Origin of the sequence: Actinacidiphila cocklensis (assembly GCF_907177275.1) — a bacterium.
Taxonomy (GTDB): domain Bacteria; phylum Actinomycetota; class Actinomycetes; order Streptomycetales; family Streptomycetaceae; genus Actinacidiphila; species Actinacidiphila cocklensis.
In genome coordinates this window covers 1-56,175 of sequence record NZ_CAJSLV010000066.1, presented here as the reverse complement: position 1 = coordinate 56,175, position 56,175 = coordinate 1, and the positions used below count along the sequence as shown (strand labels likewise).

General features: G+C 72.1%; 51 protein-coding genes and 2 tRNA genes (1 of these 53 only partly in view). 21 read left to right on the top strand and 32 right to left on the bottom strand.

Annotated features, from left to right (window positions below; genetic code table 11):
- Window positions 1-651 carry the 3' portion of an RNA polymerase sigma factor SigF gene (locus NFU81_RS23885; RefSeq protein ID WP_251493257.1) on the top strand. It extends 273 nt beyond the left edge of the window, so the window shows 651 of its 924 coding nt (coding positions 274-924); its start codon lies off the left edge, out of view; its stop codon occupies window positions 649-651.
- 16 nt (window positions 652-667) lie between these two features.
- Here the strand turns inward: NFU81_RS23885 and NFU81_RS23880 are convergent, their stop codons facing one another.
- Window positions 668-1,111, bottom strand: a complete 444-nt coding sequence (locus NFU81_RS23880; RefSeq protein WP_251493254.1) for a hypothetical protein — start codon at window positions 1,109-1,111, stop codon at window positions 668-670.
- A gap of 48 nt (window positions 1,112-1,159) precedes the next feature.
- On the opposite strand from NFU81_RS23880, the gene NFU81_RS23875 reads away from it, so the two are divergent.
- Window positions 1,160-2,128, top strand: a complete 969-nt coding sequence (locus NFU81_RS23875) for a diacylglycerol/lipid kinase family protein (RefSeq protein WP_251493252.1) — start codon at window positions 1,160-1,162, stop codon at window positions 2,126-2,128.
- Window positions 2,129-2,448: 320 nt separating this feature from the next.
- Window positions 2,449-2,706 carry a WhiB family transcriptional regulator gene (locus tag NFU81_RS23870; RefSeq protein ID WP_031520293.1) on the top strand — a complete coding sequence of 86 codons (258 nt, stop codon included), beginning with the start codon at window positions 2,449-2,451 and terminating at the stop codon, window positions 2,704-2,706.
- Window positions 2,707-2,842: 136 nt separating this feature from the next.
- On the opposite strand, the gene NFU81_RS23865 is transcribed toward NFU81_RS23870, so the two are convergent.
- Entirely contained in the window at window positions 2,843-4,291 is a 1,449-nt protein-coding gene (locus tag NFU81_RS23865; protein ID WP_251493318.1) for a sensor histidine kinase, read from the bottom strand.
- Window positions 4,292-4,724: 433 nt separating this feature from the next.
- Window positions 4,725-5,804: an SIS domain-containing protein gene (locus NFU81_RS23860; RefSeq protein ID WP_251493250.1), complete on the bottom strand. Its 1,080-nt coding sequence runs from the start codon at window positions 5,802-5,804 to the stop codon at window positions 4,725-4,727.
- 186 nt (window positions 5,805-5,990) lie between these two features.
- Here NFU81_RS23860 and nagB point away from each other — a divergent pair, with 186 nt between their 5' ends.
- Window positions 5,991-6,776 carry a glucosamine-6-phosphate deaminase gene (gene nagB, locus NFU81_RS23855; RefSeq protein WP_251493248.1) on the top strand — a complete coding sequence of 262 codons (786 nt, stop codon included), beginning with the start codon at window positions 5,991-5,993 and terminating at the stop codon, window positions 6,774-6,776.
- Window positions 6,777-7,341: 565 nt separating this feature from the next.
- Here nagB and NFU81_RS23850 read toward each other — a convergent pair.
- From NFU81_RS23850 to NFU81_RS23835, 4 genes are read right to left on the bottom strand one after another with little or no spacing between them, the layout of a single operon-like run.
- Entirely contained in the window at window positions 7,342-8,883 is a 1,542-nt protein-coding gene (locus tag NFU81_RS23850) for a glycoside hydrolase family 3 protein (RefSeq protein WP_251493246.1), read from the bottom strand.
- Window positions 8,880-9,758, bottom strand: coding sequence for a carbohydrate ABC transporter permease (locus tag NFU81_RS23845; RefSeq protein WP_251493244.1), 879 nt, complete (start codon window positions 9,756-9,758; stop codon window positions 8,880-8,882). Before NFU81_RS23845 ends, NFU81_RS23850 begins: the two co-directional genes overlap by 4 nt.
- On the bottom strand, window positions 9,755-10,756 hold the full coding sequence (locus NFU81_RS23840) for a carbohydrate ABC transporter permease (protein ID WP_251493242.1): 1,002 nt from the start codon (window positions 10,754-10,756) through the stop codon (window positions 9,755-9,757). The genes NFU81_RS23845 and NFU81_RS23840 overlap by 4 nt, the downstream gene beginning before the upstream one ends.
- Before the next feature lie 47 nt (window positions 10,757-10,803).
- The gene (locus NFU81_RS23835) at window positions 10,804-12,114 is read right to left on the bottom strand and encodes an extracellular solute-binding protein (protein WP_251493240.1); all 1,311 of its coding nucleotides are present in this window, start codon (window positions 12,112-12,114) and stop codon (window positions 10,804-10,806) included.
- Window positions 12,115-12,432: 318 nt separating this feature from the next.
- On the opposite strand from NFU81_RS23835, the gene NFU81_RS23830 reads away from it, so the two are divergent.
- The 3 genes from NFU81_RS23830 to mctP all read left to right on the top strand — a co-directional run bounded on the left by NFU81_RS23830 (window position 12,433) and on the right by mctP (window position 15,205).
- Entirely contained in the window at window positions 12,433-13,203 is a 771-nt protein-coding gene (locus tag NFU81_RS23830) for a GntR family transcriptional regulator (protein WP_033171787.1), read from the top strand.
- A gap of 101 nt (window positions 13,204-13,304) precedes the next feature.
- Window positions 13,305-13,562: a DUF3311 domain-containing protein gene (locus NFU81_RS23825; protein ID WP_251493237.1), complete on the top strand. Its 258-nt coding sequence runs from the start codon at window positions 13,305-13,307 to the stop codon at window positions 13,560-13,562.
- Complete coding sequence (mctP, locus tag NFU81_RS23820; RefSeq protein WP_251493235.1) at window positions 13,559-15,205, top strand: monocarboxylate uptake permease MctP; 1,647 nt, start codon at window positions 13,559-13,561, stop codon at window positions 15,203-15,205. Before NFU81_RS23825 ends, mctP begins: the two co-directional genes overlap by 4 nt.
- A 49-nt stretch (window positions 15,206-15,254) precedes the next feature.
- Here mctP and NFU81_RS23815 read toward each other — a convergent pair whose 3' ends face one another.
- Window positions 15,255-16,214 carry a helix-turn-helix domain-containing protein gene (locus NFU81_RS23815; protein ID WP_251493233.1) on the bottom strand — a complete coding sequence of 320 codons (960 nt, stop codon included), beginning with the start codon at window positions 16,212-16,214 and terminating at the stop codon, window positions 15,255-15,257.
- A gap of 89 nt (window positions 16,215-16,303) precedes the next feature.
- On the opposite strand from NFU81_RS23815, the gene NFU81_RS23810 reads away from it, so the two are divergent.
- From NFU81_RS23810 to NFU81_RS23800, 3 genes are all read left to right on the top strand, one after another.
- On the top strand, window positions 16,304-16,492 hold the full coding sequence (locus tag NFU81_RS23810; RefSeq protein ID WP_251493231.1) for a hypothetical protein: 189 nt from the start codon (window positions 16,304-16,306) through the stop codon (window positions 16,490-16,492).
- Between the two features lie 325 nt (window positions 16,493-16,817).
- Entirely contained in the window at window positions 16,818-19,190 is a 2,373-nt protein-coding gene (locus NFU81_RS23805) for a ribonucleoside-diphosphate reductase subunit alpha (protein ID WP_251493229.1), read from the top strand.
- Window positions 19,190-20,221 (top strand): ribonucleotide-diphosphate reductase subunit beta, encoded by a 1,032-nt coding sequence (locus tag NFU81_RS23800; RefSeq protein ID WP_251493227.1) that lies wholly within the window; start codon window positions 19,190-19,192, stop codon window positions 20,219-20,221. The genes NFU81_RS23805 and NFU81_RS23800 overlap by 1 nt, the downstream gene beginning before the upstream one ends.
- Window positions 20,222-20,242: 21 nt before the next feature.
- On the opposite strand, the gene def is transcribed toward NFU81_RS23800, so the two are convergent.
- The 7 genes from def to NFU81_RS23765 all read right to left on the bottom strand — a co-directional run bounded on the left by def (window position 20,243) and on the right by NFU81_RS23765 (window position 26,130).
- Window positions 20,243-20,881, bottom strand: a complete 639-nt coding sequence (gene def, locus NFU81_RS23795; RefSeq protein WP_251493225.1) for a peptide deformylase — start codon at window positions 20,879-20,881, stop codon at window positions 20,243-20,245.
- Between the two features lie 254 nt (window positions 20,882-21,135).
- Window positions 21,136-22,137, bottom strand: coding sequence for a tetratricopeptide repeat protein (locus NFU81_RS23790; protein WP_251493223.1), 1,002 nt, complete (start codon window positions 22,135-22,137; stop codon window positions 21,136-21,138).
- Window positions 22,138-22,450: 313 nt separating this feature from the next.
- On the bottom strand, window positions 22,451-23,065 hold the full coding sequence (locus NFU81_RS23785) for an HD-GYP domain-containing protein (protein ID WP_308208316.1): 615 nt from the start codon (window positions 23,063-23,065) through the stop codon (window positions 22,451-22,453).
- Between the two features lie 297 nt (window positions 23,066-23,362).
- Window positions 23,363-23,647 carry a mycothiol system anti-sigma-R factor gene (rsrA, locus tag NFU81_RS23780; protein ID WP_251493221.1) on the bottom strand — a complete coding sequence of 95 codons (285 nt, stop codon included), beginning with the start codon at window positions 23,645-23,647 and terminating at the stop codon, window positions 23,363-23,365.
- Entirely contained in the window at window positions 23,644-24,309 is a 666-nt protein-coding gene (locus NFU81_RS23775) for a sigma-70 family RNA polymerase sigma factor (protein WP_033171779.1), read from the bottom strand. The genes rsrA and NFU81_RS23775 overlap by 4 nt, the downstream gene beginning before the upstream one ends.
- Window positions 24,310-24,586: 277 nt before the next feature.
- Window positions 24,587-25,291, bottom strand: coding sequence for an alpha/beta hydrolase family protein (locus NFU81_RS23770; RefSeq protein ID WP_251493219.1), 705 nt, complete (start codon window positions 25,289-25,291; stop codon window positions 24,587-24,589).
- Window positions 25,291-26,130 carry an SOS response-associated peptidase gene (locus NFU81_RS23765; protein WP_251493217.1) on the bottom strand — a complete coding sequence of 280 codons (840 nt, stop codon included), beginning with the start codon at window positions 26,128-26,130 and terminating at the stop codon, window positions 25,291-25,293. The genes NFU81_RS23770 and NFU81_RS23765 overlap by 1 nt, the downstream gene beginning before the upstream one ends.
- 111 nt (window positions 26,131-26,241) lie before the next feature.
- On the opposite strand from NFU81_RS23765, the gene NFU81_RS23760 reads away from it, so the two are divergent.
- From NFU81_RS23760 to NFU81_RS23745, 4 genes are all read left to right on the top strand, one after another.
- Entirely contained in the window at window positions 26,242-26,955 is a 714-nt protein-coding gene (locus NFU81_RS23760) for a M50 family metallopeptidase (RefSeq protein WP_251493215.1), read from the top strand.
- Between the two features lie 233 nt (window positions 26,956-27,188).
- The gene (gene aroA, locus NFU81_RS23755) at window positions 27,189-28,460 is read left to right on the top strand and encodes a 3-phosphoshikimate 1-carboxyvinyltransferase (RefSeq protein ID WP_251493213.1); all 1,272 of its coding nucleotides are present in this window, start codon (window positions 27,189-27,191) and stop codon (window positions 28,458-28,460) included.
- Window positions 28,461-28,463: 3 nt separating this feature from the next.
- On the top strand, window positions 28,464-29,480 hold the full coding sequence (gene rsgA / locus NFU81_RS23750; RefSeq protein WP_251493211.1) for a ribosome small subunit-dependent GTPase A: 1,017 nt from the start codon (window positions 28,464-28,466) through the stop codon (window positions 29,478-29,480).
- 131 nt (window positions 29,481-29,611) lie between these two features.
- Window positions 29,612-29,935, top strand: a complete 324-nt coding sequence (locus tag NFU81_RS23745; protein WP_251493209.1) for a DMT family transporter — start codon at window positions 29,612-29,614, stop codon at window positions 29,933-29,935.
- A gap of 42 nt (window positions 29,936-29,977) precedes the next feature.
- On the opposite strand, the gene NFU81_RS23740 is transcribed toward NFU81_RS23745, so the two are convergent.
- The 3 genes from NFU81_RS23740 to NFU81_RS23730 form a co-directional block, all read right to left on the bottom strand.
- Window positions 29,978-32,047, bottom strand: coding sequence for a dipeptide ABC transporter ATP-binding protein (locus NFU81_RS23740; RefSeq protein ID WP_251493207.1), 2,070 nt, complete (start codon window positions 32,045-32,047; stop codon window positions 29,978-29,980).
- A complete protein-coding gene (locus NFU81_RS23735) occupies window positions 32,044-32,946 on the bottom strand; it encodes an ABC transporter permease (RefSeq protein ID WP_251493316.1) in 903 nt (300 codons plus the stop codon). Before NFU81_RS23735 ends, NFU81_RS23740 begins: the two co-directional genes overlap by 4 nt.
- Before the next feature lie 74 nt (window positions 32,947-33,020).
- Window positions 33,021-34,004, bottom strand: a complete 984-nt coding sequence (locus NFU81_RS23730; RefSeq protein WP_251493313.1) for an ABC transporter permease — start codon at window positions 34,002-34,004, stop codon at window positions 33,021-33,023.
- A gap of 185 nt (window positions 34,005-34,189) precedes the next feature.
- Between NFU81_RS23730 and NFU81_RS23725 the strand changes: the two genes are divergently transcribed.
- Entirely contained in the window at window positions 34,190-35,896 is a 1,707-nt protein-coding gene (locus NFU81_RS23725) for an ABC transporter family substrate-binding protein (RefSeq protein ID WP_251493205.1), read from the top strand.
- Here NFU81_RS23725 and NFU81_RS23720 read toward each other — a convergent pair.
- Entirely contained in the window at window positions 35,893-36,516 is a 624-nt protein-coding gene (locus NFU81_RS23720) for a TetR/AcrR family transcriptional regulator (protein ID WP_251493203.1), read from the bottom strand. The two genes, NFU81_RS23725 and NFU81_RS23720, sit on opposite strands and share 4 nt — an antisense overlap.
- Before the next feature lie 147 nt (window positions 36,517-36,663).
- Here NFU81_RS23720 and hisN point away from each other — a divergent pair, with 147 nt between their 5' ends.
- The gene (hisN, locus tag NFU81_RS23715) at window positions 36,664-37,461 is read left to right on the top strand and encodes a histidinol-phosphatase (RefSeq protein ID WP_251493200.1); all 798 of its coding nucleotides are present in this window, start codon (window positions 36,664-36,666) and stop codon (window positions 37,459-37,461) included.
- 179 nt (window positions 37,462-37,640) lie between these two features.
- Window positions 37,641-38,033, top strand: coding sequence for a CBS domain-containing protein (locus NFU81_RS23710; RefSeq protein ID WP_251493198.1), 393 nt, complete (start codon window positions 37,641-37,643; stop codon window positions 38,031-38,033).
- Window positions 38,034-38,123: 90 nt separating this feature from the next.
- On the opposite strand, the gene NFU81_RS23705 is transcribed toward NFU81_RS23710, so the two are convergent.
- Complete coding sequence (locus NFU81_RS23705) at window positions 38,124-39,584, bottom strand: catalase (RefSeq protein WP_251493196.1); 1,461 nt, start codon at window positions 39,582-39,584, stop codon at window positions 38,124-38,126.
- Window positions 39,585-39,727: 143 nt separating this feature from the next.
- Between NFU81_RS23705 and NFU81_RS23700 the strand changes: the two genes are divergently transcribed.
- On the top strand, window positions 39,728-40,138 hold the full coding sequence (locus NFU81_RS23700) for a Fur family transcriptional regulator (RefSeq protein WP_251493194.1): 411 nt from the start codon (window positions 39,728-39,730) through the stop codon (window positions 40,136-40,138).
- Here the strand turns inward: NFU81_RS23700 and NFU81_RS23695 are convergent.
- The 5 genes from NFU81_RS23695 to NFU81_RS23675 all read right to left on the bottom strand — a co-directional run bounded on the left by NFU81_RS23695 (window position 40,108) and on the right by NFU81_RS23675 (window position 47,512).
- On the bottom strand, window positions 40,108-41,454 hold the full coding sequence (locus tag NFU81_RS23695) for a hypothetical protein (RefSeq protein WP_251493192.1): 1,347 nt from the start codon (window positions 41,452-41,454) through the stop codon (window positions 40,108-40,110). The genes NFU81_RS23700 and NFU81_RS23695 overlap by 31 nt on opposite strands.
- A 141-nt stretch (window positions 41,455-41,595) precedes the next feature.
- A tRNA-Met gene (locus NFU81_RS23690) sits at window positions 41,596-41,672 on the bottom strand.
- A gap of 677 nt (window positions 41,673-42,349) precedes the next feature.
- The gene (locus tag NFU81_RS23685) at window positions 42,350-44,137 is read right to left on the bottom strand and encodes a tetratricopeptide repeat protein (RefSeq protein ID WP_422665267.1); all 1,788 of its coding nucleotides are present in this window, start codon (window positions 44,135-44,137) and stop codon (window positions 42,350-42,352) included.
- A 289-nt stretch (window positions 44,138-44,426) separates the two neighbouring features.
- A tRNA-Met gene (locus tag NFU81_RS23680) sits at window positions 44,427-44,500 on the bottom strand.
- A 42-nt stretch (window positions 44,501-44,542) separates the two neighbouring features.
- Window positions 44,543-47,512, bottom strand: a complete 2,970-nt coding sequence (locus NFU81_RS23675) for a UPF0182 family membrane protein (protein WP_251493311.1) — start codon at window positions 47,510-47,512, stop codon at window positions 44,543-44,545.
- A gap of 135 nt (window positions 47,513-47,647) precedes the next feature.
- Between NFU81_RS23675 and NFU81_RS23670 the strand changes: the two genes are divergently transcribed.
- Window positions 47,648-48,205: a PPA1309 family protein gene (locus NFU81_RS23670; RefSeq protein ID WP_251493188.1), complete on the top strand. Its 558-nt coding sequence runs from the start codon at window positions 47,648-47,650 to the stop codon at window positions 48,203-48,205.
- Between the two features lie 87 nt (window positions 48,206-48,292).
- On the opposite strand, the gene NFU81_RS23665 is transcribed toward NFU81_RS23670, so the two are convergent.
- From NFU81_RS23665 to NFU81_RS23650, 4 genes are all read right to left on the bottom strand, one after another.
- The gene (locus NFU81_RS23665; protein WP_251493186.1) at window positions 48,293-49,378 is read right to left on the bottom strand and encodes a YlbL family protein; all 1,086 of its coding nucleotides are present in this window, start codon (window positions 49,376-49,378) and stop codon (window positions 48,293-48,295) included.
- A gap of 95 nt (window positions 49,379-49,473) precedes the next feature.
- On the bottom strand, window positions 49,474-49,692 hold the full coding sequence (locus NFU81_RS23660) for a hypothetical protein (protein WP_251493184.1): 219 nt from the start codon (window positions 49,690-49,692) through the stop codon (window positions 49,474-49,476).
- Between the two features lie 115 nt (window positions 49,693-49,807).
- Window positions 49,808-50,260 (bottom strand): molybdenum cofactor biosynthesis protein MoaE, encoded by a 453-nt coding sequence (locus NFU81_RS23655; protein WP_422665266.1) that lies wholly within the window; start codon window positions 50,258-50,260, stop codon window positions 49,808-49,810.
- An 88-nt stretch (window positions 50,261-50,348) separates the two neighbouring features.
- On the bottom strand, window positions 50,349-51,452 hold the full coding sequence (locus NFU81_RS23650) for an SDR family oxidoreductase (protein ID WP_251493180.1): 1,104 nt from the start codon (window positions 51,450-51,452) through the stop codon (window positions 50,349-50,351).
- Window positions 51,453-51,607: 155 nt separating this feature from the next.
- Here NFU81_RS23650 and NFU81_RS23645 point away from each other — a divergent pair, with 155 nt between their 5' ends.
- Both NFU81_RS23645 and NFU81_RS23640 read left to right on the top strand, forming a co-directional pair.
- Entirely contained in the window at window positions 51,608-53,113 is a 1,506-nt protein-coding gene (locus NFU81_RS23645) for a zinc-dependent metalloprotease (RefSeq protein ID WP_251493178.1), read from the top strand.
- A gap of 20 nt (window positions 53,114-53,133) precedes the next feature.
- A complete protein-coding gene (locus NFU81_RS23640) occupies window positions 53,134-53,640 on the top strand; it encodes an NUDIX hydrolase (protein WP_251493176.1) in 507 nt (168 codons plus the stop codon).
- 57 nt (window positions 53,641-53,697) lie between these two features.
- On the opposite strand, the gene NFU81_RS23635 is transcribed toward NFU81_RS23640, so the two are convergent.
- From NFU81_RS23635 to NFU81_RS23625, 3 genes are all read right to left on the bottom strand, one after another.
- Window positions 53,698-54,462 (bottom strand): AIM24 family protein, encoded by a 765-nt coding sequence (locus tag NFU81_RS23635; protein WP_251493174.1) that lies wholly within the window; start codon window positions 54,460-54,462, stop codon window positions 53,698-53,700.
- Between the two features lie 16 nt (window positions 54,463-54,478).
- Window positions 54,479-55,162, bottom strand: a complete 684-nt coding sequence (locus NFU81_RS23630) for an AIM24 family protein (protein ID WP_251493172.1) — start codon at window positions 55,160-55,162, stop codon at window positions 54,479-54,481.
- 6 nt (window positions 55,163-55,168) lie between these two features.
- Window positions 55,169-56,175: AIM24 family protein (locus NFU81_RS23625; RefSeq protein ID WP_251493170.1), on the bottom strand; the 1,007-nt coding region annotated here is incomplete at its 5' end.

Here is a 56,175-nt window from a genome sequence, read left to right as displayed (position 1 = left end):
CTGCCGCTGGTGGAGCACCTGGCCCGGCGGTTCCGCAACCGCGGCGAGCCGCTCGACGACCTCACCCAGGTCGCCACCATCGGGCTGATCAAGTCGGTGGACCGCTTCGACGTGGACCGGGGGGTGGAGTTCTCCACCTACGCCACGCCGACGGTCGTCGGCGAGATCAAACGCCACTTCCGTGACAAGGGCTGGGCGGTACGGGTGCCGCGCCGGCTCCAGGAGCTGCGGCTCGCGCTGACCACCGCGACGGGCGAGCTGTCCCAGCGGCACGGCCGCGCCCCGACCGTCCACGAGCTGGCGGAGCACCTCAAGATCTCGGAGGAGGAGGTCCTCGAAGGCCTGGAGTCGGCGAACGCGTACAGCACGCTGTCGCTGGACGTCCCCGACACCGACGACGAGTCGCCGGCCGTCGCGGACACCCTCGGCTCCGAGGACGAGGCGCTGGAGGGCGTCGAGTACCGCGAGTCCCTCAAGCCGCTGCTCGAACAGCTGCCGCCGCGGGAGAAGACGATCCTGCTGCTGCGCTTCTTCGGCAACATGACGCAGTCGCAGATCGCCCAGGAGGTCGGCATCTCGCAGATGCACGTCTCCCGGCTGCTGGCGCGCACGCTGGCGCAGCTGCGCGACAAGCTGCTGATCGAGGAGTAGCCCCTCGCCGAGGGGCCTATGTGGTGGTGCGGCGGGCGCCGAGGGCGTCCGTGGTGGTCGGGTGGACCAGCAGGGCGAGGCCGGCCAGGGCGAGGACGCCCAGGAAGGCCCCGCCGCCCACCACCGCTCCCGAGGAGTGCAGCATCGTCCAGGCGACGGGCAGCGCCAGCAGCTGCATGACCAGCGCGGGGCCGCGGCTCCAGCGCCGCAGCTTCGTCAGCCCGTACGCGGCCGCCAGCGGCACCGCCGCGAGCACCAGCACCGTCAGCCCGGCGAGAACCGCGTTGTCGCTGTCGGTGAAGAACATCGTCACGCCCCACGCGGCGACCGCGAGCCCTTCGAGGCCGGCGATGGCCGCCGCTGCGAGAATCCGCGGGGTCGGGGCCGCGGAGAGGGCCTCCGCCACCGGCTGGGCGGCCGCGGAAGGCTCGGGCGAAGGGTCGTGGGGGCTCTGGCTCACACCACTCAGCGTAGCCCGATGCGAAAAACCGTAGGTACGCTATCGGTCATGCGCGCTCTTCTCGTCGTCAATCCCGCCGCGACCACCACCAGCGCGCGGGTGCGTGATGTGATCAGCACCGCACTGGCCAGTGATCTGAAGCTGACGGTCGCGACCACCGAGTACCGCGGGCACGCGCGGGACCTGGCCCGCCGGGCGGCGGAGGGCGGCGAGGTCGAGCTGGTGGTGTCGCTCGGCGGCGACGGCACCGTCAACGAGATCGTCAACGGCCTGCTGCACCGGGGTCCCGACCCGGACACCCTGCCGCAGCTCGCGGTGGTCCCCGGCGGCTCGACGAACGTCTTCGCCCGCGCCCTCGGCCTGCCCAACGACGCCGTGGAGGCCACCGGCGCCCTGCTGGACGCGCTGCGCGCCGGGTCGTCGAGGACGGTGGGCCTGGGCCTGGTGAGCGGCACTCCCGGCACCGAGGACGAGGGGGTGCCCGACCGCTGGTTCACCTTCTGCGCCGGCCTGGGCTTCGACGCCGGCGTGGTCGGACGGGTGGAGCAGCAGCGGGAGTTGGGCAAGCGTTCGACGCATGCGCTGTATCTGCGCCAGGTGGCCCGGCAGTTCATCGCCGACCCGCACCGCAGGCACGGCACGATCACCTTGCAGCGCCCCGACGAGGAGCCGGTGGCGGGCCTGGCGACGGCGATAGTCTGCAACACCGCACCCTGGACATATCTGGGCAACCGTCCCGTCTACGCCTCTCCCGAGGCATCCTTCGACACCGCGCTTGACCTGCTGGGCGTCAGCAAGATGTCCACCTTGTCCGGTACGCGCTATGCGGCGCAACTGCTCCGCTCCACTCCGGAGCGGGGGCCGCGGGGCAAGCACACCCTGACGCTGCACGATCTGACGGACTTCACCTTGCAATCGCAGGCTGCACTGCCCTTCCAGGTGGACGGTGACCATCTGGGGCTGCGTACGAGCGCGACCTTCACAGGCGTACGCCGGGCACTGCGTGTGATTGTGTAAGTCGAAGAGCCTAAAGTCCTTTTACTCGAACGTTTAGGCTGCCCTGCACCCCATGGAAGTACGGCTGTGATCGAGGCGACACCGAGGAATCAAAAAAAAGTTTCCTGAAGGGGTTGTATCTCCCGCCGAGGTTTGCGAGTCTCTAGGTGGCGATCGGGACGGCCGACCAACCGGCCCCCTTGAGAGCCCGAATCTTCCACCTCACACCAGCGGGACTGCACCAGTGAAGACTGGGTGGCGTCCCGTTCGCTGTGAAGGGATTCGTGAAAGCGTTCACATTCACAAGCAACGTGCTTGTCACACAAGGAGTTGGAGCAGCCATGGACTGGCGTCACCGCGCCGTTTGCCGCGAGGAAGACCCCGAGCTCTTCTTCCCCATCGGCAACACCGGTCCTGCGCTGCTGCAGATCGAGGAAGCCAAGGCCGTCTGCCGCCGCTGCCCCGTCATGGAGCAGTGCCTGCAGTGGGCGCTGGAGAGCGGCCAGGACGCCGGTGTCTGGGGTGGCCTCAGCGAGGACGAGCGTCGCGCAATGAAGCGCCGCGCCGCCCGCAACCGGGCCCGCAACGCCAGCGCCTGACGCGCAGCCTTCCCACCGAGCCGCAGCGCGCAGCACCTGTCACACGCGCAGCACGCAGCATCCGAAAGCCCCCGTACCAGCAACGGTACGGGGGCTTTCGCGTGCCTGCTGTCAGCCGGTGCTTCCGGGTGAACGGTCAGCTGTCGAGCGGGAGTTCGAGGATCACCCGGGTGCCGCGGACCGGGGCGGGCAGCATGTCGAAGGTGCCGCCCAACTCCCCGACCACCAGGGTGCGGACGATCTGCAGGCCGAGGTTGCCGGCCTGCTGGGCGTCGAAGCCGGGCGGCAGGCCGCGGCCGTCGTCCTGGACGGTGATCGTGATCAGCTCCCGGCCGCGGGTCGCGGTGATGTCGACGCTGCCCGACTCCCCCGGCCCGAAGCCGTGTTCGAGCGCGTTCTGCAGCAGCTCGGTGAGCACCATGGACAGCGGGGTGGCGATCTCCGCGGTGAGGATGCCGAACCGGCCGGCCCGCCGGGCGGTGACCCGGCCGGGTGAGATCTCGGCGACCATCGCCAGCACCCGGTCGGCGATCTCGTCGAACTCGACCCGCTCGTCCAGCGTCTGGGACAGCGTCTCATGGACGATGGCGATCGAGCCGACCCGGCGTACCGCCTCCTCCAGCGCCTCACGGGCCTTGTCGGAGTCCATCCGGCGGGCCTGCAGCCGCAGCAGCGCGGCGACCGTCTGGAGGTTGTTCTTCACCCGGTGGTGGATCTCCCGGATGGTGGCGTCCTTGGTCATCAACTCGCGCTCGCGGCGCCGCAGTTCGGTCACGTCCCGGAGCAGCACCAGGGAGCCGGTGTGCACGCCCTTGGGTTTGAGCGGGATGGCCCGCAGCTGGATGACGCCGTCGCCGCCCTCGACCTCGAACTCCCGCGGCGCCCAGCCGCTGGCCAGCTTGACCAGCGCCTCGTCCACCGGGCCGCGGGCCGGGGCGAGTTCGGCGGTGGCCTTGCCGAGGTGGTGCCCGACCAGGTCGGCGGCCAGGCCGAGCCGGTGGTAGGCGGACAGCGCGTTGGGGCTGGCGTACTGCACGATGCCGTCGGCGTCCAGCCGGATCAGCCCGTCGCCGGCCCGCGGCGAGGCGTCCATGTCGACCTGCTCGGCAGGGAAGGGGAAGGCGCCGGCCGCGATCATCTGGGCCAGGTCGCTGGCGCTCTGCAGGTAGGTCAGTTCGAGCCGGCTGGGCGTGCGGACGGTCAGCAGGTTGGTGTTGCGGGCGATCACCCCGAGCACCCGGCCGTCCCGGCGCACCGGGATGGACTCCACCCGCACCGGCACCTCCTCGCGCCACTCCGGGTCGCCCTCGCGGACGATCCGCCCCTCGTCGAGCGCGGCGTCCAGCAGCGGCCGCCGGCCGCGCGGGACGAGGTGCCCGACCATGTCGTCCTGGTACGAGGTCGGCCCGGTGTTCGGCCGCATCTGGGCCACCGAGACGTAGCGGGAGCCGTCCCGGGTGGGCACCCACAGCACGAGGTCCGCGAAGGAGAGGTCGGAGAGCAGCTGCCACTCCGAGACCAGTAGGTGGAGCCATTCGAGGTCGGAGGCGTCGAGCGCGGTGTGCTCGCGTACGAGGTCGTTCATGGAGGGCACGCCTGCGAGCGTACCCGCAGGCTCCAGGGGGGTGCGCGACGCGCCGTTTGCGGGCACACTTTGTTCAGGCCCGGCACGAAATCCGTGGCTCAGCCATTTACACGGGCCAATGGTCTAGTCCACAATGGCGCCATCATGAACCTCCGGGCTCCCCGCACAGGAGCGCGGACCGAGGCGGTGCGTTCTCTGCCCTGACTACGCAGCCGCCTCGCAGTCGGCCCTAACGGGTCCGCGGGGACCGCACACCCCGCCGGCCACGGCGCCGACGCCAGCTCCGGGCTGCGGTGCTGGAGAGGCTGAGGGTCCTCTCCCGGCACCGCGGCCCGAAGTGTTTTCTGCCTCATCGCCGCCGGCCACCGGCGAACCCGGGACGGTTCCCGGACGTGGCCGGGCGGCACGACGGGGCACCCGGGGGGACTAGGCCCTAGTGGGTCTCCGTGATCTTGGCTATGCCTCGGGGGGAGTCGGGGTCCTGGCCGCGGGCCACGGCGATCTCCCAGGCCAGCTGCTGGAGGGGCAGGATCTCCAGCAGCGGCTGGAGGGACTCGGGCACATCCGCCGTGGGCAGCGCGAAGCCGCCCGCCGCGGCACGGACCTGCCGCTGGGGGCCGACCACGACCAGATCCGCCCCGCGTCCGCGCAACCGGTCGAGCACCGGCTGCAGCGCCTCCCCGCCGCGCCCCTCCGTCACGATCGCGATCACCGGCGAGATGTTGTCCACCATGGCCAGCGGGCCGTGCAGCAGGTCGGCACCGGAATAGGCGAGCGCCGGGATGTAGCTGGTCTCCATCAGCTTCAGCGCCGCCTCCTTGGCCGTGGGGTAGCCGTAGCCGCGCGAGGTGATCACCATCCGCTCGGCGAAGCGGTAGCGGCCGGCCAGCTCGCGTACCTCGTCGCCGCGGGCCAGCACCTCCTCCGCCAGCCGCGGCAGGCGGTGCGTGGCGGGGGCGGCCTTCGTGCCGCCCAGGCCCATCACGAAGAGGTAGAGGGCCAGCAGCTCGGCCGTGTACGTCTTGGTGGCCGGCAGCGCCTTCTCCGGGCCTGCCAGCAGGTCGATGTGGAACTCCGAGACCTCGGCGAGCGGCGACTCCGGGTTGTTGGTCACCGCCAGGGTGATCGCGCCGGCCGCCCTGGCCGCCTCGGTCGACCCGATCAGGTCGGGCGAGCCGCCGGACTGGCTGACCGTGATCACCAGGACGTCGTTCAGATGCGGGGTCGCCCCGTAGGCGGTGGTGGTGGACATCGAGGTCAGCCCGCAGGGCAGGCCCAGCTCGACCTCGATCAGATACTTCGCGTAGAGCGCCGCGTGGTCGGAGGTGCCGCGGGCGCTGAGCAGGACGAAGCGGGGTTCGCGGTCGGCGATGCCGCGGGCCGTCGCGATGATCGCGGGGGCCGCGACGTCCAGGATGCGCCGCATCACCTCGGGCTGCTCGGCCATCTCGCCGGCCATGATCGCGCCCGGCCGCTCGCCGCCGCGCACCGGGGACCGCGTGCTGCCCACCATGGCCACCGCCTCCATCCCGCCCACCCGGACAGGGCCGTCCGCCGCTGCCCGGAGCACTCCAACAGTCGACCACAGGACCCGGCCGCCCGCGCGCGGAAGAGGGCCGGGGTTGCCCTCTTCAGGCCGCCGCCCACCTGGTAGATTGGTCTATACCACACTCATCCTTTCCAGAACGGCAGGCCCAGCGTGGAAGTTGTCATCGTCCCGGACGCCGCGGCAGGCGGCGACATCATCGCGGAGGCCATGGCCAAGCTGCTCCACCGCAAGCCGGACGCGCTCCTCGGCGTGGCCACCGGATCGACGCCGCTGCCCGTCTACCAGTCGCTCGCCGCCAGGGTGCGGGCCGGTGCGGTGGACGTCTCGCGGGCCAGGGTGTGCCAGCTGGACGAGTACGTGGGGCTGCCCACGGGACACCCCGAGTCGTACCGCTCCGTCGTGCTGCGCGAGGTCGTGGAGCCGCTCGGGCTGTCGCCGGAGGCCTTCATGGGTCCCGACGGTGCCGCGGAGGACGTGCAGGCCGCCTGCGACGCGTACGACGCCGCGCTGGCGGCGGCCGGCGGGGTGGACCTCCAGCTGCTCGGCATCGGTACGGACGGGCACATCGGCTTCAACGAGCCCTGCTCGTCGCTCGCCTCCCGCACCAGGATCAAGACGCTCACCGAGCAGACCCGGGTGGACAACGCCCGCTTCTTCGGCGGCGACATCGAGGCCGTGCCGCACCACGTCATCACCCAGGGCATCGGAACGATTCTGGAGGCCCGGCACCTGGTGCTGCTCGCCACGGGTGAGGGCAAGGCGGAGGCCGTCGCGGCGACGGTCGAGGGACCGGTCGCCGCGGTCGTCCCGGCCTCCGCGCTCCAACTCCACCCGCACGCCACGGTGATCGTCGACGAGGCGGCTGCCTCGAAGCTCAAGCTCGCCCCGTACTTCAGGGCCACGTACGCGGCCAAGCCCGCCTGGCAGGGTCTGTAAGCCCCTCCCAGGCCCTGCCCGGCCCTTCCGGTGCCGTCCCACCCGCGGCCCGGTGGGGGCCGGCCGCACCCTGAGGTCCTGCCCCTGGCGGTGCATCGCCTACCTGCGGCCGTGTCGTGGCTGGGGGCGGACCTGCGCCCCTGAAAAACGCTCACCCTCGCGGCAGGGGGCTCCCCGGCATGCTGCCGGGCACGCCGGAGAACCGTCCCGGGTTCGCCGGTAGCCGGGGAGCCGAAGGGCGCGGCGGTGTCGAAAGGGATGGGGGTCTCCCCAGGCGAAGCTCCGGGGGGGCGCGGAGGTCCTGAGGACGAGCGACCGAGCACGATCGACCGTCGACACCGGATGGAAGCGCCCGGAGGCGAGCCGGCGGCAGTGAGGCAGCGGGCGGTACCGGCTGCGGAAGACGGCTCCCACGTATCCAGCACCCGCGAACGCCACCGCGAGTGGCCCGCCACCGGGCGGCAGCCGCGGGCGCCATCGCACGTGACACGCCCGTAGCGGCACGGCAAGGCCCCCCGCCGGGAGGGCGAGGGGCCGGGGTCCCGGGGGGCGCCCCGGGAGGGGGTCAGCGGGCGGAGACGATGGCCTCGGCTGCGGCTTCGCCGCAGACGCGGGCGGCACCGTGGGTCGCCACGTGAAGCGCACCGCTCGGCGGAGCCTGGGGCACGCCCATCTCGACGACCACCGTGTCGGGCCTCGCGGCCACGAGGCCGCCGAGCGCGTCGGCCATCCATGCGTGCCGGTGCACGTCCCGCACCACGGCGACGATCCGCCGCGTACCGGCGGCGGCGAGCACACCGGCGACGAAGTCCCCGCCCTCCGCGTCCGCGGAGCGGAAGGTCGCCGTCTCGGTGCCGGGCAGCAGCCGTTCCAGCTCCGCCGCCACGCCCCACGGCGTGTCCTCGCCGACCGCGATGTTGGCCACCGGCGTGAACGCGGCCACGTAGGGCGCCTCGTCCAGGGCCGCGAAGCCGGGCGCGCGGGTGATCCGCAGCGCCCGCCTGGCGGCTTCCAGGCCGATCTCGGAGGCGGAGCCGAAGCCGTCGGGTGCGGTCCCCACCGCTGCACCCGACTGCCCGGCCGCCCACGCGGCCAGCTCGCGGACCCGGGCCGCCGCGTCGGCGAGCCGCTCGCGCGGCAGGTCGCCGCTGTCGACCGCGGTCACGATGGCGTCGCGCAGCGCGTACACGGTCTGCTCGTCGGCGAGGCCGCCGCCGACGCAGATCGCGTCGGCGCCGGCGGCCAGCGCCATGACGGTGCCGCGCTCGATGCCGTAGGTGGCAGCGATCGCCTGCATCTCGATGCCGTCGGTGACGATGAGGCCGTCGTAGCCGAGGCCGCCGGCCTCGCGCGGGGCGCGCAGCAGGCCGGTGAGCGCGGCGGGGCTGAGCGTCGCGGGCAGGTCGGGGTCGAGCGCGGGCACCAGGATGTGCGCGCTCATCACGACCTTCGTGCCCGCGGCCAACGCGGCCCGGAACGGCACGAGTTCACGCGTGTGCAGGGTCGTGAGGTCGACGTCGATACGCGGCAGCGCATGGTGCGAGTCGGTGGCGGTGTCGCCGTGCCCGGGGAAGTGCTTGACGCAGGCGGCGACCCCGGCGGACTGCAGGCCCTCGACGTAGGCGGCGGTGTTGCGGGCCACCAGTTCGGGGTCGGCGCCGAAGGACCGTACGCCGATCACCGGGTTGCCCGGGTCGGAGTTGACGTCCGCGGACGGCGCCCAGTTGAGGTTCACCCCGCACTCGGCGAGCCGGCGGCCCAGTTCCGCGGCGACCGAGCGGGTCAGCTTCACGTCGTCGACCGCGCCCAGCGCGAGGTTGCCGGGGAAGGACGAACCGCCGCGCGCCTCAAGGCGGGTGACGTCGCCGCCCTCCTCGTCGGCGGCGACCAGGACGTCGGGGCGTACCGCCCGCAGCTCGGCGGTGAGCGCGGCCAGCTGCTCGGGCGACTCGATGTTGCGGGCGAACAGCGCCACCGCGCCGAGGCCCGCGGCGAGCTGCCGCAGCAGCCACTCGGGCGCTGTGGTGCCGACGAAGCCGGGCTGCAGGACGGTCAGCGCGTCGCGGACCAGGAGGTCCGCAGGCGTGTCGGTGGAAATGACGGTCATCCCTTCACCGCCCCGGCCGTGAGGCCGGCGGCCATCTTGCGCTGGACGAGCAGGAACAGGATCACCACGGGGATGCCCATCATGGTGGACCCGGCCATCATCGGCGCGTACTCGGTTCCGTGCTGGGTGGTGAACGTCCCCAGCCACACGGTCGCCGTCTGGTGGTCCTGGCTCATGACCAGCAGGGCGTAGAGGAACTCGTTCCAGGCCTGGATGAAGCCGTAGATGGAGGTGGCGACCAGGCCGGGGGCCAGCAGCGGGAAGACCACCCGGATGAAGGCGCCGGTGCGGCTGCAGCCGTCCACCATGGCGGCCTCTTCCAGCTCCTTGGGGATGTTGACGATGAAGCCGCGCAGCGTCCAGACGGTGAAGGGCAGCACGAACGTCAGGTACGTCAGGACCAGGCCGGACAGCTTGTCGATCTGGTGGATCTGGTTGAGCAGCAGGAAGACCGGGATGATCATCGCGACCAGCGGCACCATCTGGACGGTCAGGATGCCGACGATGACGATTTTGCGGCCGCGGAAGGCGAACCGGGAGATCGCGAGCGCCGCGAGCAGGCCGATGAACGCGCCGATCACCACGGTGCTGGCGCTGACGATCAGGCTGCGCTCGACCGGTCCCCAGAAGTCGCTGATGTTCAGGGCGCGGTGGAAGTTCTCCAGCGACACCGGCCACGGGAAGAAGTGCGGAGTGGGGTCGATGGAGTCCTTGGCCGGCTTGAAGGCCGTATTGATCATCCAGTAGACCGGGAAGGCGGCCAGCACGAAGACCAGCAGGCCCAGCAGGTTCCAGCCCCGTTTGGCGTTGCGCCGACGGCGGTTCACCGCGTTCAGGCGGTTGTCGGCGGTCGGCCGCGAGGTCAGCGCGCTCATTCCACCTCTCCGATCTTCAGCATCTGCCGCATGTACACCGCGACCACGCCGAGCAGCAGCAGCACGGTGAGCAGTGCGATGGCGGAACCGGTGGCGTAGTCGTTGACGCCGAAGGCCTTCTCGTACGAATAGGTGGTGAGCAGCTGGAACTCCGGTTCGGGGTGGCCGCCGCGCATCAGCCACACCTGGGCGAAGACGCCCATGTCCCAGATCACCGACAGGGTCGTCATCATGACGACCAGCGGCTTGATGATCGGGAGGGTGACGTAGCGGAAGACCCCGAAGGCGTCGGCGCCGTCCAGCCTGGCCGCCTCCTCCAGTTCCTTGGGGACCTGGGTGAGGCCGGCGCTGAGGGTGATCACCACGAACGGGATCGCCCCCCACACCACCTGGAGCATGATCACGCTCAGGCCCTGGGGTCCCGAGGCGAACCAGTTGTGGCCGGTGTAGTCGACGCCGGGCAGCTGGCTCAGCGTCCAGTTCACGACGCCGTAGTCGCTGTCGAACATCCACTTGAAGACGGTGACGGCGACGACCACGGGCATCGCCCAGCTGGCCACCAGCGCGATGTTCACCAGGGTGCGGACCCAGCCGGAGACCCGCTGCAGCAGCAGGGCGACCAGCATGCCGATGACCATGGTGAGGATCACCGCGCTGCCGGCGAACAGCACGGTCCTGACGACCACCGACCAGAACTCGTGGTCGCTGAGGATCGCCTGGTAGTTGTCGAAGCCGACCCAGGTGGCCGGTTTGAAGCCCCACAGCTGGGGCTTCTTGTAGTCCTGGAAGGACAGGGTGCCCAGCTTGATCAGCGGATAGCCCAGGACGAGCACCAGCACCAGGATGCACGGTGCGAGCAGCAGCCACGGGGTGGCCGCGCGCCCCAGGGCGAACCTGCGGCGCCGGGCGGCCCGGGCTCTCCCGGTCCCGTGGCCGGGAGGTGATGAGTGCCGCCGCGGCGGCGGCACCTGGGTGGTGGTGGTATCGGCGGCACTCATCACGTGCTCCTCTAGCGGTCCCGGTCTCCTGTTGTGCGAGGACTAGGTCAGTTCTTGACGTTCAGGACCTTGTCCATGGCCGCGTCCGCGGCCTTCGCGGCGTCCGCGACGGACTGCTTGCCGGTGGCGATGTTCTGCAGCATGGTCTGCAGGGTCTGCGCCTTCTCGACACTGCCCCAGCCGGGCGCGGTCGGCACGAACCAGCTGCTCTCGGCCGCGGTCGCGGTGACCGTGTTGGCCGGGTCGGCCTTCAGGGTGGCCAGCTGCGTGTTGTTGTTCGGCAGGTTGCCCTTGCTCATCAGGGTCGTCTGCGCCTGGGTGTTGGTGAAGTCGTTGATCCACTCGGACGCGAGGTCGGTGTTCTTCGACTTGCTCGGCACGGCCAGGTCGGAGCCGCCGAGGAAGACCGGGAGGGCCTTGCCGGACGGGCCGGGCATCACGAAGTTGACCAGGTTGTCCTTGAGCTTGCCGCCGGTCTTGTCGAACTTCGGGTCGGCCGCGGACGGGGCCTCCCAGCCGGGGGCGTAGATCATGGCGGACTTGCCCTGGCCGTAGACGATGTAGCGGTCGGACTCGTCCTTGGTGAGGTCGCCGTGCATGTACTTGCCGATGGCGTTCTTCCAGGCGGTCAGGCCCTGGATGGCCGCCGGGCTCTCCAGGGAGCCCTTCCACTGGCCGCCGTCGTTGGTGGCGATGGCGCCGCCGGCGTCGTAGACGAAGGACAGGCCGGCGTACCAGTCACGCGAGGGCTGGTACCAGGCGTTGAACTTCGCGCCCTCCTTGGCCTGGATCTTGTCCAGGTCGCCGGTCAGCTCGGCCCAGTTCTTCGGGGTGTCCTTGACACCGGCCGCGGCCGCGATGTCCTTGCGCCACGAGGCGATACGGGCGGCGGCGTAGTAGGGCACGCCGTAGGTCTTGCCGTCGTAGTTCACCGACTGCTTGAGACCGTCGAGCCACTGGGCGGAGTTCTCGAACTTCGAGGGGTCCAGCTCGGCGAAGGCGCCTTCCGCCATGTAGGGCACCATCTCGGTGTTGCCCATCTCGACGACGTCGGGCGTCTTGTCGGTGGCGAGCACCGCGTCCAGCTTCGCGTTCTTGTCCGGCCACGCGTAGTACTCGTGCTTGACCTTCAGCCCCGGGTGCTTGGCGATGATCGCGTCGTCGGCGGACTTCACCAGTTCCGGCCAGTTGTGCTGGGCGTCGACGGTCAGCCAGACTGTGATCGTCTTGTCGGTCGTAGCGGCCGACGACGAACCGGCGTCCGCCTTCTTGTCGTCGTCCTTCTTGTCAGATCCACACGCCGCGATACCGACGATCATGGTCGCGACGCCGATCGCCGCGATGAGCTTGCGCTTCACGCCACCCTCCTCAGGATGCCCGAAACTCCCCCCACCGCCCGAATTGCCGGCCGCCGTACGAGAACCGTCGGCCGAGTCCTGCTCGTGGGTCTGGGATTTGGTCGTTAATGGTTTAGACCAGTACCGGGAGCTTGGCCTAGACCTTTAGGGGTGTCAAGGGTGTATAAGAACACCCGTCGGCTCTGTTATCGGACCGACACCTGAGGGGAACCACACCCCCGCCGCCTCTCTCCCGCAGGGCCGCGCGTGCCACCATGTGAGCCGCGATCAACGGAGGAGCCGGTGACGGCAGCACGACAGCAGTCGGGAGTAAACGTCATGGAGAGCGACGCGGCCACCAGCGCGGAGACCACGGCGGGCGGCGCCGCGGGCCGCACCGCCCGGGTGCCCAAGTACTACCGGCTCAAGCGCCACCTGCTGGACATCACGCAGACGATGCCTCCCGGCACCCCGGTCCCGCCGGAGCGCACCCTGGCCACCGAGTTCGACACCTCCCGCACCACCGTCCGGCAGGCGCTGCAGGAGCTGGTGGTCGAGGGCCGGCTCGAACGCATCCAGGGCAAGGGCACCTTCGTGGCCAAGCCCAAGGTCTCGCAGGCACTCCAACTCACTTCGTACACCGAGGACATGCGCGCCCAGGGCCTGGAACCCACGTCCCAGCTGCTGGACATCGGCTACATCACCGCCGACGACCGGCTCGCCGGGCTGCTGGACATGAAGGCCGGCGGCCGGGTGCTGCGGATCGAACGGCTCCGGCTGGCCAACTCCGAGCCGATGGCGATCGAGACCACCCACCTGTCCGCCAAGCGCTTCCCCGCGCTGCGCCGCAGCCTGGCCAAGTACGTCTCGCTCTACACCGCGCTGGCCGAGGTCTACGACGTGCGGCTGGCCGAGGCCGAGGAGACCATCGAGACCTCGCTCGCCACCCCGCGCGAGGCCGGCCTGCTGGGCACCGACGTCGGCCTGCCCATGCTGATGCTCTCCCGGCACTCGATCGACACCACCGGCGAACCGGTGGAGTGGGTGCGCTCGGTCTACCGCGGCGACCGCTACAAGTTCGTGGCCAGGCTCAGCCGCCCGAACGGCTGACCCGGCCACTGATCCGTGCACGGGTAGTGACGACCGCCGCTAACCTCCCCTAGATTTCCTGCGCATTACACACGCCGCTCAAGGGGACGGGAGCACCACCCATGCCGGAAGCACCACCGGACCCACGGCCACCGGTCATCACCCCCACCCGGGTGCTGGCCGGGCTGTGCCTCCTTGCACCGTTCGTCGCCCTGCTGTGGGTGAACTCCTACTCGCGCCTGACGCCTGCCTTCATCGGCATCCCGTTCTTCTACTGGTACCAGATGGCCTGGGTGCCGGTGGCCGCCACGCTGACCTACACCGCGTACGCGCTCGTACGCCGTGAGGAGCGGGCTCGCAAGGGAGGTGGCGTCAAGTGAAGGACGGCGTCAACGGCGTCGCACTCGGCGTCTTCATCTTCTTCTTCCTGGCCGTCACGGTGCTCGGCTTCCTCGCCGCCCGCTGGCGCCGCGCCGCCGACCCGCTGCACCTGGACGAATGGGGCCTGGGCGGACGGAGCTTCGGGACCTGGGTGACCTGGTTCCTGCTCGGCGGCGACCTCTACACCGCCTACACCTTCGTGGCGGTGCCCGCGGCGATCTACAGCGCCGGCGCGGGCGGCTTCTTCGCCGTGCCCTACACGATCATCACCTACCCGCTGGTCTTCCTCTTCCTGCCGCGGCTGTGGTCGGTCTCGCACAAGCACGGCTACGTCACCTCGTCGGACTTCATCCGCGGGCGGTTCGGCTCCAAGAGCCTGTCGGTGGCCGTCGCGATCACCGGCATCATCGCGACGATGCCGTACATCGCCCTGCAACTGGTCGGCATCCAGGCCGTGCTGGACGTGATGGGTGTCGGCGGCGGCGACTCCACCAACTGGTTCCTCAAGGACCTGCCGCTGCTGATCGCCTTCGGCGTGCTCGCCGCGTACACCTACTCCTCGGGACTGCGGGCGCCCGCGCTGATCGCCTTCGTCAAGGACGCGCTGATCTACATCGTCATCGCGGTCGCCATCATCTACATCCCGTACAAGCTCGGCGGCTTCGACGACATCTTCAACAAGGCGGGCGCCGAGTACGCGAAGAAGACCAACGGGGTGCCGCGCGGTTCGCTGGTGACCGGGCCGAAGGCGCAGTGGGCGTACGCCACGCTGGCGATGGGCTCGGCGATGGCGCTCTTCCTCTACCCGCACTCGGTGACGGCCGTGCTGTCCAGCAAGAGCCGCGACACGATCCGCCGCAACACCACGATCCTGCCGCTGTACTCGCTGATGCTGGGCCTGCTGGCGATGCTCGGCTTCATGGCGCTCGCCGCCGGTGTCGGCGGCAAGGGCTACAACGCCCAGCTGGCCATCCCGCAGCTGTTCGAGAACATGTTCCCCTCGTGGTTCGCCGGCGTCGCCTTCGCGGCGATCGGCATCGGGGCGCTCGTCCCCGCCGCGATCATGTCCATCGCGGCGGCCAACCTCTTCACCCGCAACATCTACAAGGACCTGATCAAACCGGACGCCACCCCGGCCCAGCAGACCGCGGTCTCCAAGATCGTGTCCCTGGTGGTGAAGGTCGGCGCGCTGGTCTTCGTCCTCACCATGGACAAGACGGTGGCGATCAACTTCCAGCTGCTGGGCGGGATCTGGATCCTGCAGACCGTACCGGCGATAGTCGGCGGCCTGTTCACCCGCTGGTTCCACCGCTGGGCGCTGCTGGCCGGCTGGGCCGTCGGCATGGGCTACGGGACGTGGAAGGCGTACGAGCAGAGCAGTCCCAAGCAGTCGCACTTCGCCGGCAACTCGGACATGATCCCGTGGATCGGCGAGAAGGGCTACATCGGCCTGACCGCGTTCGTCCTCAACATCGGGATCGCGTTCGTCCTCACCCTCGTGCTGAACGCGCTCAAGGCTCCCGCCGGGGAGGACGAGACCGTCCTGTCCGACTACACCACCGAGGCCGAGCCCACCCCGGCCGGCCCGGCCGACCCCGCACCGGGCACCGCCCCCGGCCTGCCCGAGCCCGCAGGGGCTTAGCGCCCACCAGGGGCGCGGGGAACCGCGTGAGCGGCTTCCCGCGCCCCCTTCACGCACCGTCCGAGCGGAAGGCGCGGCGGTAGGCGTGCGGGGTGGTGCCGACCCAGCGGCCGAAGTGGTGCCGCAGGGTGGCGGCGTTGCCGAATCCGGCCCGGTCCGCGACCGCGTCGACCGTGAGGGCCGTGCCTTCGAGGAGTTCGCGGGCCAGCAGGATCCGCTGCCCCAGCAGCCAGCGGTACGGCGTCGTGCCCGTCTCCTGCTGGAAGCGCCGGGCGAAGGTGCGCGGCGACATCAGGGCGCGGGCGGCCAGGTCGTCCACCGTGACCTCCCGGTCGAGGTGGCGCTCCATCCAGGCGAGCACGCCGGCGACCGAGTCACTGGTGGCCCGGGGCAGCGGCCGGTCCACGTACTGCGCCTGGCCGCCCTCGCGGTGCGGGGGTACGACCATCCGGCGCGCGATGCCGTTGGCGACGGCGACCCCCTGCTCCTTGCGCACCAGGTGCAGGCACGCGTCGATGCCCGCGGACGTGCCGGCCGAGGTGACGACCCGGTCGTCGTCCACGTAGAGCACGTCCTGCTCCACCCGGGCCTTGGGGTGCCGGGCGGCGAGCAGCTCGGTGTGCCGCCAGTGGGCCGCGCACCGGCGGCCGTCGAGCAGCCCCGCGGCGCCCAGCACGAAGACCCCTGAGCAGACGCTCATGACGGTCGCGCCGCGGCCCACCGCCCGGTTCAGGGCGCCCAGGACCTCCCGGGGGAACTCCCGTACGGTCGAGGCGTCCGCGGCCGGTACGGCGACGAGGTCGGCCTCGTCGAGGCGGTCCAGCCCCTCCGTGGCGACCACGTCGAAGCCCGCGTGGGTGCGCAGCCGCGGGCCTTCGGCGGAGACGACCGCGAAGTCGTAGCCGGGCAGCCCCTCGTCCGTGCGGTCGAGCCCGAACACCTCGCACAGCACTCCGAGTTCGAAGGGGTGGACCCCGTCGAGCAGCATCACGGCGACGTTCTTCAGCATGGTCCCGAGCATCGCAGATGGCAGGATGTTGCGGTAGGTCGGCACCGCTGCCACTTATCGGCAGCCAGTACCGTCGCCACTATTGACTCATGACAGTTTTCCTGGACATCGCCGCACTGCTCGCCCTCACCCTCGCCCTGACCTTCGTGCCCCTCATGGGCGCCCGCGCCGACGCCCGCATCACCCGCGAGATCCGCGCCGCAGAGCGCGGCGAAACACCGGGGCAGCCGCCGGAACCGGCCTCCCTGACGCGGGAGAGCATGTCGCTACGGTACTGACGCGGCCCGCCGCGACACAACATGTGGGCGTCACCCTGAGACCCGGCACAAGATGTATGCTCAACTCCGCTGCCCGCAGGGGAAGCCGGTGCGAGTCCGGCGCTGCCCCGCAACGGTGAGCGGTGGCGCCCCCGTGCGCCCCGCACAGCCCGATCACCTGCCGGCAGCCGGCGCCCGTACGGTCGAAGGACCGGCGTGCGCCGACGAGTCCGGGCCTCGCGGATTGGGCCTGCGGACGCGGTCCGGCATGCCCGCACGCACGCCCGGCCCCCCTCCGCCCCTCCCCCGCGTGGCCGCCGCCGCGTACGAGGGAGACCGCACCACCGTGACCATCGCGCCAGAAGCCCCCGCCACGACAGACAGCGCCGACACCGCCGGCGCCGACCTGCTGCGTACCCTCGTCGCGCTCTGTGCCGACCTCCCCGACACCGATCCAGGGCGGGTGGCCGCCGCCGCGCTGCGGGGGCGCAGCGGCGCCGCCGACGCCGCCGAACTGCGGGGCCTGGCCACCGAGTCCGCCGCCGGGCTGATCTCCGAGGACCCGGCCTACTCGCGGCTCGCCGCCCGGCTGCTCACCCGCACGATCGCCGAGGAGGCCGCCTCCCAGGGGTCGGTGTCCTTCACCACCGCCGTCGCGGTGGGCCACCGCGAGGGCCTGATCGCCGACCGCACGGCGGACTTCGCCGCACGCCACGCGGCCCGGCTGGACGCGCTCGTCGACCGGGCGCTCGCCGACCGCGCCGACGACCGCTTCGGCTACTTCGGCCTGCGCACCCTCTACAGCCGCTACCTGCTGCGGCACCCGCTGACCCGCAAGGTGATCGAGACCCCGCAGCACTTCATGCTGCGGGTCGCCGCCGGACTCGCCGAGGGCGACTCGGCCACCGCTGTGGACGAAGTCGCCTCGCTCTACCGGCTGATGAGCGCCCTGGAGTACCTGCCCAGCTCACCGACCCTGTTCAACTCCGGTACCCGGCACCCGCAGATGTCGTCCTGCTATCTGCTGGACTCGCCGCTCGACGAGCTGGACTCGATCTACGACCGCTACCACCAGGTTGCGCGGCTGTCGAAGCACGCCGGCGGCATCGGGCTGCCCTTCTCCCGTATCCGCGCCAGGGGTTCGCTGATCCGCGGCACCAACGGGCACTCCAACGGGATCGTCCCGTTCCTGAAGACGCTCGACGCCTCGGTCGCCGCGGTCAACCAGGGCGGCCGGCGCAAGGGCGCGGCCGCGGTCTACCTGGAGACCTGGCACGCCGACGTCGAGGAGTTCCTCGAACTGCGGGACAACACCGGCGAGGACGCCCGCCGCACCCACAACCTGAACCTGGCGCACTGGGTGCCCGACGAGTTCATGCGCCGGGTCGACGCCGACGCCGACTGGTCGCTGTTCTCGCCCGCCGACGTGCCCGAGCTGGTCGACCTGTGGGGCGACGACTTCGACGCGGCCTACCGCGCGGCCGAGGCGGCAGGCCTGGCGCAGCGCACGATCCCGGCACGCGAGCTGTACGGCCGGATGATGCGCACCCTGGCGCAGACCGGCAACGGCTGGATGACCTTCAAGGACGCCGCGAACCGCACCGCCAACCAGACGGCGCTGCCCGGCCGCACGGTCCACTCGTCCAACCTGTGCACAGAGATCCTGGAGGTCACCGACGACTCGGAGACCGCGGTGTGCAACCTCGGCTCGGTCAACCTGAGCGCCTTCGTGACACCGGACGGCGACCTGGACTGGCAGCGCCTGGACGAGACCGTGCACACCGCGGTGACCTTCCTCGACCGGGTCGTGGACATCAACTTCTACCCGACCGAGCAGGCCGGTCGCTCCAACTCCCGCTGGCGGCCCGTGGGTCTGGGGGTGATGGGCCTGCAGGACGTCTTCTTCAAGCTGCGGCTGCCGTTCGGCTCCGCCGAGGCCCGCGCGCTGTCCACCAGGATCGCCGAGCGGGTGATGCTCGCCGCGTACGAGGCCTCCTGCGACCTGGCGGAGCGCTGCGGCCCGCTGCCCGCCTGGGACCAGACCCGTACCGCGGCGGGGGTGCTGCACCCCGACCACTACGGCGTCGAGTTCGCCTGGCCCGAGCGCTGGGCGGCGCTGCGCGAGCGGGTCGCGGCGCACGGGATGCGCAACGCGCTGCTGCTGGCCATCGCCCCGACCGCGACCATCGCCTCCATCGCCGGGTCCTACGAGTGCATCGAGCCGCAGGTCTCCAACCTCTTCAAGCGCGAGACGCTGTCGGGTGAGTTCCTCCAGGTCAACTCCTACCTGGTGGCCGACCTCAAGCGGCTCGGGGTGTGGGACGCGCAGAGCAGGGAGGCGCTGCGCGACGCCAGCGGCAGCGTGCAGGGCTTCAGCTGGATTCCGGCCGAGGTGCGGGAGCTGTACCGCACCGCGTGGGAGCTGCCGCAGCGCGCGCTGATCGACATGGCCGCGGCCCGCACCCCGTACCTGGACCAGAGCCAGTCGCTGAACCTGTTCCTGGAGACGCCCACCATCGGCAAGCTCTCGTCGATGTACGCCTACGCCTGGAAGCAGGGCCTGAAGACCACGTACTACCTGCGCTCCCGCCCGGCCACCCGGATCGCCCGCGCCGCCCAGGCGGCCGCGCCGGTCCCCGTGGCCGTCCCCGCGACCGCCGACGCCGACGCGATCGCCTGCTCCCTGGAAAACCCCGAGTCCTGCGAGGCCTGCCAGTAATGACCAGCACACCCGTGAAGAACCTGCTCGACCCGGGCTTCGAACTGACCCTGCGGCCGATGCGCTACCCGGACTTCTACGAGCGCTACCGCGACGCGATCAAGAACACCTGGACGGTGGAGGAGGTCGACCTGCACTCCGACGTCGCGGACCTGGCCAAGCTCACCCCGGGCGAGCAGCACATGATCGGCCGCCTGGTGGCCTTCTTCGCCACCGGCGACTCGATCGTCTCCAACAACCTCGTGCTCACCCTGTACAAGCACATCAACTCGCCCGAGGCGCGGCTGTACCTGTCCCGCCAGCTGTTCGAGGAGGCCGTGCACGTCCAGTTCTACCTGACGCTGCTCGACACCTACCTGCCCGATCCCGCGGACCGGGCCGCCGCCTTCGACGCCGTCGAGGAGATCCCGTCGATCCGCGAGAAGGCGCAGTTCTGCTTCCGCTGGATGGCCAACTTCGACGGGCAGGGCGCCGAGAAGATCGACCGCCTCGAATCCCGCGAGGACCGCCGCCGCTTCCTGCTCAACCTGATCTGCTTCGCCGCCTGCATCGAGGGCCTGTTCTTCTACGGCGCCTTCGCGTACGTCTACTGGTTCCGCTCCCGCGGGCTGCTGCACGGGCTCGCCACCGGCACCAACTGGGTGTTCAGGGACGAGACGATGCACATGAGCTTCGCCTTCGACGTGGTCGACACCGTACGCAAGGAGGACCCGGAGCTCTTCGACGACGCGCTGCGCCAGGAGGTCACCGACATGCTGCGCGAAGCCGTTGACGCCGAGCTGCAGTTCGGCCGGGACCTGTGCGGCGACGGGCTGCCGGGCATGAACACCGAGTCCATGCGCGCGTATCTGGAGTGCGTCGCCGACCAGCGGCTCGCCCGACTGGGCTTCCCGGCCCTCTACGGGTCGCAGAACCCCTTCTCCTTCATGGAGTTGCAGGGTGTGCAGGAGCTGACGAACTTCTTCGAGCGCCGCCCCTCCGCCTACCAGGTGGCGGTGGAGGGCACGGTGGCGCTCGACGAGGACTTCTAGCCGCAGCGGCCCGGCGGGCCGCTAGTCGTTGGGCACGGTCGCGAACTTGGGGGTGGCCTCCGCCATCTGGCGCAGGACGTCCTTGCGGTCGCGCTTGGAGAGCCGGTCGATGTACAGCCGGCCGTAGAGGTGGTCGGTCTCGTGCTGCAGGCAGCGGGCGAAGTAGCCGCTGCCGCGCACGACGATCGGCTCGCCGTGCAGGTCCTGGCCGCGGACCACCGCGTAGTCCGGGCGCGGCGTCTCCATGTACGCGCCCGGCACGGACAGGCAGCCCTCGTTGGAGTCGTCCAGGTGCCGCTGGTCGGCGGGCAGGTCCTCCAGGACCGGGTTGCACACGACGCCGACGTGGCGGGCGTCGTTGTCGTCGGGGCAGTCGTAGACGAAGACCTTCAGGTCGACGCCGATCTGGTTCGCCGCGAGCCCCACGCCCTCGGCCGCGCGCTGGCTGGCGAACATGTCGTCCACCAGGGCGAGCAGCTCGTCGCCGAACTCGGTGACGTCCTTGCACTCCCGGTGCAGCACCGGATTGCCCACGACGGTGATCGGACGCGCCGTACCGCGCTCCCGGTGGGCCAGCTCACGGGCCTCCGCGTCGGTCACGTCGTCGAGGAAGGGCTCCTCCGGAGCGGTGGTGGGGGTCTCGGTGTGCTGCTGGGACATCTGGAGGGTGTGCCTTCCGGGCAGGGATGAGTAATCGTTCCAGGGTACGGCCCCCGGCCCTGGCCCTTCCCCCGGTTCCGGGACCTTCCCCGGGCCTTCCCCGGGCGGGGGCTTGTCGCGCAGTTCCCGGCGCCCCCGGGTGATTGCCGGTTTCTGCGGCGTTCGCACCTTTCGGCACACCGCGACCGGCCACGACGGCGGGAAGATCCCGGGACGGCCGGACGGGGCAGCCCGGGGGGACCGTGGAACTCCGGTCAGCAGACCTCTTCCAGGTCGCGCCACGCCCGCGTGGAGGGCGAGTCGGCGACCCAGCCGTCCAGGAGGCCGCGGACGAGGCCCGCGGGGGCCGCGACCCCGCACTCCCGCTCGGGCGACCAGTGATCGCCCGAGCCGTGCTCGCTCAGGTGGCTGAGGTGCCCGGGGTGACCGGGCTCACCGTGGTCGTGCGGGTCCCGCGCCGCCGTCCCGTCATCCGTGGGCATCCGGCTCTCGGAGCAGGTGCGGCACAGCAGGCGGACCGACGAGGACCAGTCCTCCGCGGCGTAGCCCGCGTCCGCCGCGAGCCGCTCCAGCGCGTCCCGGTCGCCCGGGGTGTCCGCTTCGAGCAGCACCAGCCAGGTCGGCACGGGCGAGGGCGCCCACAGCTCGATCTCGTCGAAGACCGGGTAGACCGATCCGCCGCCGTGCCCCGCGGTGTCCCGCTCGCCGTGCGGCACCCCGTCGTGCAGGACCACCTCGCCCCAGCGCCGCCCGGAGGACGGCAGCGGGATGGACAGCACCTCGACCCGCGCGGGGTCGAGCCGCCGACCCCACACGACCTCGGCCTCGCCCTCGGGCGAGAGCCGCACGGCCGCGCTGCCCAGCGGCAGCCTCGCCGACTCCTCGCCGCTGCGCGCCCCGGTGCCGGCCGGCATCCGCAGGCCGTACGCCTGCCAGGCGCGGCGGGCCAGCGGCCAGTCCTGGAGCGCGGTGGCGGCGATGCCCAGGTTCCACCAGTCGGGGGCGCCGACGGGGCGGTCGAGCAGGGCGACGGCCCGCAGCCCGGCGATCCTGGCCTGCGCCCAGTCGTGCCGGAACTTGTGCAGCAGCGCCAGGTTGTACCAGGACTCGGAGAGCCATGGCTCCAGGTCGGCGGCCCGGGTCAGCAGGGCGCCCGCGTCCTCGTAGCGGCCGTCGTCGATCAGCGAGAACGCCTGGTCAGTGGCCTGGCGCCACGTGGGCGACGGCCGGTGCCGCACTCTGCCGAAGATCTTCAACGTCGTTACCCGCCTGCCCGCTCAGCCGATCACTGCCAGGACGTCGCCTTCCCGCACCACGATCACGTCCCCCGGGGGGACCCGCACCACCTCAGTGCGGCCCCTTCTCGTACCGCCCGCACGTCGTCGGACAGGCGGGTACGACACCAACCTTGCACACTTTGGCCGTCGTCTCAGCCCGACCCGGTGCCCTTCACCGCCGGCGTCCCGCGGCGTCCCTCACCCTGCCTCCTTGCCATCCCCGTGGGCATCCAACCATGCCCAGGTGAGGCGCGTGACGGGCACCCGGGTGAGCGGGCCTCACCCGTTCGGCCTACAGGCGCGCGGACCGGCCCCTGTGGGCCGCGGGAAGCCCCGGCAGCGGCACCGGCGGCGGCCACGGGTGCCGGGCCAGGGCGCGGGTCAGCGCGGCGACCACCGAGGGGTCGAACTGGCTGCCCGCGCAGCGCCGCAGCTCGGCCAGCGCGGCGGGCACCGGGCGGGCCTGGCGGTAGCTGCGGGTGGAGGTCATGGCGTCGAGCGCGTCGGCCACGGCGACGATCCTGGCCGGCCAGGGGATGCGCCGCCCGGCGAGGCCGTGCGGGTAGCCGCCGCCGTCGAGGCGCTCGTGGTGGTGCAGTACGGCCACCCGGGCCACCGCGGGCACTTCGGAGCCGCGGACCAGCGCGTAGCCGTGCCCGGGGTGGCGCTGAACGGTCTCCCGCTCGGCGGCGGTGAGGGGCCCGGGCTTGCGCAACAGGCCGCCGGGGACGCCGAGTTTGCCGATGTCGTGCAGGGTGCCCGCGAGCCGCAGCGCGGCCACCAGGTCGTCGGCGAGCCGCAGTTCGGCCCCGATCAGCGCGCTGGCCTGGCCGACCCGGTCGCCGTGGCCGCGGGTGTAGGGGTCCTTGAGCTGCATGGCGGCGACCAGCGCCGTGACCAGGCTCACCGCCGGGTCCTGTCGGCCGGCCGGGGCAGAAAGGATTCTGTGCCCCTCGTGCGGGGAGTCGTGCGGCGGGAACCGGCGTCGTACGGCATCGGCACGGCGAGCGGCCTCCTCCGGCAGACACGCGGCGGGCGCGGCCCCATCGGAGCCCCTGGGCGCCCCGGGGGGAAATCCCCTCGGGACTCAGGACGATAGGACCGCGCCCGCCGCGGAGCCGCGGAACGCTCGCTTTACGCCCGTACGGGCGACCTCACCGGTATGGGCCTTGACAGCCGCCGGGCCTGGCCGGGACGCACCGGGCTAGGACGCCGGCTCAGCCGCCGACGACTCGCCCGCGCGGATCATCTCGATCCGCATCATCACCTTCGACCGCAGGTCGGTCGGTACGTCGTCGGAGCCGCAGCACCGCTTGACCAGCTTCTTCACGGCCTGTTCGAGCCCGTACTTCTCCAGGCAGGGGTGGCACTCCTCGAAGTGCTGCCTGAACTTCGTACAAGCATCGTCGGACATCTCGTTGTCGAGATATTCGTAGAGGTGGCCGAGCACCTCCGAGCAGTCCGTCTCATGCGCGTTGCCGCAACTCATGAATCCGCGCCCTTCTCACTTCCCGCGCCCGCCGGGACGAGCCCGCGGTCACGGGCGTAGTCCTCCAGCAGGTCGCGCAGCTGACGACGCCCGCGGTGCAGTCGGGACATCACCGTGCCGATGGGCGTTCCCATGATGTCCGCGATCTCCTTGTAGGCAAAGCCCTCGACGTCCGCGAGATACACCGCGATGCGGAATTCCTCCGGGATCGCCTGCAGCGCCGCCTTCACGTCCGAGTCGGGCAGGTGGTCGAGCGCCTGCGCCTCCGCGGAGCGCAGACCCGTCGACATGTGCGACTCGGCACGGGCGAGCTGCCAGTCCTCGATGTCCTCGGAACCGCTGCGCAGCGGTTCACGCTGCTTCTTGCGGTAGGAGTTGATGAAGCTGTTGGTGAGGATGCGGTAGAGCCAGGCCTTCAGATTGGTGCCCTCACGGAACTGGTGGAAGGACGCGTACGCCTTCGCGTACGTCTCCTGCACCAGGTCCTCCGCGTCGGCCGGATTGCGGGTCATCCGCAGCGCGGCCGAGTACATCTGGTCGAGGAACCCGAGGGCGTCCCGCTCGAAGCGCTCGGTGCGCTCCGTGCTGCTCTCCTGCGATGCCTGACCGGACGCACCCGCGGTTCCCGCCGTGCTGTCGTCGGTGCCGGTGACCGGACCCACCTCCTCAGAAACGCCAGCGAGTCCCAAAGCGGACACGCTCGTCTCGGAGGATATTGCACTGGCGAGTGACGCGCCCGATCCGCCCTTGCCAACGTCCTTGCCGTCGCCCGCGGCGGGCCACTCGGCCCAGTTCACGAACGGTGCGGCGACCGCCGACTGAGCGGTGGCCTCTGCCCGGGGCCGGCATGCGGCTGAAACCATGCGGATGCCTCTCTCACCAAAGCCTCGTCACTGCTTTTTGCGTCTTCCGCCTGGCACAACACTGCTGCCGGTGTCGTCATTCCCGGGGTGGAGACGGTGCGGCGGCGGGCCGCGGCTCTGCGTGTCCGAGGCCCGCCAGCCAGTCGGTGACGGCCCCGGTGAGCACCGCGAGCGCCTGTTCCGCGGTGATGTCGGCCCGCTTGGGCACGCCGAAGCCGTGGTCGGCGTACGGCACCTCCACCGGCGCGTGGGCGGAGGGGAACTCGCCTGGGCGCCCGAACGGGTCGTGCCCGCCCTGCACGGTCAGCAGCGGCAGGACGCCGGCGGCCGCGGTCAGCTCCGCGGCGCGGGAGGAGGCCGGGCGGCCCGGCGGGTGCAGCGGGAAGGCCAGCGCCAGGACGGCGGCGGCGCCCAGCTTCTCCGCGGTACGGCAGGCGACCCTGGCGCCCGCGCTGCGCCCGCCCGCGACCACCGGCAGGCCCGGCTCGGCCAGCGCCGGCCACAGCGCGGCCCAGCCGGTGTCCAGGGTCGCGGGCGCGGGGGCGAGCCTGCGGCCCGCGACCCGCCAGGGCTGCTCCACCAGGGCCACGACCACGCCGGCCGCCGGCAGCGCGGCGGCCAGCGCGACCAGGTCGCGCGCCTCGATGCCGCCGCCCGCGCCATGGCCGAGCGCGAGCACGCTGCGCGGCCGGCCCGTGCCGTACCAGCTGATCCGTGCGGGTCCCAGCGGGGTGGCGACCTCTTCGGTGCGGGTGGCGGCGGGGGCGGGCGGTGCGTCCATCAGAAAAGTGTCTCCTCCTCGGGCGCCGCCAGCTCGTCGAGCAGCTCGGGCCCGTTGTTCGCGACATTGCTCACAGCGGTGCCCACCGGATAGGCCCGCATCAGGCTCTCGGGGGGCTGGGGTCCCCCCTCCCGAAGGCCGGGGGCCAGCAGGCCGCGCAGCGCGTCGGGCTCGGTGGTGGCCGGGTCGAGCCAGGCGTCCCACCGGTCGGCGGTGATCATCAGCGGCATCCGGGGGTGGATGTCGGCCAGCGCGCGCGGCCCGCGGCCCTCGTAGCCGGCCAGCGCGCAGGTCTCGGCGGCGGTGGTGACCACCGTGCAGGTGGTCCACCAGGCCCGCGGGTGGTCGTCGGGCAGCGTGCGGTCCCGCCAGAACTCGTACAGCCCGGCCATCGCCATCACCGAGCCGTCGGCGGGCGTCACGAAGTACGGCTGCTTGCGGGGCCGCTTGCGCCGGCCCTCCTGCTCCAGCTGCAGCTCGCCGGCCGCGGTCACCCACTCGTAATAGCCGTCGGCCGGTATCAGGCAGCGCCTGGCGGCCAGGGCGCGGCGGAAGGACGGCTTCTCCGCCACGGTCTCGGCCCGCGCGTTGATCATCTTCACCCCCACGTCCGGGGTCTTCGCCCAGGACGGCACCAGGCCCCAGCGCAGCACGCGCAGCTGGCGCACCGGGTCCGGGGAACCGGAGTCCCGCACCGGACGGTCCAGTACGACATAGACGTCCTTCGTCGGCGCCACGTTGTAGTCCGGGGCGAGCGCCTCGGTGGGGTCCCACTTCGTGACCCCGAAGAGGCCCGTAAGGTCTTCTGGTTTCCGGCTCGCCGCATATCGACCGCACATGGGTGCCAGACTGCCACGACCACCGGCCCGGACGGCGGGCGGATCGCAAGGACGTACGAAGGAAGCGCACGGCCGGAGCCGTGGCGGAGGACGTGAGGGAATGGGCGCCGAATGAACGTCGCGAACATCAGCGAGATGTGGGACCGGCTGACCGGGGCGCAGGCGGACCCGCCGCGCTGGCTGATCGGGGCGACCGCGGTGGTGGCGCTGGCGGCGGTGCTGTCCGGCGGGGTGTGGCGGATCGTGCGCAACGCGGTGACGATCGCGCACGAGGGCGGGCACGGCCTGGTGGCCCTGCTCAGCGGGCGGCGACTCGACGGCATAAGGCTGCATTCCGACACCTCCGGGTTGACGGTCTCCCGCGGCAAACCGCACGGCCTGGGCATGATCCTGACCGCCGCGGCCGGTTACACGGCGCCGCCGCTGCTGGGCCTGGCGGGCGCGGCCCTGCTGGCCGCCGGGCACATAACCGCGCTGCTGTGGGGGGCGACGGCGCTGCTGCTGGTGATGCTGGTCATGATCCGCAACGCGTACGGGGCGCTGACGGTGGTGCTGACCGGCGCGCTGTTCCTGCTCGTGTCGTGGCTGACCAAGGCGCAGGTGCAGGCGGCCTTCGCGTATCTCGTGGTCTGGTTCCTGCTGGTCGGAGGCGCCCGGCCGGTCGCCGAACTGCAGGGCAGCCGGCGCAGGGACCGCAGCGGCTCGTCGGACGCGGACCAGCTGGCCCGGCTGACCCGCACCCCGGCCGCGCTGTGGCTGCTGTTCTTCTACGGGGTCGCGGTGTGCTCGCTGGTCGGCGGCGGGCGCTGGCTGCTGGCCCGCTGACCCGCACGACCGGTCCGGTCCTGATGCCCTTGCGACGGCCAGGAGATGACTCCGCGCGTCCCCGAATGGGACATTCCACTCTCGGCGGCCTTCGAGCGATCTTCGATTTCCGGGAGGTTTCGGCTCATTCGCCGACTTATCTCCCCGTACCCGAGCCACTACGCTGGGCCTCATGAGCGACAGCGCCGCGCACTCCCCCCCCCTGGTGGGCCGCCCCCACCGCGCCCGGTGCCGTGGACGCGACCGTCACGGTGCCGGGATCGAAGTCGGTGACCAACCGCGCCCTGGTGCTGGCCGCGCACTCGTCGGAACCCGGATGGGTGCGGCGGCCGCTGCGCAGCCGGGACACCGTCCTGATGGCCGACGCACTCCGGACGATGGGCGTGCAGATCGACGAGACGGTCAACCCCGACGGCGGCGAGGCCTGGCGTATCATCCCGGCCGGGCTGCACGGACCCGCCACCGTCGACGTCGGCAACGCCGGCACGGTGATGCGCTTCCTGCCGCCGGTGGCCGCGCTGGCCGACGGCCCGGTCCGCTTCGAGGGCGACGCGCGGGCGTACGAGCGCCCGCTGGGCGGGGTGATCGACGCGCTGCGCAGCCTGGGCGCGCGGATAGACGACGAGGGCCGCGGTTCGCTGCCGCTGACCGTGTACGGAGCGGGGTCGCTGACCGGCGGCGCTGTCGACGTCGACGCGTCCTCCTCGTCGCAGTTCGTCAGCGCCCTGCTGCTGTCGGGACCGCGCTTCAACAAGGGCCTGGAAGTCCGGCACACCGGCCGTACGCTGCCCTCGGTGCCGCACATCCGGATGACCGTGGACATGCTGCGCAAGGCAGGTGCCCGGGTCGACGCCCCGCAGGACGGCGGCACGCGGAACGTGTGGCGGGTCACCGCGGGCGCGCTGCTCGGCCGGGACCTCACGGTCGAGCCCGACCTGTCCAACGCGGCACCCTTCCTGGCCGCGGCCCTGGTCACCGGCGGCTCGGTGACCATCCCCGACTGGCCGCGGCGCACCACCCAGCCGGGTGACGCGCTGCGGGAGATCTTCACCCGGATGGGCGGCTCCTACGAGCAGACCGACCGGGCGCTGACCTTCCGCGGCACCGGCCGCATCCGGGGCATCACCGCCGACCTGCACGACGTGGGCGAGCTGACCCCGGTGATCGCCGCGGTCGCCGCGCTCGCCGAGGGCGAGTCGCTGCTGTCCGGCATCGCCCACCTGCGGCTGCACGAGACCGACCGGCTCGCGGCGCTGGCCAAGGAGCTGGGCGAGCTGGGCTGCGACGTCACCGAGACCGACGACGGGTTGCGCATCCGCCCGCGTCCGCTGCACGGCGGCGACTTCCACACCTACGAGGACCACCGGCTGGCCACCGCGGCCGCGGTCGTCGGCCTGGCCGTCGAGGGCGTCCGGGTGGAGAACGTGGCGACGACCGCCAAGACGCTGCCGGACTTCCCGGAGCTGTGGACGGCGATGCTGGACCTACCGGCGGGGCGGGGCTGACCAGTGCGGCGCTACGGCAAGAACCCGGACGAGGACGACATCAGGGTCCGCCCCAACAGCAGGGGCACCCGGCCGCGTACGACCATCAGGCCCAAGCACGAGGACGCGGCCGAGGGCATGGTGCTGACCGTGGACCGCGGCCGGCTCACGGTGCTGGTCGACGACCGCGAGGTCACCGCGATGAAGGCGCGCGAACTGGGCCGCAAGTCCGCGGTCGTCGGCGACCGGGTCGCGGTGGTCGGCGACCTGTCGGGGGCCAAGGACACGCTGGCCCGGATAGTCAGGGTCGAGGAGCGCAGGTCGGTGCTGCGGCGGACCGCGGACGACGACGACCCGTTCGAGCGGGTGGTCGTCGCCAACGCCGACCAGCTGGCCATCGTCACCGCGCTCGCCGACCCGGAACCCCGGCCCCGGATGATCGACCGCTGCCTGGTGGCGGCCTACGACGCCGGACTCGACCCGCTGCTGGTGCTCACCAAGTCCGACCTGGCACCGTCGAAGCCGCTGCTGGAGACCTACGGCACCCTCGACCTGGCCTACGTGGTCACCAACCGGGAGGACTTCCTCACCGGCGGGGTGGACCAGATCCGCGAGCGCCTCGCGGGCCGGGTCACCGCCTTCGTCGGGCACAGCGGCGTCGGCAAGACGACCCTGGTCAACGCGCTGGTGGAACGCCAGCGGACCACCGGCGTGGTCAACGCCGTGACGGGGCGCGGCCGGCACACCACCACCTCGGCCCTGGCACTTCCGCTGCCCGGCGACGGCCCCGAGGGCGCGGCGGGCTGGGTGATCGACACCCCGGGCGTCCGCTCCTTCGGCCTGCACCACATCGACCCGTCCCGGGTCATCCTCGCCTTCCCCGACCTGGAGCCCGGCACCGAGGAGTGCCCGCGCGGCTGCTCGCACGACGAGAAGGACTGCGCGCTGGACGCCTGGGTGGCCGCGGGCCACGCGGAACCCGCCAGGCTCGACTCGCTGCGACGGCTGCTCGCCACCCGCGAGCGGCGCGAGGGCGACTGACCGGTACCGTTGGGCCGCTTCACTTCCCCGCGCACTGTGTGATGATCGACATCGCACCTTCCGGCACACATGATCGACAGCCGGGCGGGTAGCAGCGCTACGAGCCGAACGAGCCGAAACGGAGGCGCCCGATGGCCTGGCTCCTGGTGGTGGTCGCGGGTCTCTTCGAGACCGGCTTCGCGGTCTGCCTGAAGCTGTCGCACGGCTTCACCCGGCTGTGGCCGACCATCGCCTTCTGCGTCTTCGCCCTCGGCTCCTTCGGTCTGCTCACGCTGTCGCTGAAGAAGCTCGACGTCGGCCCGGCCTACGCCGTGTGGACCGGCATCGGCGCCGCGGGCACCGCGATCTACGGCATGGCCTTCCTCGGCGACCTGGTCTCCACCCTCAAGCTCGTCTCGATCGCGCTGGTCGTGGTGGGCGTCATCGGCCTGCAGATCTCCGGCTCCTCGCACTGACCGGCGCGGCGCCGGGCGAGCGGCCCGGCGCCCCTCCTGCCGTCACACCACCGCACGCGCGGCAGGGAAGTGACAGGCCGCCACATGGTCGCCGCCCTGCTCCGCCAGTGCCGGCGCCTCGGTGGTGCAGCGCTCGCGCCGCGGCTCGGGCAGCGCCGCGAAGACCTGGCACCGGGAGCGGAAGGGGCACCCCGACAGCCGCCGGGTGGGGCTCGGCGGATCCCCGGGCAGCAGGATCCTGGCGCGCGCCCGCTCCCGTACCGGGTCCGGCAGCGGCACCGCGGACAGCAGCGCCTGGGTGTAGGGGTGCAGGGGCCGGGCGAAAACCTCGCCGACCGCGCCCGCCTCGACCGTGCGGCCCAGGTACATCACGCTCACCCGGTCGGCGATGTGCCGCACCACGGAAAGGTCGTGCGACACGAAGAGGTAGGCCAGGCCCAGTTCCGCCCGCAGCCGCAGCAGCAGGTTGAGCACGCCTGCCTGCACCGAGACGTCGAGCGCCGAGACCGGTTCGTCCAGCACCAGCAGCCTGGGGTCGACGGCCAGCGCGCGGGCGATGCCGACGCGCTGCCGCTGCCCGCCGGAGAACTCGTGCGGGAAGCGGTCGCCGTGCGCCGGGTCGAGGCCCACCTGGCGCATCAGTTCCGGCACCCGGCGGGCGATACGGTCCCGGTCGGCGCGCTGGGCACGCAGCGGCTCGGCGATGGCGTCGCCGACCGGCAGCCGCGGGTCGAGGCTGGCCATCGGGTCCTGGAAGACGATCTGCACCTGCGCGCGCAGGGCGTGCGCCTCACGCCGGGTCAGCGCGTCGGTGCCGCGGCCCAGCACCTCGACGCTGCCGCGCTCCGGCGGCCGGAGTTCGAGGATCTCGAAGAGGGTGGTGGACTTGCCCGAGCCGGATTCGCCCACCAGGCCGAGAACCTCACCGGCCCTGATGTCGAGGTCCACCCCGTCGACGGCGTGGACCGAGCCGACCCTGCGCCGGAACACCGCGCCCTTGAGCAGCGGGAAGGTCCTGGCCAGACCGCTGACCCGCAGCACGCTGCCGCCGTCCGGCCGCCCGCCGGCGGCGCCCCTGGCCGGGCTGTCGGCGGCGGGCACCGGGAAGACGTCGAGGGGGCGGAGCCCGGAGACCTCGCCGGCCCGCACGCAGGCCGCCAGATGCGGCTCGCCCGCGGCCGCGGCCAGTTCGGGTTCCGCCGTACGGCAGCGGTCCTCGGCCAGCGGGCAGCGCGGGGCGAAGGCGCAGCCCGGCGGGAGCGCGGCGGGGGCGGGCGGTGCGCCGGGGATCGGCACCAGCGGCTCGGGGCGCCCCTCCGCATCGGCGTCGAGCCGCGGAACCGCACCGATCAGGCCCAGCGTGTACGGCATGCGCGGCCGGGCGAAGAGGGCGTCGACCGGCGCCGTCTCCACGATCCGGCCCGCGTACATCACCGCGACCCGGTCCGCGGTCCCGGCGATGACCCCCAGGTCGTGGCTGACCAGCAGCAGGGCCGCGCCGGTCTCGCGCTGCGCGGTGCGCAGCACGTCGAGCACCTGGGCCTGCACCGTGACGTCGAGGGCGGTGGTGGGCTCGTCGGCGAGGATCACGTCGGGGTCGTTGGCCATCGCCATGGCGATCATGGCGCGCTGCCGCATGCCGCCGGAGAACTCGTGCGGGAAGGCCGCGGCCCGGACGCGCGGTTCCGGTATGCCGACCAGGTCGAGGAGTTCCACCGCCCGCTCGGCGGCCCGCTCGCGGGAGAGGTCCTGGTGGGTGCGCAGGGCCTCGACGATCTGGTCGCCGATCCGGTAGACGGGGGTGAAGGCGGACAGCGGGTCCTGGAAGACCATGGCGATGCGGTTGCCGCGCACCGCGGACAGCGCCGCGTCGCCCGCGCCCACCAGTTCTGTCCCGTCCAGGCGCACCGAGCCGCGTACGCCGGCGCCGCCCGGCAGCAGGCCCATGGCGGCCAGCGCGGTCACGGACTTGCCCGAGCCGGACTCGCCGACCAGGCCGAGGACTTCACCGCGGTGCAGGGCGAGGTCCACACCGCGCACCGCGGGCACACCGGCGAAGTCGACGTGGAGGCCGCGGATGTCGAGGACCGGGTCACCGGGCCGGCCGTTCATCGGGCCGCCGCCTTTCCGCCGCGCCGGGTCCGCGGGGAGCGGCCGCGCCGGTCCGACGTCGGGTCGATCGCGTCGCGCAGCCCGTCCCCGACCAGGTTCACCGCGAGCACGAAGACCACCAGCAGCCCGGCGGCGAAGAAGAACATCCACGGGTAGGTGACCGCGGCGCCGGTGCCGTCGGCGATCAGCGTGCCGAGCGACACGTCGGGGGGCTGCACCCCGAAGCCGAAGTAGGACAGCGCGGTCTCGCTCATCACCGCGGAGCCCACCGCGATGGTCGCGTCGATGATGAGGAAGGACGCCACGTTGGGCACGATGTGCCGGGCGATGATCCGCAGCGGCCCCACGCCCATGTAGCGGGCGGCGCGCACGAATTCGCGCTCCCGCAGCGAGATGGCCATCGACCGCACCACCCGGGCCGTGACCATCCAGGCGAAGAACGCGAGCAGGAAGGCGAAGACCAGCCAGCCGCCGCCCTTGAGCCGGGGCGAGACGACGGATATCACCAGGAAGCCCGGGAAGATCAGCAGCAGGTCGGTGACGAAGGTCAGCAGCCGGTCGGTCCAGCCGCCGAAGTAGCCGGCGCAGGCGCCGACCACGGCGGCCCCGCCGGTCGCGGCCACCCCCACCAGCAGTCCGATGATCAGCGACTTCTGCAGTCCGCGCACGGTCTGCGCGAAGACGTCCTGGCCGATCCTGTTGGTGCCCCACCAGTGCCGGGCCGAGGGTGCGCTGCGCAGCGCGGTGTAGTCGATGTCGCTGTAGCTCCACCGCGTCAGATGCGGCCCCGCGAAGGCGAGGACGAACAGCAGCAGCAGCACGGCGAGGCCGGCGACGGCGGTGCGGTGCGCGGCGAAGCGGTGCAGGGTGACCCTGGCCCGGCTGGGCGGCCCGGCCATCAGGCCGTCGTCGGTGTCGGCCCCGGCGAGCAGGGCCTCTGGTGCGGTTGCCATGGCGGTGTGGTGGGGTCCTGTCAGGAGTGGCGGACGCGCGGATCGAGTGCGGCGTGCAGCAGGTCGGCGACGAAGCCGGACAGCAGCACCACGACGGCCGCGAAGGTGCTGACGGCGACGACCGAGTTGACGTCGTCCTTGCCGATCGAGGCGACCAGCCACTCCCCCATGCCGTGCCAGCCGAAGATCGCCTCGGTGAAGATGGCGCCGGTGAAGACCGCGAGGAAGTTGTAGGAGAAGAACGTCGACATCGGGATCAGCGCGGTGCGCAGCCCGTGCCGCAGCAGCGCCCTGCGGCGGGTGAGGCCCTTGGCCTGTGCGGTGCGCAGGTAGTCGGAGCCGAGCACGTCGAGCATGGTGCTGCGCTGGTAGCGGCTGTAGGTGGCCAGCGTGATCAGGCCGATGGACAGGCTCGGCAGCAGTAGGTGCACCGCCCGGTCCCTCGCGTGTGCGGCCCAACCGCCTTGCAGGCCGGGGGTCTTCTCGCCGGTGAACTGGATGAGGTCGGTGCCCAGTGCCTGGTTGATCCTGATCGCGCCGATCTTGAGCAGGACGGCGAGCAGGAAGACCGGGGTGGACAGCAGCAGGAAGGAGGTGAGGGTGACCAGGCGGTCGGAGAGCCGGTACTGGCGGACCGCGGTCCAGGCGCCGGCCAGGATGCCGGCCACCGTGCCCGCCGCGGTGCCGACGACCAGCAGCCGCAGGCTGACCCCGACCCGGCGGCCGAACTCGTCGCTGACGGAGGTGTCGTCGATCGTCCGGCCGAGGTCGCCGCGCACCGCGTGGGCGGCCCAGCGGCCGAACCGGTCGTAGAGCGGGGTGTGGTCGTCGATGCCGAGTTCGGCGAGCTGCGCCTGGACGGCGGCGGGCCGCGGCGGCGGCTGGCGGGCCTCGAAGTACGCCCGCGGCTGGAGTGCGGTCGCGGCCAGCGCATACGACAGGCAGACGGCCACCAGCAGCAGCACCACGTAATAGCCCAGCCTTCTGGCCAGATACGCGAGCACGTCGGGTCCTCTCTCGGGGTTCATCCCCGATCTTGGAGTCCGCGTGTTGCAGCAACATGAAGAGACCATGACAGCTTTACCAATGGGGCGCGTGTGACCTCGGTTGCGGTTTAGCGTCAACCGCCGGCGCTGTGCCCTGTGGGGGCACCGATGCCGCTGCAGTTCGACGATCGGAGGAACCACCCATGCCCAGGATGTTCGGCAGACCCGTCACCGCTGTCGCCGTGGCCCTTTCCGCCACGATGCTGATCGCCGGGTGCAGCGGCGGCTCGGGCGACGACGGGAAACCGGACGCCGGGAAGAGCTCCGCGCCGCCCGCGGTGGGCGCGCAGGGGATCAACCCGCAGCCCGCGAGCAAGGTCAAGCAGGGCGGCACCCTGAAGATGGCCATCCAGCAGTGGATCTCGCAGTGGAACTCCTACCAGGTGGACGGCAACCAGGGTGACGCCCAGAGCATCGTCGCCCAGGTCGAGCCGAGCCTCTTCCACTACGACGCGCAGGGTGTCTCCCAGCTCGACAGGGACTTCCTGCTCTCCGCGGACGTCACCTCCACCAGCCCGCAGGTCGTGACCTACACACTGAACCCCAAGGCGAAGTGGTCCGACGGAAAGCAGCTGAGCTGGCAGGACTTCGCCACCCAGTGGAAGGCGCTGAACGGCAGCGACGACCGCTACCGGGTCGCCGACACCAGCGGCTACGAGCAGATCTCCGCGGTCACCAGGGGCGCCGACGACCAGCAGGTGAAGATCACCTTCAGCACGCCGTACGCGGACTGGAAGCGGCTCTTCCGCCCGCTGCTGCCCGCGGCGACGATCGCGACGCCCGACCTGTTCAACAAGGGCTGGCTCGGCAGGATCCCGGTCACCGGCAACTCCTGGAAGGTCAGCGGCTACGACAAGACGGCCGAGACCGTCACGACCGTGCCCGACCCGGCCTGGTGGGGCACGAAGCCGAAGCTGGACGCCGTCATCTACCGGGCGCTCGACGCCACGGCGGACACCGACGCGTACCTCAACAAGGAGATCGACTACGCCGCCGCGATCCAGCCCGAGGACTACAAGCGGCTGGTGAAGGCCCCTGACACCGACATCAGGAGCGGCGCCCGCTGGGACGAGGTGCACATCACCCTCAACGGCGCCCGCGGCCCGCTCCAGGACCTCGCCGTCCGGCAGGCCGTCGACCTGGCCATCGACCGGCAGGGCATCGTCGCCGCCTTCTCCAAGGACCTGCCCTTCCCGGTCAAGCCGCTCGGCAACCACTTCTTCATGCCCAACCAGCAGGGCTACCAGGACAACAGCGGCAAGTGGGGCAGCTACGACCTGGCAGGCGCCCAGAAGCTGCTGGACGCCGCCGGCTGGAAGGACAACGGCCCGGGCAAGCCCCGCACCAAGGACGGCAAGCAGCTCACCCTGCAGTACGTCCTCAGCGCCGGCGCCACCTCGTCGGCCACCGACCAGGCGCAACTGGTGCAGGCGCAGCTCGGCCAGGCGGGCGTCGCGGTGAAGATCCAGACGGTCCCGGCCGACGACTACTTCGAGAAGTACGTCCACACCGGCGCCTTCGACCTGGTGAGCTTCCGCAACGTCGACGCGATCTTCCAGACCCTGCTGTACTCGACCTTCCAGGCGCCCACCGCCTCCCAGGTCTACGGCAACTACGGCCGGATCTCGACCCCGCAGATCCAGCAGCTGATCAGCCAGGCCGCCAGGACCACCGACCCGACCGCCGCAGTGGCCCTGTACAACCAGGCCGACGCGAAGATCTGGGAGCAGGTGCACTCGATCGAGCTGTACCAGCGCCCGCAGATCCTCGCGGTCCGCAAGGGCCTGGCGAACTTCGGCGCCTCGGGCCTGGCCGACTGGGACTACGACGCGATGGGGTGGACGGCCTAGGGTCCGGCGGGTCGCGCGGGCGGTCCTGCCGGCCAGGACAGCAGGCTGCGGATCAGCTGGGCGATCCGCAGGCACGACTCCCGGTCGTCGGCGGCCGGCGCGATCACGTAGGACAGGGTGAGGCGCAGCGCCGCCTCGCAGGCCCAGCCGACGTCCTCGGGGCGCAGCCGCGGGTAGCCGCGGACCAGGGCGTCGGCCGTACGGGTGTGCACGGCGTCAACGAGCGGGGTGCCGGTGCCCGCTCCGGTTCCGGTGTGCGGCCGCGGCGGTTCCGCGGAGGGCTGCCCCGGCGGCGGTGAGCCGGTCAGGGCCGAGCGGATCAGCGGGCTGCGGCGGGCCGCGCGCAGCGTCCAGCCCGCGGCGGCCGCGAAGCACTCCCCCGCGTCGGCGCCGCGGCGGCGGGCGGCGGCCATGGCACGGTCCACGCCGGCCAGGAAGGCGTCGCCCTCCCGCCGGGCCAGCGCCCTGGCCAGGCCGTCCTTGCTGCTGAACTCGTTGTAGAGGGTCTGCCGCGACACCCCGGCGGCCGCCGCGACCTCGGCCATCCTGACCGCTTCCCAGGGGCGTTCGCCGAGCGCGGCGAAGGCCGCGTCCATGAGTGCGTCTCGCACGGTAGGCATCGGTGCCTCCAGGCGGTGCCTCCGGGCCACCGCGAGGGTGGCGGTGTGGCGGACGGACGGCCGTCTACGGAGAATTGACGCGGTGCCAGGGTCTGTCAAGGTCCCGCGTCGGCCCTGGCCGCACATCGCCGCGCTACTGTTCGGCCCATGCTCGACTTCAACGACGACCTGCGGCTGGCCCATGTGCTGGCCGACGCCGCCGACGCCGCGACCATGGCCCGCTTCAAGGCCCTCGACCTGAAGGTCGAGACGAAACCGGACCTGACCCCGGTCACCGAGGCGGACAAGGAGGCCGAGGAGCTGATCCGCGGCCAGCTGGGTCGGGCCAGACCGCGGGACGCGGTGCTCGGCGAGGAGTACGGGAGCCAGGGCAGCGGACCGCGGCGCTGGATCATCGACCCGATCGACGGCACCAAGAACTACGTCCGGGGCGTGCCGGTGTGGGCGACGCTGATCGCGCTGGTGGTACGCGGCGAGCAGGGCGACGAGGGCGTCGTCGGCGTGGTCTCGGCGCCCGCGCTGGGCCGCCGCTGGTGGGCGGCGCAGGGCAGCGGCGCTTTCACCGGGCGCAGCCTGCTGTCCGCGACCCGGCTGCACGTCTCCGGGGTGAGCCGCCTGGAGGACGCGTCGTTCGCGTACTCCTCGCTGAGCGGCTGGGAGGAGCAGGGCCGCCTCGACGGCTTCCTGCACCTGTCGCGCAACTGCTGGCGCACCCGCGGCTACGGCGACTTCTGGCCGTACATGATGGTGGCCGAGGGTTCCGTCGACATCTGCGCGGAGCCCGAGCTGAGCCTGTGGGACATGGCCGCGAACGACGTGATCGTCCGGGAGGCGGGCGGCCGCTTCACCTCGCTCGACGGGGTGCCCGGTCCCTTCGGCGGCAATGCGGCGGCGTCCAACGGGCTGCTGCACGAGGACCTCCTCGGCTATCTCGGCGGTTCCTGACCGTCCGGTTCACGACCTCCGCGCATCCCTGACCTCGGCGGTTCCTGACCGCGGGCTACTCGCTGTGCACACCCCCTTGCCCACTGCAGGGGCGCGTGTGACTATGAAAGTACTCCCGCTTGTGAATTTGTGAATCCGTTCACGGAACGGCTGCACACACCACCAGGAGGTGCCTGCCCATGCTGGTCCGCGACGCGATGAGCACGGTGGTTCTCACCATCGGCCCCGCCCACACCCTCCGCCAGGCCGCCCAGTTGATGTCCGCCCGCCGTGTCGGCGCCGCCATCGTCCTCGACACCGACACCTGCGGACTGGGCATTCTGACCGAGCGCGACGTGCTCAACGCCATCGGCTCCGGCCTCAGCCCCGACGAGGAGCCGGCCCACGCCCACACCACCACCGACGTCGTCTTCGCCGCCCCCCAGTGGACCCTGGAGGAGGCGGCCACCGCGATGCTGCACGGCGGCTTCCGCCATCTGATCGTCCTCGACGGCCGCGATCCGGTCGGCGTGGTCTCGGTCCGCGACATCATCCGCTGCTGGGCGCCGCTGAAGTCCGCGATCCCCGCCTAGCTCCGAGTCGTTGCGGCTGTCCCGCGGCGCGACGAAGGGGCCGGAGCCCTTTGGCGTCCGGCCCCTTCGGCCTCTCGGTCAAGCGCCGGGTCAGCCGCGGAGGGCCTGGACCGCGACCTCCAGACGCTTGCCGAAGTCCTCGTCCGCCCGGCGGAAGTTGTCCACCGCGCGCTGCACGATGTCGTCGCGCGACACCTTGGCGATGAAGCCGGACAGGTTCTCCACCAGCCGCGACCGCTCGTCCTCCGACATCAGCCGGTAGAGCGTGCCGGCCTGCCCGAAGTCGTCGTCCTCGGCGTGCGCGGGCGCGGCGCCGTGCTGCGTCGCGCCGGAGACCTCGACCGGCTCCCACAGCGGGCGGCCGGTCTCGGCGGGGCCGCCGAAGCTGTTCGGCTCGTAGTTCCGCGCGCCCTTGTGCCGGCCGTCGTAGAGGTAGCCGTCCCTGCTGTGGGTGCGGGCCTCGGTGGCGTGCGGGCGGTTCACCGGCAGGTGGTCGGCGTTGACGCCGACCCGGTAGCGGTGCGCGTCGCCGTACGCGAACAGCCGGCCCTGCAGCATGCGGTCGGGCGACGGGCCGATGCCGGGCACGAAGTGGGCGGGCGAGAAGACGGACTGCTCGACCTCCGCGAAGACGTTCTCCGGGTTGCGGTTCAGCTCCAGCCGGCCGATCTCGATCGGCGGGTAGTCCTCGTGCGGCCACACCTTGGTCAGGTCGAACGGGTTGAAGCGGTACGCCGCCGCCTCGGCCGCCGGCATCACCTGGACCTGCACCGTCCACGAGGGGAACTCGCCGCGCTCGATGGAGGTCCGCAGGTCGCGCTGGTGGTGGTCGGGGTCCTCGCCGGCGAGGCGGTTGGCCTCGGCCTGGGTGAGGTTCCTGATCCCCTGGTCGGTCTTGAAGTGGTACTTGACCCAGAAGACCTCGCCGGCCTCGTTGTTCCACTGGTAGGTGTGCGAGCCGTAGCCGTTCATGTGGCGCAGCGTCGCGGGTATGCCGCGGTCGCCGAACAGCCAGGTCACCTGGTGGGTGGACTCCGGGCTCAGGCTCCAGAAGTCCCATACGTTGTCGGCCTCCTGGGAGCCGGTGTACGGGTCGCGCTTCTGGGTGTGGATGAAGTCGGGGAACTTCAGGGCGTCCTTGATGAAGAACACCGGGGTGTTGTTGCCGACGAGGTCGTAGTTGCCCTCCTCGGTGTAGAACTTCAGCGCGAAGCCGCGCGGGTCGCGGACGGTGTCGGCGGAGCCGAGGTTGCCCGCGACGGTGGAGAAGCGCAGGAAGGTCTCGGTCTGCTTGCCGACCTCGGACAGGAACTTCGCCCTGGTCCACTGCGACACGTCACGGGTGAGCGTGAAGGTGCCGTACGCGCCGGCGCCGCGGGCGTGCACCACGCGCTCCGGGATGCGCTCGCGGTTGAAGTGGGCCAGCTTCTCCAGCAGGTGCTGGCTCTGGAGCAGGACCGGGCCGGACGCACCGGCGGTCTCGCTGTTCTGGTTGTCCGCCACGGGCGCACCGGCCTCGGTGGTCAGCGGACCCGTCTCCTGAACCGTCACGTGCTTCTCCCTGCGGTCGGCGTCGTCGGCTGCCCCTGCGGCTGATGCCGGATTTGATCGTACCCTGGACTTTGTCTAAGTCAAGAAGAGGATCAAGTGCAGACCGATTCGCACCCCGGACGCCCGCTGATAGGCTGAGCCCCATGAGTGACCTGCTGGAACGCCTGCGCGAACGCGGCTGGCGGCTGACCGCCCAGCGGCGGGTCGTCGCCGAGGTCCTCGACGGCGACCACGTCCATCTGACGGCCGACGAGGTGCACGCCCGCGCCATCGAACGGCTGCCGGAGATCTCCCGCGCCACCGTCTACAACACGCTGGGCGAGATGGTGACCATCGGCGAGGTCATCGAGGTGGCCACGGACGGCCGCGCCAAGCGCTACGACCCCAACGCCCACCGCCCCCACCAGCACCTGGTCTGCTTCCGGTGCGGCACCGTGCGCGACGTCCACCCGCACGGCGACCCGCTCGCCGCCCTCCCGCCGGCCGAACGCTTCGGCTTCACGGTGTCCGCCGCCGAGGTCACCTACCGGGGGCTGTGCCCCGACTGCTCGTAGGTCCGCGACCGCGCCCGGCGCGGCGGGACGGCCCCGATACGGGCCGCCGCACGGCGGACGGCCGCCTCCGGGCGGACGCTGCCGATCCAGCGGATCTCCACCGGTACTTCGGCAGGTGCGCGGGCCGCGAGCGCCGCGAAGACCTCGCGGGCCGCGCCCGGGTCCGGGTCCATCGCCAGCGGGCCGAGCAGCCCCACCAGATCCTCCTGCGGGGCCAGCCGCCCCACCGCCTTGACCGCGGCCCTGCGCACCATCGGCGGTGCCGGGCGCCGGTGGTCGAGCAGCCGCATCAGGGCCGGCACGTCGGCCGCGTCCCCGCACTCGCCCAGGCCCGCCGCCAGGCCGGCCAGCAGCCGCACCGGCGTCGTCCTGCCCGCCCGGCCGAGCTGCCGGCGGTAGACCGCCGAGGGCGGCTCACCGCGCCCGTACAGCTGCCACCGGGCCGTCGCCCGCACCATCCGCGCCCGGTCCGCCAGCGGCACCACCAGCCGCGTCGCCGGCACGTCGGCGGGCAGCGCCGCCACCGCCAGCTCCCGCACCGCCGCGTCCCCGGCCAGCAGCAGCCGGCCCGCCTGGTCGGGCTCCAGGTCGAGCAGCCGCTGCGCACACAGCGTCCTGCACACCTGGTCGCGGTCCCGCAGGGCGGTACGCAGCAGGTCGCCGCGGGCGTACTCGCCCAGTTCCAGCGCCAGCGCCACGCCGAAGCGGCGGGCGGCGCGGTCGGAGTCGGCCACCAGCACCCGTACCGCCCTGCGGTGCGGCGAACGGCACAGCAGCGCGCGGTAGTCCGCGAGCAGCGCGCCGGTCCTGCTGCGGCCGGCCAGCCGCAGCAGCACCCGTACGGCCGCGGCCACCTCCTCGGGGGCGCTGCGCACCAGCAAGGCCGCCGTCGCCCTGGCCCTGACCGCGTCCACCCAGTCGGCGCTGCGCAGCGCCAGGGCGGCCACCGCCGCCGGTCCCCCGCAGCAGGCCAGGCCCTCGACGGCGGCCTGCCGCACGTGGCCGTCCGGCGCGAAGGAGCGCAGCAGCAGCGCCAGGACGTCGTGGCCGGCGGCCGGGACGTCCCGTGCGTCGGGACCGGCGGTCCTGGCCGCGCGGTCCAGGAGCAGCAGCAGCCGGGGTGGCGCCGCGGTCAGGGCGGCCAGGGCGGCGGCACGCTCGTGCGGGGCGCCCTGCGCGGGCAGCGCCAGCAGACGGGCGAGCAGGGCGTCGACGTCGGCGGGGCGGCCGCGGCCCGCGGCCGCGCACCACTCGCCCCAGCGCCCGCTGACGTCGGCTGCCCCGTGTTGCGGGCTGCGCCCGCGCCGTCTGCGCAACAATCCCGCCTCCTGAGGACCCGTCACCTCGTCCTCCCCCAGCATCCCCCGCGCCCGCCCCACCCCCGACCCGATCCGGCCGGACTTTGCCCGAACGAGAAGAAGGCCCGGAGGCGTGAGCCTCCGGGCCTTCTTCTTCACTGGTAGCGGGGACAGGATTTGAACCTGCGACCTCTGGGTTATGAGCCCAGCGAGCTACCGAGCTGCTCCACCCCGCGTCGTTGTGCCCTCACTGTATCCCGCGCGTTTCGATCAACGCAAATCCCTTCCCGGGAGGTTGCGCGGTACCCGGGTGCCCTCTCCGCAGAGGGCGCGCGCTTCCGGCGTCGCCGCCCCTTGGTGGGTGCCCTCTTCGCAGAGGGTGCGCGTTTTTCAGGGGCGCCCCTGCCTGCAGGGCCGAGCCATCAAGGGGCGCGTGGGGGTGCCCCCAGGTGCAGCTCTGGGGGGAGGGCTGGTCGCGCAGTTTCCCCGCGCCCCTGGGGGCTTGCCCTCTGCGCGAGCAGGGTGACCGTTTTTCAGGGGCGCGTGGGGGTGCCCCCAGGCGGAGTTCCGGGGGAGAACGGAGCGGCCGGCCACCCGACCGCGCGCTGGTCGCCACCGACCCGAAGGGGCTCCTCCTGCCGGAGACGGACCACCGGTCGGGAGCGATGCGAGTGGGGGTGCCCCCAGGCGAAGCCCTGGGGGCCGGTTGCGCTCGCAGTTCCCCGCGCCCCTGGTGGGCGCAACCCTGCCGGAGGGGCACCCCGAGCCGCCGCGGGCCGCGGAAGCGCACACCCCCCCGCCGGAGGGGCACCCTCGGAGCCGCCGCGGCCCGCGGAAGCGCACCCCCTGCGCAAGGGGAGCCGCGCAATCGCCGCGCCCGGGGGATGCGTATCCCCCGAGCGCTGGGGGCCGGTCAGGCGGAGAGCTCCTGGTTGACCGCCGCGGTCAGGCGGGCCGCGCGTTCGGCGACCTCTTCCGGGCCGCAGGCCACAGCTTTCGCACACCAGGTGCGGGCGTCGGTGAGGCGGCCGTGGCGGGCGGCGAGCAGGGCCATGCGGAGAGCGGCTCGGCCGTGGCCCGCCTCGGCCGCGCGGGTCCACCACAGGGCCGCCTCGGGCTCGCTGCCCTCCCGTGCCAGCAGCAGCCCGAGATTGAACGCACCGTTGCGCGAGCCCGCCTCCGCCGCGAGGCGGTACCAGTGCGCCGCCTGCTCGACGTCGCCGTGCTGCGCCGCCGTCATGCCCAGGCGCACCTGTGCCCGCCGGTGGCCCTGCCGGGCCGCCCGCTCGTACCACTCGTCGGCCTCGGAGGCCATCAGCTCCGCGTCGCCCTGCTCCCGCTCGCGCCGGTCGAGCAGCGCGCCGAGGCGGAAGGCCGCCTCGGGGCTCCCGCCGCCCGCCGCGCAGCGCAGGTGGCGCTCCGCACCGTGGTGGTCGCCCTCGCGCTGGAGCGCTATGGCCACCTGGAGCGCGGCGCCGGCGTGCCCGGCCGCGGCGGCACGCTCGTACCAGCCGCGGGCGGCGTCCTCCTCGTCCCGCCCGGCGTGCAGGATGCCCAGGTTGAACGCGGCGTCGATGCTGCCGGCCTCGGCGGCCTTGGAGAACCACGGCTCGGCACCGTCCGCGTCGCCGTGCTGCAGCAGCAGGACGGCGAGCGCGTTGGCGGCCTCGCGGTGCCCGGCGTACGCGGCCTTGCGATACCACTGCTCGGCCTGCGGGGTGCGCCCCTGGCCCGCGCACAGCAGGCCGAGGTTGTACGCCCCGTTGACGTCGCCCGCCTCCAGGGCAGCGCGATACCAGCGCTCGGCGGTCTGCGTCTCGCCCTCCTGCGCGTGCAGCGCGCCCAGCGCGTTGGCCGCGTTGCCGTCGCCCGCCTGCGCGGCACGGCGCCACCAGGTCGCGGCCTGGTCGAGGTCGCCCGCGTCACGCAGCAGGAAGGCCAGCGCGCAGGCGGCCCGCGCCTCGCCGTCGCGGGCGGCGGTCAGGTACCAGTGCCCGGCCTCCTTGGTCTCGCCGCGCTCCTCAAGGAGCGTGCCGAGCCGCAGCGCGGCCCGCCGGTGGCGGCGCGCGGCGGCCTGCCGGTACCACTGCTCGGCCTCGTGGGTGTCGCCGCGGTCGGCGCAGTAGCGGGCCAGCCGGTACGCGGCCTCGCGGTGGCCGTGCTCCGCGGCGGCGTGGAACCACCGCTCGGCACCTGCGTCCCGCCGGTGGTCGAGCAGGTCGGCCAGCGCGTACGCGCCCAGCGCGTGGCCGGACTCGGCGGCCTGCCGCAGCCAGTACTCGGCGCCGGGCTCGTCGCCGCGCTCGCGGTAGTGCCGGCCCAGCGCGTGCGCGGCGGGCGCGGACCCGGCGACCGCGGCGATACGCCACCAGCCGGCCGCCTCGTCGGCGTACCCGCGCTGGTGCAGCAGCAGGCCCAGGTTGTTGGCGGCGGGACGGTCGCCGTGCTGGACCGCCTCGCGCAGATACGGCTCCGCGCCGTCGAGGTCGCCGCGGCGCAGCAGCAGGGTGCCCAGCGCGCTCATCGCGGACGGGTCGCCTTGCTCGGCGGCCCGCCGGTGGCGGGCCTCGATCTCGGCCTCCTCGCGCAGCGCGAGGGTGTCCTCGTCGGGCAGGTCCGCGAGCAGCGCGGGGGCCGGCTCCGCGGGGGCGGCCACGACGGCCGCGTCGCCCTCCCGGGGCGCGGGAAGCAGTGCGGCCATGTCAGGGGTAACGGGCGCGGTCACGGCCGCCGCGGGCAGCGCCAAGTCGCCCGACGGACCATGACGATCACGGTTCTGACGAGCGTTCAGCAGCCTCGCACCATCCCCCATAAGCCCCATCGTCGCACCACCCGCTACCGGCGTACACCTGGTATACCGCAACCCAGTTGGTCTCTACAGCGTTTTGTCGACTTCCCGACAAGGCGGCACACCAAACCCGTTCACCCGGAGTTCACCCGTACAAGCGAAGAGGCCCGAAGTCGCTTGACTTCGGGCCTTCTTCATGCCGTAGCGGGGACAGGATTTGAACCTGCGACCTCTGGGTTATGAGCCCAGCGAGCTACCGAGCTGCTCCACCCCGCGTCGTTGTGTCCCAACCGTACCACGACGCGGGGTGTCACCCGTTCAGCCCTTCTTCGCGGGGGTCTGCGAGGGCGCCGGTACACTGCTGCCGCCCGCCGCCTTGGCCGCCTCCTGCGCCCGCCCGAGCGCGTCGCCGAGCCGCTGCTGGGCGTCCCGGTAGGCGTCCCCGTCGTTCTTCCTCAGCGCCGCCTGCCCGTCGTCGTACGCCTTCTGCGCGTCGGCCAGCGCCTGCGTCAGCGCCGGGTCACCCGTCGCCGCGGGAGCGCCCGGCGGTGCCTTCCGGCTGCCGGCGGCGGGCGGGGTGGCGGCGGCGCCGGGCGCCTTGGCGGACGTGGTGCCGCCGGACGGGCCGAAGAGGTCGTCCAGCGCCGCCGAGAGCGTCGGCCGGTAGGCGATGTCGTCGCCGTAGAGCACCGCCACGCTGGCCAGCTGCGGGTAGTCGACGCCCGCGGTGCGGACGTACACCGGCTCCATGTACAGCAGCCCGCCGTCCAGCGGAACGGTCAGCAGGTTGCCGTACTCGACCGTGGAGTCCGAGCCCGACTGTTTCAGCGCGTTGATCTTCGGGGCCGACTTGCTGCTGGCGTTGATCTTCGACTGCACCAGTTTCGGCCCGTCGACCGTGGGGGTGGCGGGCAGTTGGAGCACTCTGATGGTGCCGTAGCCGGCGCTGGAGGCGTCCGCGTCGACCGCCATGAAGGCGCTGAGGCGGTTCTGCCCGCTGGGGGTGAAGGTGGTGGTCAGCGAGAAGGACCTGGCGCCCTGGTCGGGCATCCGCAGGCTCATGTAGTACGGCGGCACCGCCTTGCCCGCCTTGGCCGCCGGGTCGTCGGGCACCGCCCAGACCTGGCTGCCGCTGGAGAAGTCCGCCGCCTTGGTGACGTGGTAGGTCGTCAGCATCTCCCGCTGCACCTTGAACAGGTCCTCGGGGTAGCGAAGGTGGGCCAGCAGGTCGGCGGGGATGTCCGCCTTGGGCCTGACCGTGTGCGGGAAGGCCTTCATCCAGGTCTTGAGCACCGGGTCCTGGGTGTCCCACTGGTAGAGGGTCACCGTGCCGTCGTAGGCGTCCACGGTGGCCTTGACCGAGTTGCGGATGTAGTTGACCTGGTTCTGCCGGGCGACCACCGAGCGCTGGCTGTCGGTCTGCGAGTCCGCCGTGGTGTCGCCGAGCGTGGTGCGCGAGGCGTAGGGGTAGCTGTCGCTGGTGGTGTAGGCGTCCACGACCCACTCCACCTTCTTGCCGACCACCGCCGGATACGGGTCGCCGTCGATGGTCAGCCAGGGCGCCACCGCCTCCACCCGCTGCTTGGGGGTGCGGTTGTAGAGGATCTTGGAGTCCTTGCCGATCGCCCCGGAGTAGAGGATCTTCGGCTCACCGAAACTGATCGCGTAGGCGGCGCGGGTCAGCGGGTTGCGCAGGCTGACGCCGTCCTGGCCGGTGTAGGCGGTGGGCGTCTCGTGGCCCTTGTCGGCGTAGTCCAGCTCGGGGGTGGGGCCGCCGACGATCGAGTACTGCCCGGTCTGCTCGCCGAAGTAGATCCGCTGCTGGACGCCGTCGGCGTCCTCCCCGCCGGGCAGGCCTTGCTCGGTGAAGTCGGGGTCGCCCCGGCCGGTCACCTCGCTGCCCTTGGCGGCGACGACACCGTAGCCGTGGGTGTACTTGAAGTGGTCGTTGATCCAGTTGTTCTGGGGTATGCCCCTGACGTTCAGCTCGCGCAGGCCGACGACGCTGTCCTGGCCGGTGCCGCCGCCGGCGCGGTCGACGTCCAGGGTCGAGGGGAACTGGTAGTAGTCGCTGCTCTGCTGGAGCTCCTGGAAGGTCGGCGAGACCAGGTTCGGGTCGAGGACCCGCAGGCTGGCCGAGGCGTCCGCGTCGTCCCGCAGGGTGCCGGTGGCCGCGGGGCTCCCCGCGGCGGCGGCCGCCTTCGCCGCCGGCTTGCCCGGGTAGGGCGTCACCTCGGTCTTGGTCAGGCCGTACGCGGCCCTGGTCGCGTCGATGTTCTTCTGGACGTAGGGCGCCTCCTTGGCCGCCTCGTTCGGCAGCACCTGGAACTTCTGCACGATCGCCGGGTAGAGGCCGCCGATGAGGATCGCCGAGAGCACCATCAGGCCGAAGCCGATGGTCGGCAGCGTCCACGTACGCCGCCACAAGGTGGTGAAGAAGAGCAGCGCGCAGATCACCGCGATGAAGAACAGGATCGTCTTGGCGGGCAGGTACGCGTTGGCGTCGACGTAGCGCAGCCCCGTCCACTTGTCGGTGGTCCTGAAGCCGCTGGAGCGCACCGCGAGCGAGTAGCGGTCCAGCCAGTAGGCGGCCGCCTTGAGCGACACGAACAGGCCGAGCAGCACCGCCAGGTGCCCGGTGGCGGCCGAGGTCACCCGCGCGCCGGGCGAGGTGATCCGCAGGCCGCCGTAGAGGTAGTGCACGGCGGTGGCGGCGACCAGCGAAAGGATCACCGCCGCGAAGCCGAAGTTCAGCAGGAAGCGGTAGAAGGGCAGGTCGAAGGTGTAGAAGGAGATGTCCTTGTGGAACTGCGGGTCCTTGGCGTGGAAGGGCGTCGCGTGGGCCATCAGCAGCCACAGCCGCCAGTGGGCGGCCGCCGAGCCGCCGGCGATCAGCCCGACGACCGCGCTGACCCCGAGCAGCACCCAGGTCTTGTACGGCGCCAGGCCCATCCGGTAGCGGTCCAGGTTCTGCTGCTCGCTGGACATCGCGCTCAGCGGCGGGCGCAGCCGGTGCGCCAGGTACATGGAGGAGCCGACGCTTCCGGCCATCAGCAGCCCGAAGACGACGAAGAGCCCGATCTTCGTCCAGGCCATGGTCGAGAAGACCGAGGAGTAGTGCACCGAGCGGTACCAGAGCCAGTCCGTCCACAGGCCGGCGAAGGTCGCGAAGCCGACCATCAGGACGGCCAGGACGCCGAGCACGACGATCAGGGCGACGACCCCGCGGGACGGCCGTCCGGCTCTCGTGCCGCTGGGCCCTGCCGCCCCCTCGCCGCGGTCCGGCATCTGGAATACCAAGGGTTGCGCACCTCGAAATGTCAGCGTTTTCTGCGGTGTCCCGGGTCGGACCCCCACAGATGCAACTTCACCACGCTTTGGCCGGTTCCCGATTCCGGCAGAGGAAGGGGGAGGATACCCACCATGTCCAACAATGCGACCGATGGAACACCGCTCGCGGCGACCCCGCTGACCCGTGCCGTGCTGGAGATCGACCAGTACGCGGCCGGTCTCGGCTGGGACCAGCCCGCACGGCTGTTCGCCCTTGTCGACACCGCCCAGCTGCGCAGCCAGGAGCCGGGGCTGGCCGACCAGCTCGGCCTCGGCGACGAGAGCGCCGCGGGCTCCCTGACCCCGATCGAGCAGGAGGAACTGCCGTCGGGCACCGCGCTCGACGAGTTCCTGGCCACCATCGCCTGGCCGGAGGTGATCGCCGGCTGCGCGCTGACCGTGGAGCGGCTGATGCTGCCGCCGTCCGCGGAGGCGGCGATCCCCGACGACCTGGACGACACCGCGCTGGCGTCCTGGGTGGCCGACCACCCGGAGCGGCAGGAGGTGCGGATGACGGTCGCGGTGCTGCGCGACGGCGGCAGGGAGTCGGCGGTGCGGCTGCGGGAGAAGGACACCGCGGCCGAGGTGCTGACCGGCGCCGACCTGGTGCCGGGCCTCGCGGCGGCGCTGACGGCGACCTTCGAGGCGTAGATCCTGCGCAATGTGCCGCGCCCGCCGCAATGTGCGAAGGGCGCGGCACATTGCCGCGCCTTTCGCGCCGGCCGGGCGCGTGCGGGGTCAGCTCTTGGTGCAGCTGGGCAGGTCGGCGGTGTCGCCGGACTTGATGTCCGTCAGCGCGGCCATGGCGTCGTCCAGGGTCTTGACCTTGACCAGGGTGAGGCCGTGCGGGACGTCCTTGGCGGCCTCGCCGCAGTTGTCCGCCGGGGTGAGGAAGTACTGCGCGCCCTTGTCGCGGGCGCCGATCGTCTTGAGGCTGATGCCGCCGATCGGCCCGACGTTGCCGCTGTCGTCTATCGTGCCGGTGCCCGCCACGAACTTGCCGCCGGTCATGTTGCCCGGTGTGAGCTTGTCCACAATGCCGAGCGCGAACATCATCCCGGCGCTGGGGCCGCCGACGTCGGCGAGCTTGATGTCGATGGCGAAGGGGAAGAGGTGCTCGACGCCGGCCTGGATGCCGACCACGGCCCGGCTCGGCCCGGTGTCGTCCGACTTCCTGGTGGTGACCGTCACCTGGTGGGTCGGCAGCCCGTCGGCCGGCTTGCCCTTGGCGTCGGCGGCGTTGACCACCGTGAAGACCACCTTCTGGCCCGGCTGGTGCTTGGTGACCAGTTTGGCGACGTCGTCGGGCTGCGTGACGGCGGTGCCGTCCACCGACTTGATCACGTCACCGGCGTGCAGCAGCCCCTGCGAGGCGCCGCCGGCGACCACGGCCCCGACGATCACCCGCGCGGGCACCGGGATCTTCAGCTCGTCCAGCGCGGCGACCTTGGCGCTGTCCTGGGACTGGGTGAACTCCTCGGCGTTCTGCTGGTCGGCCTGCTCGGCGGTCTGGCCCTTGGGGTAGAGCGTGTCGTGCTCGACGACCTTGTCGTCGTGCCGCAGCCAGCCGAAGACCGACTCGATCACGTTCATGTGGTAGTCCGCGCCGGTGACCCGGACGGTCGTCATGTTCAGGTGTCCGTCGGCGGGGTACGTCTGCCGGCCGGAGATCTGGATCACGGTGTCGCCGCCGTAGGTGCCCAGGGTGTTCACCGTGGGACCCGGTGACATCTCCGAATACGGGGTCGGCACGAGCAACGCGACGCTCAGCAGCGCTATCAGCGTCAGTGTCGATGCGAGCAGCGTCGCGGTACGGCTGGGCATGGAACGACAGTACGTGACCGGCCGGCGATTCGGCTCCCCGGGTGAGTCCGGACGAGTACGCCGCGCGGGCGGCGCGGACAGCGCCGCCACAGGCCTCACACAGGCTCGGCGTCGGTTGCGCCGCTCTCGTCCGCTTCGCCCTTGTCGAGCCGCAGCGGGGGCTGCTCACCGGGCTGCATGGCGGTGCGGAACCGCTCGTAGTGCGCGAGCGAGGCCCCGTCGGCGGTGGAGCGGGTGCGCCCGGCCCAGCGCGCCCAGGTCACCGCGACCAGGACGCCGATCAGCGGAATGAGCAACCAAGCGAGTGCTGCCACAGCGGACTCCCGACCCACACACCGGCAAAACGGACCTATGAGCAGATTAACGACCCAACGGGTCAACGCTCTGCCGGGGCACGGGGTTACGCAACCGGAATTCCCCCTGGCGGGCTCAGCAGCCCACCCACTCCTCGGTGCCGTCGTCGAAGGTCTGGTGCTTCCAGATCGGCACCTCGCCCTTGAGGTCGTCGATCAGCCGGCGGCTCGCCGCGAAGGCCTCGCCGCGGTGCGGGCAGGACACCGCCACGATCACCGCGAGGTCGCCGACCCGCAGGTCGCCCACCCGGTGCACGGCGGCGAGCGCGCGGACCGGGAAGTCCGCAGCGACCTTCTCCGCGACCCGGCGCAGCTCCTGCTCGGCCGAGGGGTGGGCCGAGTAGGACAGGCCGGTCACCACCGCGCCGGAGTGCCCGTCGTGGTCGCGTACCGTCCCGACGAAGAGCGCGGTGCCGCCGGCCGCGTCGTCGCCGACCGCCGCGAAGACCTCGTCGAGCGACAGCGGGGTGTCGCGGACGGCCAGCAGCCTGATCGGGTCGGAGTCGCCGGTGGGTGCCATGCGGACCATGCTGCCTCATCCGCCCGCGATACGGAAAGGGGCTTCCATTCCCGCGGGCAGCGGACGTTCCCACCGCGGGCGCCGGCCGCCCCCGGCGTCAGATGCCGCGCCGCTTCCTCGCCCTGCGGACCAGGGCGGCCGTGCCGACCAGGGCGACCGTGGCGCCGGCCGCGCCCAGCGTGGTGGCGTCCTTGCGGCCCAGCCGCCGCCCGGCCACCGAATTGCGGCCCGCGACCTCTTCGAGCAGCTCCGCGAGCACCTCCTCGTTGCTCCACTTCGGGCGCCAGCCCGCCTCGTGCAGCCGACTGCCGCTGACCACCCACGGGTGCATCGTGTACGCGAGGTCGCCCGCGGGCGACGGGGTCAGGCCGAGCCGGTGCAGCCGGGAGGCGGCGCCGAAGGCGATGGCCGGCGGCAGCTCCATGCGCCGGATGCCGCTCAGCTCCTCGACCTCCTCCTGCTCCAGCCACCCGTCGCAGCCGACCGCCATCTCGCCGTCGACCTTCTCCAGCACGGCATATTCCAGCGCGGAGACCAGGTCCTCGACGTGGCAGAACTGCCAGCAGGGCCGGCTGCCCGCGACCACCAGCAGCCGCGGCGACTCGAAGTAGCGCGTCAGCGCGGTGTCGGTGCCGCCGACCAGCACAGCCGGTCGCAGCGTCGTCACGTTGAGCCCGGGGTGGGCGCGCGGCGCCCGCCGCCCGAGCCGCTCGATCTCCAGCAGGTCGTCGACGAAGCTGGCCTCCGAGGTGGCGCGCAGCGGCGCGTCCTCCGCCAGCGGCACGTCGTTGTCGGCCTGGGCGCCGTAGACCATCGCGGAGGTGCAGAGCACCACCCGGTGCACCCCGGCCGCCGCGGCGGCCGTCAGCACCGTCTGGGTGCCGCGCACGTTGAAGGCGGACCTGGCCTTGGCGTCGGACTCCAGGTCCAGGTCCACCGCAAGGTGCACCACGACGTCGGCGCCGCGCAGTTTCTCGGCGATCGCGGGGTCGCGGACGTCGAGCACCCGCCAGGTCGCCCCGGGCACGTCCCCGCGCCGCTCGTCGATCGCCACGACCTTCTTGACCTGGTCGGACTCGACCAGGCGGGAGGCCAGCGCGAGGCCGACGCCGGAGGCGGCACCGGTGATCGCGACCACCGGCCCCGCGGCGCTCCTGGCGGCGCTCCGCTCTGGGCGAACGTGTGCTTCTGGGGAACTCACCGGGTGTCTCCCACGGTTGTCTCAGTTGCGTACTCAGCTGTGCCTGCTACGGCGTACGCAGCCATCCTGCCGGACAGGTGTCTAGGCTTGGAGGTACAGCCCATCACACCCGGCCCACCACGACGGCCCACCACGACACAGATCCGAGGAATCCCGTGAGCGACACTCCATTCGGATTCGGCGTCCCTCCCGAGGAGCCGGAGGACGGCGACGAAGGCAAGCAGCGCAAGGGCGGCAGTGGGGGCGGTCAGCCGGCGAACCCCTTCGGTTTCGGCGGCGGCAACCCGTTCGGCGCAGGCGGCGACAACAACCCGTTCGCGGCGATGTTCGGCTCGCTCGGTCCCAACGACCTGGGCGCCGCCTTCCAGCAGCTCGGCCAGATGCTCTCCTACGACGGCGGTCCCGTGAACTGGGACATGGCCAAGGACATCGCCCGGCAGACCGTCGCCCAGGGCACAGCGGACGGCGTCAAGGACGCCTCCGTGGGCCGCGCCGACCGCGCCTGGATCGAGGAGGCCGTCCGCCTGGCCGACCTGTGGCTGGACGGCGTCACCTCGCTGCCCTCCGGCTCGGGCGCCGCGGTGGCCTGGAGCCGCGCCGAATGGGTCGAGGCGACCCTGCCGGTGTGGAAGGAACTGGTCGACCCGGTCGCCGAGCGGGTGGCCGGCGCCATGGGCGACGTACTGCCCGAGGAGATGCAGGCCATGACCGGCCCGCTGCTCGGCATGATGCGCTCGATGGGCGGGGCGATGTTCGGCTCGCAGATCGGGCAGGCGCTGGGCACCCTGGCCGGCGAGGTGGTCGGCTCCACCGACGTCGGCCTGCCGCTCGGCCCCGCGGGCAAGGCGGCGCTGCTGCCGGCGAACGTGGAGGCGTTCGGCGCGGGCCTGGGCGTGCCGCAGGAGGAGGTGCGGCTGTACCTCGCCCTGCGCGAGGCCGCCCACCAGCGGCTCTTCGCCCATGTGCCGTGGCTGCGGGCGCATCTGTTCGGCGCGGTCGAGGGTTACGCGCGGGGCATCAAGGTGGACACCGCCCGGTTGGAGGAGGCGGTGGGCCAGCTCGACCCGACGCAGCCCGAGCAGCTGCAGGAGGCCCTGCAGCAGGGCATGTTCCAGCCCGAGGACACCCCGGAGCAGAAGGCCGCGCTGGCCCGCCTGGAGACCGCCCTCGCGCTGGTCGAGGGCTGGGTGGACGCGGTCGTGCACGCCGCCGCGGCCCCGCATCTGCCGTCCGCGGGCGCGCTGCGCGAGACGCTGCGCCGCCGCAGGGCGACCGGCGGCCCGGCCGAGCAGACCTTCGCCACCCTGATCGGCCTGGAGCTGCGGCCCAGGCGGCTGCGGGACGCCGCCCGGCTGTGGGCGTCGCTGACCGACGCGCACGGAGTCGACGGGCGCGACGGCCTGTGGGCGCACCCCGACATGCTGCCGACCGCCGACGACCTCGACGACCCCGACGGCTTCGTGCACCGCGACTCCCCCGACTTCGACTTCTCCGAGCTGGACCGGATGCTCGGCGAGGCCGCGCAGGAGTCCGGCCCGGGTGCGAAGGACAAGGACGCGGACACCGACGCGGGTACGGACGCGAGCGCCGGTTCCGCCGGCCCCGAGGGCAAGCCCGGCAAGGGCGAGGACGACGCGGACGGCGGCGAGGGCGGCCGGTGAACGCACTGCATCATGACGCGGTGGGCGTTCTCGACACCTGGCAGGCGCCCGACGCCGGCCAGGACGCCCTTCGAGAGGAGTACCTGGCGTATCTGGCGGCGCACCCCGACGGGATGTGGAAGCCGTGCGCCACGGGGCACATCACGGCCGGCGCCCTGGTGATCGACCCGCCGCGGGAGCGCGTGCTGCTGACGCTGCACGCCAAGCTGAAGATGTGGCTGCAGATGGGCGGGCACTGCGAGCCCGAGGACACCACGGTGGCCGGGACCGCGCTGCGCGAGGGCGTGGAGGAGTCCGGCATCGAGGGGCTGCGGCTGCTGGTGCCGCACCCGGTGCAGCTCGACCGCCACCTGACGCCCTGCGCCTGGCATCTGGACGTGCAGTATGCGGCGGTCGCGCCGGAGGGCGCCGCCCCGGTGATCAGCGACGAGTCGCTGGACCTGCGGTGGTTCGGCTACGACGAGGCCGCCGAGAAGGCCGACGGCTCGGTGCGCTCGCTGCTGGCCAGGACGCGCGCGCTGCTGTGACGTCACCCCGGCCGGGACCCGCGCACAGCAGCACGCGGGTACCGGCCGGCGCACCTGTCAGTTCGACCAGATGTTGCCCGGGTTCTGCGCCTGCGCGCCCTGCGGGCCGACGCCGTACTGAGCGCGCAGGCCGCCGCCCAGCGGCATGTTCTGCGGCGGCATCAGCTCGCTGGGCTGCACCAGGACGTAGCCCTGGCCGACGAAGTTCAGCTCCCAGCCCTCGCCGGTGTTGCCGCGGCGGCGGAAGACCGAGCTGCTGCTGGTCTGCGCCTGCATCTGCACCCGCAGGCTGCTCGACCAGGCCACCACGGCGTCCGCGTCGCAGGAGACGTACTTGTCCGGGGTGACCGGCATCAGCAGCGGCTTGCCCGAGGTCATCAGGGCGACCTTGCCGCTGCCCGAGATGTTCAGGTTGTACTGCCCGGTGCCGGACAGGCCGAACTGGCTGTCGACCGCGATGACGTCCCAGTGCAGCCCGGAGTCCAGTGCCAGCACGTAGGCGCTGTCCACGGTCAGCCCGTCGTGGTCGACGTCGAGGATGTGGATCTGCTGGGCGAGGTTGGCCAGGTAGACCGTGCCCTGGCCCGAGCAGCGCATCAGGTCCAGGCCCTCGCCGGTGCGGTAGCGCGCCCCGCGCTGCTGGTGCGACTGGTACTCGCCGTCGAACTCGATCATGCCCTGGTAGGCGACCATCGACCCCTTGCGGGCCAGGCAGTCGGGACCCGTGCTGCCGTCGAGGCGGACCCGGAGCAGGTAGGAGTTCTGCAGGCTGTAGTGGTCCTGGTTCTGGACCTCGGTGAACGCGAAAAGCGGACTCTGCATGATGTGTCGCTCCCCCTCAGCCCCGCGCCCGCAGGCGGTCGGTGCTGTCCTCGCTCGGCTGTACGACCACGAAGCCCTGCCCGGAGAAGGCGATCTGGAAGGCCTCCCCGCTGCCGCGCCCGATCAGCGACGACGCCTTGAAACTCCGCTTGGCCTTCATCTTCAGTCCCGACGACCAGGCCACCAGCGCGTCGGGGTCCACATACGTCTCGTCGGCGCCGCTGCCGCAGTCCACCACGATCGGCGTGCCGCGGGAGGTGACGGCCACCCAGCCGCTGCCGGACACGCCCACGTTGAACAGGCCCTGCCCGGCGAACTTGGCCAGGCCCTTGACCCGCTCGACGCCCCAGGTCAGATGGGCGTCGAAGGCCAGCAGGTTGGTGCCGTTGACCGACACCGACTCGTTGTTCAGGTTCAGGCACACCACGTCGGCGCCGTAGTCCGCGAGGTAGAGCAGGCCGTCGCCGCTGCACTTCATCAGCGGCGTGCCCTCACCGGTCAGCCAGGCCGAGGCCATCTGCCGTACGGCGGGCGGGTTCGGCTCGTACTGCACGAAGCCCTCGTAGGCGACCATGGAGCCGGTGCGTGCGAAGAGGTCCTGGCCGGTCACCATGGCGACCTTGAGCATCGAGGAGCCGTGGCTCTCCATCCGGGCGGCGACCGGGGTCGGTGCGTAGCCCGCGATCATCTGCTGGTCCATGGCGGGTCACACCTCGTAGGGCTGGACGACGATGAAATTGCCGGGAGCGCCGCGGAACTGGAGGTTCACGGTCTCGCCGCTGTGGCCGGGGTAGGCGGTCCTGCGCAGCCGCACCTGGCTGGAGACGATCACCTGGGCGGCGGACGACCACGCGACGATCGCGTTGCTGTCCGCGTAGGTGGTCGGGGTGACGGGCAGCACGACCGGGGTGCCGTGGGTCTTCACGATCACCGTGCCGGTGCCCTGGAACTGCATGGTGAACAGCGCCCCGCCGGGGATGCCGTGGCCCTCGATCCTGCGCACCTCGTGCTGCAGGCTCTCGTCGAAGGCCAGGACGTTCTCCGCGGACACGCAGATGGCGTCGCCCTGCAGTTCGATCGGGTGCAGGTACGCGGCGTTCTCGGCGAAGAAGACCTGGCCGTTGCCGGTGCAGCGCATCAGCTGCATCTCCTGGCCGGTCATGTTGCCGACGATCCGGCCGGTGAACCCCGCGCCCTTGTAGCCGAAGTCGACCTTGCCCTGGTAGAGCACCATGCTGCCCTGCCGGGCGAGTACCGGCTGGCCGCCGGCCTGGCTGAGGTCGGCGCGGATCATCTTGGGATTCTGCTGCGTCCAGCGCTGGCCTGTGGGCAGCTCGCGGTACTTCTGCATGGCCACCGACATGCCCGCGGCCTGGGCCTGCGGGGCTCCGTACCCGGCGCCGGGCTGCTGGCCGAACGCGGGCTGCGCCCCGTATCCGGGCGGCGGCTGCTGGCCGAAGGGCGGCTGGGCGTATCCGGGCGGCCCGGGCGGGGTCGGCTGGCCGGGGATCCCCGGGGTCGGCCCCGGCGGCGGGACCTGCCCGAACGGCGGCGGGGCGGGCTGTCCCGGCGCGGGCGCGAGCGGCGCGGCCAGGGTGGGCGCCTGGTGCATCGGCGTGCCGAAGGCCGGCGCGGGAGCGGGGGCCGGCGCGGGAGCGGGGGCCGGCGCCGGGGCTGCCGGAGGTGCGCCGAAGGACGGGGCCGGTGCGGGCG

Excerpts from the sequence above, each read along its gene's own strand:
- NFU81_RS23745 (WP_251493209.1), top strand. The coding sequence starts at position 29,612 with ATGGCCTGGCTCCTGGTGGTGGTCGCGGGTCTCTTCGAGACCGGCTTC.
- hisN (WP_251493200.1), top strand. The coding sequence starts at position 36,664 with ATGCTCGACTTCAACGACGACCTGCGGCTGGCCCATGTGCTGGCCGAC.
- NFU81_RS23830 (WP_033171787.1), top strand. The coding sequence starts at position 12,433 with ATGGAGAGCGACGCGGCCACCAGCGCGGAGACCACGGCGGGCGGCGCC.
- NFU81_RS23860 (WP_251493250.1), bottom strand. The coding sequence starts at position 5,804 with ATGGTGGGCAGCACGCGGTCCCCGGTGCGCGGCGGCGAGCGGCCGGGC.
- NFU81_RS23665 (WP_251493186.1), bottom strand. The coding sequence starts at position 49,378 with ATGCCCAGCCGTACCGCGACGCTGCTCGCATCGACACTGACGCTGATA.
- NFU81_RS23825 (WP_251493237.1), top strand. The coding sequence starts at position 13,305 with ATGCCGGAAGCACCACCGGACCCACGGCCACCGGTCATCACCCCCACC.
- NFU81_RS23760 (WP_251493215.1), top strand. The coding sequence starts at position 26,242 with ATGAACGTCGCGAACATCAGCGAGATGTGGGACCGGCTGACCGGGGCG.
- NFU81_RS23865 (WP_251493318.1), bottom strand. The coding sequence starts at position 4,291 with ATGAACGACCTCGTACGCGAGCACACCGCGCTCGACGCCTCCGACCTC.
- NFU81_RS23740 (WP_251493207.1), bottom strand. The coding sequence starts at position 32,047 with ATGAACGGCCGGCCCGGTGACCCGGTCCTCGACATCCGCGGCCTCCAC.
- NFU81_RS23735 (WP_251493316.1), bottom strand. The coding sequence starts at position 32,946 with ATGGCCGGGCCGCCCAGCCGGGCCAGGGTCACCCTGCACCGCTTCGCC.
- NFU81_RS23810 (WP_251493231.1), top strand. The coding sequence starts at position 16,304 with ATGACAGTTTTCCTGGACATCGCCGCACTGCTCGCCCTCACCCTCGCC.
- NFU81_RS23815 (WP_251493233.1), bottom strand. The coding sequence starts at position 16,214 with ATGCTGAAGAACGTCGCCGTGATGCTGCTCGACGGGGTCCACCCCTTC.
- NFU81_RS23685 (WP_422665267.1), bottom strand. The coding sequence starts at position 44,137 with ATGGCCGCACTGCTTCCCGCGCCCCGGGAGGGCGACGCGGCCGTCGTG.
- NFU81_RS23725 (WP_251493205.1), top strand. The coding sequence starts at position 34,190 with ATGCCCAGGATGTTCGGCAGACCCGTCACCGCTGTCGCCGTGGCCCTT.
- NFU81_RS23710 (WP_251493198.1), top strand. The coding sequence starts at position 37,641 with ATGCTGGTCCGCGACGCGATGAGCACGGTGGTTCTCACCATCGGCCCC.
- NFU81_RS23720 (WP_251493203.1), bottom strand. The coding sequence starts at position 36,516 with ATGCCTACCGTGCGAGACGCACTCATGGACGCGGCCTTCGCCGCGCTC.
- NFU81_RS23700 (WP_251493194.1), top strand. The coding sequence starts at position 39,728 with ATGAGTGACCTGCTGGAACGCCTGCGCGAACGCGGCTGGCGGCTGACC.
- NFU81_RS23765 (WP_251493217.1), bottom strand. The coding sequence starts at position 26,130 with ATGTGCGGTCGATATGCGGCGAGCCGGAAACCAGAAGACCTTACGGGC.
- NFU81_RS23675 (WP_251493311.1), bottom strand. The coding sequence starts at position 47,512 with ATGCCGGACCGCGGCGAGGGGGCGGCAGGGCCCAGCGGCACGAGAGCC.
- NFU81_RS23870 (WP_031520293.1), top strand. The coding sequence starts at position 2,449 with ATGGACTGGCGTCACCGCGCCGTTTGCCGCGAGGAAGACCCCGAGCTC.
- NFU81_RS23840 (WP_251493242.1), bottom strand. The coding sequence starts at position 10,756 with ATGAGTGCCGCCGATACCACCACCACCCAGGTGCCGCCGCCGCGGCGG.
- NFU81_RS23770 (WP_251493219.1), bottom strand. The coding sequence starts at position 25,291 with ATGGACGCACCGCCCGCCCCCGCCGCCACCCGCACCGAAGAGGTCGCC.
- NFU81_RS23800 (WP_251493227.1), top strand. The coding sequence starts at position 19,190 with ATGACCAGCACACCCGTGAAGAACCTGCTCGACCCGGGCTTCGAACTG.
- NFU81_RS23850 (WP_251493246.1), bottom strand. The coding sequence starts at position 8,883 with ATGACCGTCATTTCCACCGACACGCCTGCGGACCTCCTGGTCCGCGAC.
- NFU81_RS23875 (WP_251493252.1), top strand. The coding sequence starts at position 1,160 with ATGCGCGCTCTTCTCGTCGTCAATCCCGCCGCGACCACCACCAGCGCG.
- NFU81_RS23630 (WP_251493172.1), bottom strand. The coding sequence starts at position 55,162 with ATGGACCAGCAGATGATCGCGGGCTACGCACCGACCCCGGTCGCCGCC.
- NFU81_RS23670 (WP_251493188.1), top strand. The coding sequence starts at position 47,648 with ATGTCCAACAATGCGACCGATGGAACACCGCTCGCGGCGACCCCGCTG.
- NFU81_RS23655 (WP_422665266.1), bottom strand. The coding sequence starts at position 50,260 with ATGGTCCGCATGGCACCCACCGGCGACTCCGACCCGATCAGGCTGCTG.
- rsrA (WP_251493221.1), bottom strand. The coding sequence starts at position 23,647 with ATGAGTTGCGGCAACGCGCATGAGACGGACTGCTCGGAGGTGCTCGGC.
- NFU81_RS23635 (WP_251493174.1), bottom strand. The coding sequence starts at position 54,462 with ATGCAGAGTCCGCTTTTCGCGTTCACCGAGGTCCAGAACCAGGACCAC.
- NFU81_RS23845 (WP_251493244.1), bottom strand. The coding sequence starts at position 9,758 with ATGAGCGCGCTGACCTCGCGGCCGACCGCCGACAACCGCCTGAACGCG.
- def (WP_251493225.1), bottom strand. The coding sequence starts at position 20,881 with ATGTCCCAGCAGCACACCGAGACCCCCACCACCGCTCCGGAGGAGCCC.